This is a genomic window from Stenotrophomonas genospecies 3 (assembly GCF_054473855.1).
Genome location: NZ_JBTMUR010000001.1, coordinates 73,933 through 128,651, shown reverse-complemented (window position 1 = coordinate 128,651; position 54,719 = coordinate 73,933). Strand labels below are relative to the sequence as shown.

Genomic DNA, 54,719 nt, shown 5'->3' with positions numbered 1-54,719 from the left:
TCTCCGATCAAGGGATTGAGGGGAGCGAGCAGAGCTTGCTGCGAGGGGCCGGCGACATGCAGCACAGACCGGGCAGGGGCCGCGGAGGCGGCGGGGAAACACCGGCCGCAGCGGCACGATGCGCGTGCACGTTACTGAATGCGATGTCACGGTTCTGTTAATACAGAAACAGCAGATCCACGCCGTGCGTGGATGGAACCACCAGGAGCTGCAGTGCGTTCTATGCTCTAATGCACACCAAGAAGCGGGGGTACCGCGGCCATGTGGCCACGGTTGAGACAGTCCCTTGGAACCTGATCCGGCTCATACCGGCGTAGGGAAGCTTTGCAGTGCAGCCATGCCCGGACTCCGCCCAAGGACCGTCCTGGCGCGGCAGCAGTGCGCCGCCGCTTCGTCCCTGACCTTCCTGGACGATGCCCGATGAACGCACAGCTCTCCGCCCTGCAGCAACAGGCCCAGCAACTCTCCGAATCCGTGACCCGGCCCATTCCCGGCTCGCGCAAGATCCACGTGCCCGGTTCACGCCCGGATCTGCAGGTGCCGATGCGCGAGATCGCGCTGACCCGCACGCCGACCTTGTTCGGCGGCGAAGAGAATGCACCGGTGACCGTTTACGACACGTCGGGCCCGTACACCGATCCGGAGGTGCGCATCGATCTGTCCGCTGGTTTGCCGGCACTGCGTCGCGGCTGGGTGGAAGAACGCGGTGATACCGAGCGGCTGGAAGGACTGAGTTCTTCGTTCGGTCGCGATCGCGAGCATGACCCGAAGCTCGATGCGGTGCGCTTCCCCGCGCGCAGCCTGCCACGCCGTGCGCGTGCAGGTGCCAACGTCACCCAGATGCACTACGCGCGCCGCGGCATCATCACGCCGGAAATGGAATTCGTCGCCATCCGCGAGAACCAGCGGCTGGACGCGATCCGCGATGCCGGCCTGCTGCAGCAGCACCCGGGCGAGGCGTTCGGCGCTTCGATCCAGAAGATCATCACCCCGGAGTTCGTGCGCGACGAAATCGCCCGCGGCCGTGCGGTGCTGCCCAACAACATCAACCATCCGGAAAGCGAGCCGATGATCATCGGCCGCAATTTCCTGACCAAGATCAACGCCAACATCGGCAACAGCGCCGTGTCCTCGGGCATTGCCGAGGAGGTGGAGAAGCTGGTGTGGGCGATCCGCTGGGGCGGTGACACGGTGATGGACCTGTCCACCGGCAAGCACATCCATGAGACCCGCGAGTGGATCATCCGCAACTCGCCGGTGGCGATCGGTACCGTGCCGATCTACCAGGCGCTTGAGAAGGTCGATGGCCGCGCCGAAGCACTCACCTGGGAGATCTTCCGCGACACACTGATCGAGCAGGCCGAGCAGGGCGTGGACTACTTCACCATCCACGCCGGCGTGCTGCTGCGCTATGTGCCGCTCACCGCCAAGCGGGTCACCGGCATCGTCAGCCGCGGTGGCTCGATCATGGCCAAGTGGTGCCTGGCACACCACAAGGAGAACTTCCTCTACACGCATTTCGAAGACATCTGCGAAATCATGAAGGCCTACGACGTGACCTTCTCGCTGGGTGACGGCCTGCGCCCGGGCTGCATCGCCGATGCCAACGACGCTGCGCAGTTCGGTGAGCTGGAGACGCTGGGCGAACTGACGAAGATCGCCTGGAAGCACGACGTGCAGACCATGATCGAAGGCCCCGGCCACGTGCCGATGCAGCTGATCAAGGAGAACATGGACAAGCAGCTGCGCGAGTGTGGCGAAGCGCCGTTCTATACGCTGGGCCCCCTGACCACCGACATCGCACCGGGCTACGACCACATCACCAGCGCGATCGGTGCGGCAATGATCGGCTGGTTTGGTACGGCCATGCTCTGCTACGTGACGCCGAAGGAGCACCTCGGCTTGCCCAACCGCCAGGACGTGCGCGACGGCATCATGGCCTACCGTATCGCCGCGCATGCGGCCGACCTGGCCAAGGGACACCCCGGCGCACAGGTGCGCGACAACGCGCTGAGCAAGGCACGCTTCGAGTTCCGCTGGGAAGACCAGTTCCATCTCGGGCTGGACCCGGAGAAGGCCAAGGAATTCCATGATGAGACCCTGCCGAAGGATGCGCACAAGCTGGCGCATTTCTGCTCGATGTGCGGCCCGCACTTCTGTTCGATGAAGATCACCCAGGACGTGCGCGACTACGCCGAGGCCGGCATGAAGGAGAAGTCGAAGGAGTTTCGCGCCGCCGGCGCCGAGGTCTATCACCAGGGCTGACGTGTAACGGGTAGTGCCGGCCGTCGGCCGGCATTCCGTCGTGCGTGGGACCAGGGAGAGTGCCGGCCAGTGGCCGGCACTACCGCTCATCACGCCGCTCCCGGCTATCCTCCGCCCATCACCCTGGGGAAAGGACGCCATGCCCGTTGCCATCACCACCCGCTGGCTGGCCATTGCCCGCCGCCATCCTTCGGCCTGGCTGCTGGGTGCCCAGTTGATCGCGGTGCTGCTGTATCCCGCACTTGATGACACCGCCGGCGGCCGTGCGGCGCTGGGCATGTTCGGCATGGCGGTACTCGGCCTGGCGCTGTGGGTGGTCCAGCGCAGTCCGCTGGGCACCTGGCTGGCACTGCTGCTGGCCATTCCTTCGGTGGTGTTCTCGCTGGCCGGCGCACTGCTGGATCGCAGTGCGCTGCTGACCACCGCGCAGCTGCTGGAAAGCCTGCTGTACTTCTATACGGCCGGTGCGCTCATCGCCTACATGCTCCAGGACCATAAAGTCACCCGCGATGAACTGTTCGCAGCAGGTGCGACATTCACGTTGCTGGCGTGGGCCTTCGCGTTTGCTTTCGCCGTGTGCCAGCAATGGTATCCGGGCAGTTTCCAGGGCACCGGTGGTGGCGCGCAGCGCACCTGGATGGAGCTTCTTTATCTGAGCTTCAGTTTGCTCTCGGGTGTTGGCTTGAGCGACGTTGTGCCACTGCATCCGCAGGCGCGCGCCTTGGTCATGCTGGAGCAGTTTTCAGGCGTGATGTACGTAGCTTTGGTGGTTTCGCGACTGGTTGGATTGACCATGCTGCGGCGCATGTGAAAATGAACGCCAGATAAAAATTTCGCGCCCCGCAGGGCGCGAATGGTGCAGCAGATTATGTGAATGCGTCGGCGAGAGAGAGCCTGGATGTCGACCACGCGATAGGCGAGGTAACCCGCATAGGCTAGTATTCGCCCGCTTCATTGTTTTTGCGGTATGCGCCGATGCTTTGTGCGGAGTCTGGCTTTTTGCTGTTCCCAGGACGGGAGGGTATCGAAGGCAAACGCTGCCCCGGACCTGTCTCTACTGTGTAGCGGAAAATGAACAGCAGTGAAAACCAGCCCCCCGGATTCGATCGGATCCGGATAGGAGAGTGCACTGTCACTCTGTCCTCGCGCGAAGTCGAGGTCGTCGGTGCGCGTCGCCCGCGTCGGCTGACGCCGAAGGCGCTGGGCGTGCTGCGTGTGCTGCTGCGCCAGCCGGGGCGTGTTGTCACCCGCGATGAACTGTTCGCGGAAGTCTGGCCGGACACGCTGCCGACCAATGATGTGCTTACCCAGGCCGTCACCCAGCTGCGCAAGGCGTTCAGCAACGACGACGACAACGGCCAGGCCTATATCGAGACCATCGCCAAGACCGGCTATCGCCTGCTGGTGCCGGTGCAGGTACTGGACGATGTCGAGCCGGCGCCGCCGGCGGGAGCCGATGACGAAATCGTGGACATTCAACCGGCGATGGCCATCGCCGAGGTGATGCCGCCACACCTGCAGGCATCGCGCCGCCGCTGGCGCCACGTCCGCCGGCGCGTACTGCTGGTGCTGGGCGTGCTGATGCTGGCCACGGTGGTGGTGCTGACCGCGCTGCTGCTGCGGCGGGCACCGGCCAGCAGTTCAGCTGTGGACGCGGCCGTGGAGAACGGCACGCGCGTGATCGGCAGCCCGCAGCGTCCCTATCGGTTGATCACCGCGACCAGCGGCTTTGAAACCTATCCCACGCTTTCACCCGATGGTTCATTGGTGGCCTATGAGGGCGCCAACGAAGACGGGCAGGGCGGTGGTGCGATCAAGGTGCAGACCTCCGGCAACGCGCCTGCACGGCAGCTGCTGGCTCCGCCGGCCGGCTCGGTCGATCGCTTCCCGAGCTGGTCGCCGGATGGACGCGAGATCGCCTTCGCGCGGTTCAGCAACAACGGCGGTTGCCAGGTGCTGATCGCCAGCGCGACCGGTGGTGCCCTGCGCCAGGCCACACGGTGCGATGGCACCGAGCTGCTCAGTTTCGACTGGACGCCGGACGGCCGTGGTCTGGTGTTCGGCAGCATGGTGGGGCGCTATGCCCATCGCGGCATCCGCAAGCTTGATCTGGCCAGTGGCCAATGGGAGGCGCTGGACTACGGTGTCGCCGAGGATGACTTCGACTATGCGCCGCGCTACTCGCCTGATGGCAAGTGGCTGGTATTCGTGCGCAATCCGCAGCTGGGCGACCTGTGGCGCATGCCGGCCGCGGGTGGCACGCCCGAGCAGCTGACCAACGAGGCCGCTGAACTGCGTGGCTGGGCCTGGTTGCGTGATGGCCGGACGATCGTGTTTGGACGCCGTGTCGACAGTGAGGTGCGCCTGTACTACCTGGACGTCGAGAGCCGCACGCTGCGCGACGCCGGGCTCGACGACGCACAATGGCCGGCGACGGCGCGCCGCGCGGGCATGCTGGCCTTCGTTCACCGCCGCGCGCAGTTCGGCATCTTCAAGGTGCCGATGGAGGGCGGTTCACCCCCGCAGCGCTTGTTTGCGTCCAGCGGCCGGGATGGGCAGCCGATGGCGGCGCCGGATGGACGCCAACTGGTGTTCACGTCCGATCGTTCAGGCAGCTTCGCGCTGTGGTGGGCGGACATGGAGCGCCCCGATTCGCTGCGGCCTATCGAAGGATTGCGGCCTGAGGCACGTCAGGCACCAGACTGGTCGGCCGACAGCCGGCGGTTGCTGGTGGTCGGGCGCGACGAACACGGACGCACGGTGGTCTATGAGATCGCCCCACGTGACGAACGCGTCCAGCCGTTGCCGGTACCGTCGGAGCAGCCGCTGCAGGCACTGTACGGCGCAAACCCGGACCAGCTGCTGGTAGTCGAGCGCGATGACCAGCAACAGACCCGGCTGAGCCTGTTTGATCGAAGCGTGCAGCCTTGGCGCCGCCTTGCCAGCATCGAGGGCGTGTCTCAGGCGCGGTTCGATCGCAGCAGCGGGCGTGTGCTGTTCACCCGCCTGGCGGCAGGCGGCCTGTGGTCGGTGGATGCGGCGCTGGCGCCAGGCAGCGTGCAGCAGATCAGCGATGACCAGCCCAGCCGGTGGCGGTACCGGGCCTGGACCGTGGCCGGCAACAGTGCGATCGGCTATCTCGGTACGTCCACCCGCTGCGGTACGACACTGGTGCTGATCCAGGCTGGGCGCGAGGAACCGGAACGCTGCCTGGATGCGGAACGCCTCAGTGCCGGCAACGGGCTGAGTGCCGGCGCCGATGGGCGCACCCTGTTCGTGGCAATGGCGGTCAGCGACGGTGCCGACATCGGTGTGATGCGTTTGCCCGAGCGCTCGCCGACGCTGCTTCCGGCGTTCTCCAAGTTGTTGTTGTTCAACGGAAATGGGCCTTCGTAATTTCTTCGTGGCGACCTCGCCGCGAATTCGTGGCGATCTCGTCTGACTTTCCTGACGTGGTGCCGCCTGATTTGGCAAAACGGAGGCCTGTACTAGGCAAATCCGTGGTGCCCCCATGCGTCAACTCTCGCTGGCCGATCGCGGCCAAACCGTCTCTCTGGACCGGTCGCTCGACGATGCTGCGCCGACCTGCCTGGGCGTGGCCCGGCTCGGCAGCCTGCAGACCGCAGGCAGCAGCTTCACTGTGTGGATGCAGGTGCGCGGCAGCTCCTGGGTGGAAGCCAAGGAAGGACGCTTCCGCTTGCGCCAGGGCGAGTGGATCGCCTTCGAGAAGGAGTCGCGGCCGCTGGTGCAGGCCGGTCGCAACGGCTTGTGCGTTGGCCTGAACCTGACGGTCGAAGCGCTGCGCGTGCTGGCCGAGATGGCCGATTGCGGTCTGTATGCCGGGCGTGGCCGCATGAACCGTGGCGATGCCCGCGTTGCGCTGCGCCTGTGGCGCGATGCGCTGGCCAGTGGCCAGCCGGCACAGGCACTGCGCTCGCTGCTGCTGCACCTGGCGGGCCTGCAGCGTGGGCTGGCCGACAACGTGCAGCGTTGCCCGGGGCGCTCGCGCAGCCGCAAGCGCCAGGTGTTCGGCCGCATGCAGCGCGCCCGCCTGTACCTGGAAGGCAACAGCCACCGCGTGGTGCGCATCGGTGAACTGGCCGAGCTGACCAACTTCTCCAGCTGGTATCTCTCCAAGACCTTCCAGAGCCTGTACGAGGAAAGCCCGCAGTCGCTTTCGGCGCGGCTGCGCCTTGAGCGCGCTGCCGACCTGCTGCGTGACACCGACATGATGGTCGGCGAAGTTGCTGCAGCCAGTGGCTTCGACAACTGCTGCAGCTTCGCGCGTGCGTTCCGCGCCCGCTACGGCCAGTCCGCATCGCGCTTCAGGGAGAACGGCGGCTTGCTGCCGCCACAATCTGCAAAGTCTCCGGTTGGTTCGCGCAAATACAGCGCTGCAACGCAATCGTAACGTGCTGGGGTGTTTTAACACGCTGCTAACACGTACCTTGGAGAGATAGATGAACGTTCGTAATCCCGCAGTGCGGCTGGGCCTTCTGCCGGCTGGCATTGCGTTGGCGCTGACGCCCGCCTTTGCTTCTGCACAGGAAGCAAAGGATGCGACCACCCTGGATCGCATCGAAATCACGGGCTCGCGCATCCGCGGCGCCTCGATGGAGACCCAGCAGCCGGTCCTCACCCTGAGCCGTGAGAACCTGGAAAAGCAGGGCTACACCACCGTCGCCGATGTCCTGCAGAACCTGACCTCGGCAGGTTCGCCGGCCATTTCCCGTGCGGACTCGCTGTCCTCCGGCGAAAACGTTGGCGGCTACTACGTCGACCTGCGCAACCTGGGCGCGCAGCGCACCCTGGTGCTGATGAACGGCAAGCGCCTGGGCGCGACCACTGCCGGCTACCAGGATCTGAGCCAGATTCCGATGGCCGCCGTCGAGCGCATCGAAGTGCTGAAGGATGGCGCCTCCGCCATCTACGGTTCGGACGCCATCGCTGGCGTGGTCAATGTGATCACCCGCAAGCGCTTCGACGGTGCTGAAGCCAGCGTCTACGTCGGCCAGTACGGCCGCGGCGACGGCGACACCAACACCTACTCGTTCACCCTCGGCTCCGAAGGCGAGCGTGGCGGCGTGACCCTGTCGGCCGAATACTCCAAGCAGGATCCGGTGTGGGCGAAGGATCGTTGGTTCAGCCGCGACGGCGGCCTGGGCCCGAACACCACCTCCGGTGATTGGAGCCCGCTGAGCCAGAACAGCACCTGGTGCGACCCGCGCGTGTGGGGCGACTGCAAGCCGCGCGCTGCAGGCCAGCCGCAGCCGGAGTGGATGACCCTGAATCCGGGCGGTGACCCGAAGAATGCGGCCGACTACCACCAGCTGACCCCGGCCGAGTACTCCAATGCCAACCAGCAGATGATGGTGCAGACCGGCATCGAGCGTAAGTCCGTGTACGTCAACGGCAGCTACGATCTGGCCGACTCGATCACCTTCAATGCTGACGTGCTGTACAACCAGCGCACCACCGACCAGCAGATCGCGGGTTACCCGTACCAGTCGCTGTCGTTCGGTACCCCGCTGTCGAAGGACAGCGCGTTCAACCCGATCGGTCAGGACGTCGAGTTCCGTCGCCGCCTGTGGGAAGTGCCGCGTACCACCAAGAGCGATCTTAAGACCCTGCGCTTCGCGCCGAGCCTGAGCGGCTTCTTCGAATTCGCCGGCAAGACCTGGGATTGGGACGTCGGTGCGCTGTGGAACCGCAACGAGCTGACCAAGACCGGCTACGGCGACATGAGCCTGATCGCATCCGAGCAGGCACTTGGCAAGTCGTTCATCAACGGCCAGGGTGTTGCCCAGTGCGGCACCGCCGCCAACCCGATCCCGCTGAGCCAGTGCCGTCCGTGGAACCCGCTGCTGCCGTATGGCGTCAACGGCCAGGGCTCGCTTGCCGACCGTGATCTGCAGAACTTCCTGTTCCCGACCTACACCGACACCGGTGTGACCAAGACCACCAGCTACACCGCCAACCTGTCCGGTTCGCTGTTCGAGCTGCCGGCCGGTGACCTGGGCGTGGCCATGGGCTACGAGCACCGCAAGGAAGAAGGCCGCTTCGTGCCGGACGCCTTCCGTCAGTCGGGCCAGTCGACCGGCCTGGCGTCGACCACCACCTCGGGCAACTACTCGCTGGATGAGTTCTACCTGGAACTGAACGTGCCGATCCTGTCGGACCTGCCGTTTGCCAAGGAACTGACCTTCAACGTCGCCAGCCGCTACTCCGACTACAGCAACTTCGGTGACACGATCAACTCGAAGTTCGGCCTGGTGTGGCGCCCGATCGAAGAGCTGCTGGTCCGCGGTACCTACGCAGAAGGCTTCCGCGCGCCGACCGTCGACGATCTGTACGGCGGCACCAACTCGAGCTTCGAGCGTTACACCGACCCGTGCGGTTCGACCTCGCCGGGCAACGTCGCTGGCAATGCTGCCTGCGCCGGGGCTGGCGTGCCGGCCAACTACGTGCAGGTCGGCCAGGGCTTCGCGCCTTGCAGCACCTTCCCGTGCGCGACCCCGGACCAGTTCGTCAGCGGTTCGAATTCGGCTCTGAAGCCGGAAACCTCCAAGAGCAAGACGGTTGGCCTGGTCTGGAGCCCGCGTTGGGTGCAGGGCCTGGACATCTCGCTCGACTGGTACCGCTACGAGCTGAAGAACATGATCATCGCTGACAGCGTTGATCGCATCCTGCGTGACTGCTACGTGCTGGGCAACGCAGCTCGCTGCGAAGGCGTCACCCGTGCCGCCGATGGCCATATCGAGGCGCTGACCTACGGCCTGGCCAACCTCGGCTCGATGGAGACCGAAGGCTACGACCTGGGTGTCAAGTACCGCCTGCCGGAACTGTCGATCGGCAAGTTCAGCATCGACTGGCAGACCAGCTACCTGGCCAAGTACGACGAAGCCGGCCAGAACAAGAAGGGTGAGAACATCACCATCGGTCGCGTTGGTGAGCCGGGCCTGTTCCGCGTCCGTTCGAACCTGGGCGTGAACTGGGAGCTGGGTGACTTCGGTGTCAACTGGACTGCTCGTTACTACTCGGGCATGAAGGAAAGCTGCATCGACGACGCATGGTGCGACGCCCCGAACCACTATGCCAATGGTGAGCCGGATCCGCTGCGCCACACCGGCTCCAACACCTTCCACGACGTGCAGGTCAGCTGGAAGGCTCCGTGGGATGCCACCATCGCCCTGGGTGCGAACAACGTGTTCGATCACCGCGGTGCGCTGCAGTACTCGGCGCCGAACTCGAGCTTCGCCTACTACGGTGGCTTCGACGTCGGTCGCTTCCTGTACATGAAGTACACCCAGCGCTTCTGATCGTTCGAAGTGCGATAGCAATACCGGGAGGGCGGACCGCAAGGTCCGCCCTCTTTTTTTGTAGGGGAATTCCGAAATGTCGTGGAAGGTGAGCAGAGTCACGTTCCTGTCGTGTCGTAATCAACACAGTTGCTGGGTCCACTTTCGGACACTTGCACATGGAGAGAGCGATGAAGAGCACGCTGTTGCACAAACTGTCTGCTGCTGCACTGATCTATGCAACATTGGTGGGTGCGGTGTTCGCCCAGACCGGTGGCGTCTGTGGGGGCGGGCTGTACTGCGAAGAGCTGCGCCAGCAATGCCTGGCTGCAGGCAATTCGAAGGTCATGTGCGATCTGCAGTATCGCCACTGCGTGCAGGACGCCTGCGGCGCGCGCTGATGCAAAAAAAGGCGCGCCTTTGGGCGCGCCTTCGAGGTTGTTCCTGCGTTGACAGCTCAGGCCTCGCTGGGTACCAGTCCCATCAACGCATTGGCATGCTCGCGCCACTGCGGCAGCCTGTTGAGTACACCTGCGCGCTGCAGGTAGTCCTCATCCACCGGATCGCCGTTGACCAGCGCCAGCGCCACATGCACCGCACCGGTCACCCAGAAGCTGCGCGTATTGGCGCGCTGCGGCTGCAGGTGGAAGGCAACCGCTTCGATGATCGGCATCGGCAGGCCCCACAGGCCCAGCAGGTAGGCGCCGGCCTCGGCATGGCCGGGGCGGGTGTCACCGGCCAGCGACGGTTCGCTGCGCTCGTTGCGTACGCCGGGCAGCAGCAGGCCGATGTCGGCCAGCAGGGCGGCGGTCGCGCCCAGTTCGGCACTGGATTCGGGCAGCAGGCGCGCGGCCAGGCGCGAGGCGAGCAGGGCGCGCTGCTGCAGCGAATTGCGTTCGGCGGTGGACAACGTGGGTGCGGAAAACACCTCGCTGGCCAGCACCAGGTCGCGCAGCGTCGACAGGCCCAGGCGGGTCACGGCCGTGCGCAGGTCAGCGATGGTGCGTCCCTGGCTGAAGAACGCCGAGTTCGACAGCTGCAGCACCTTCGCGGCAATGGCCGGGTCGGCCGCCACCAGCTTGGCGACGTCGGCGCTGTCGGCGTCGTCGTCATGCTCCAGCGCCTGGGTCAGGCTCAGGTACAGGTGCGGCGGCGAGGGCAGCTTCTCGATACGGCCGATGGCATCGCGCAGGCGTGGGCTGTCCAGTACTTCGCGCAGCTCTTCCAGGCTGGTCAGCGCTTCCAGCAGCACTTCCGGTGCCAGTGGCAACGGCAGGAAACGGTGAGCGACACCGATCAGGCGTGCCGGCGGCGGCCGGTTGCCGTGCTGGGCATCGATCAGCGCGATGCGGATGGTTTCCGGGCGCAAGGTCCGGATCTGGCCCAGCAGCGTGGTGGCATTGAGATCCGGCAGCTGCGGGCAGACGATCACCGCATCCACGCCCTGCGTGGCCACCGCAGCCATCGCGGTCTGGCCATCGGTGGCGGTCAGCGGCTGCCAGTCTTCCCCAAGATCGGCAATGAATTCGGTCAGCTCGGCCGGCAGGCTGGCTGCATCCCCAACAAGCAGAATACGCACGACACATTCCCCTGGCTGTCTCGACGATGGATGTCGACGACGTGTGAAGTGACGCAATTTACCTAATACGGCGGCACGTGTGATGTGCCGTCGTCATGAAACGTGACCCGCATCGCTCCAGCGGGGTGCCGCCGGAGCGATCCGGTTCAGGCTCAGGCCTTGCTGTCGAGATGGCGCTGGTGCGCCTCGATCAGGATCTGCTTGGCCTCAGCGGCGCCGCCCCAGCCGTCGAGCTTGACCCACTTGCCCTTCTCCAGGTCCTTGTAGTGCTCGAAGAAGTGGCCGATGCGCTCCAGCCAGTGGCTGGACACCTGGGCGATGTCTTCGACGTGGGCATAGCCACTGAAGATCTTCGACACCGGCACGGCCAGGATCTTCTCGTCGCTGCCCGCCTCATCGCTCATCTTCAGCACGCCGACCGGACGGCAGCGCACGACCGAGCCCGGCACCAGCGGCAGCGGCAGCACCACCAGCACGTCGGCCGGATCGCCGTCGCCGCACAGGGTGCTCGGCACGTAGCCGTAGTTGCAGGGGTAGCGCATCGGGGTGGACAGGATACGGTCGACGAAGATCGCGCCGGTTTCCTTGTCCACTTCGTACTTCACCGGCTCCGAGTCCTTCGGGATCTCGATGATGACGTTGATTTCTTCCGGCGGGTTCTTGCCGGGCGAGACGAGTTCCAGACCCATGGTCGTGCTCCAGGTGGGGGATGTAGACGGATAGCCCCCCATTTTATGCCTTTGCCGGGCGCTGTGCAGAGGGAGGGGCCGACGGCGCTGCGGGGCGGGGGCCTACCGGGCAGGCCGGGATTGGCTGATGGGGGCGGCCGGCATGGGAGCGCAGGCTGGACCAACCTTCCCAAGGAGTCTGCCCATGAACGTGTCTGCCCTGTCGTTTGGCCTGACCTGCATGTTGCTGGTTGCGCCTTTGGCCCAGGCGTCCCCTTATGTCGACCTGATCGACTACCCGCACCAGGAGGCCAACTGGGACCGCTTCTTTGCCCTGGAAGGCCGTTTGCAGCATGGCTTCGATGCCATCTGTGGCGACACCTTCTGCGAGGGCGAATACAGCGATATCCGCGCCCTGCGCCTGCGCTGTTCGGTGGATGCGGTGCGGGGAACCGTGCATGAATGCCTGTGGGCATTCGCCGCCAGCGATCTGGAGGTGTCCCGCAACGATGGCGCGATCGTGGCCCGGCAACCGACCTGGTTGTGCCGCCTGCCGCTGGTGGCGGGAACCCCGGTGGAAGCCTTCCATGCCGCGCTCGCCGCGCGCAATCCACTGCATGACCCGCTGCCGGGGACCTCGCAGAGCGTCTATGACGGGCTGACCGGGTGCATCCATTGATGAGAACGTGACTGATTCTCATTAACGGAGTAGCATGCGCGGCGCCTTCCGTCTGTCGTCCCGGTTCCGCGCATGTCCTCCAATGCCGCCTCCCTCACCGAACTGCTGATCCGCGAGCGGCCCGCGCTGCTGCGCCGGGTGCAACGCATCCTGGGGGGCGACAACGGCGCCGAAGACGTGATCCAGGCGGTGTGGTTCAAGGCGCGCGGGGTCGACGACAGCCAGGCCATCGACAACCCGCGAGCCTATCTGTACCGGCTGGCCGCCAACCTGGCCACCGACCATGGCCGCGAATCGACCCGGCGCAACCGTCTGCTGGCCGACCACTACCTGTGGGGGCCGGACGAGGTGATCTCGACCGAGGAGCAGGCGATGGCACAGGACGAGCTGCAGCGGGTGCTCGACGCGGCGGGACACCTGCCGGAGCCGACCCGCACCATCTTCCGGCTCAACCGCCTGCAGGGCCTGACCCAGGCCGAGATCGCACGCCGTCTGGGTGTGTCGGTGACTACCGTCGAGAACCATGTGCGCACCGCGCTGCAACGCCTGGCCTGGGCGCGCAGCGGCCGATGATCGCCCCGGCTTGGGGCTGGCCCTCGCTGAAACGTCTTGATCACTGGACCGTGGATGCGGTCTAGTTCCTCCGCCCGCGCTTGAATGCGCCTGTCCGCCAGCCGATGAGCCCGCCGAACACGCTGCCCGCCGCCAATGACGATGCCCTGGCCGAACAGGCCCGGGGCTGGATCGCGTGGCTGGCCTCGGGTGACATCGGCGAGGGGCGCATGCATGAGTTCGAACGCTGGCTGGCACAGCCGGGGCACCGTCGGGCCTTCGAGCACGAGCGCGCGCTGTGGCGCAGCGTCGGACCACGCCCGCAGGCCCGGCCCGCCGAACGCCGGCGCCCGCGGCGGCTGCGCTGGGCAATGGCCGCTGCAGCTGCGCTGGCGATGCTGGTGGCATGGCCGGAGGCCTGGTTGCGGCTGCAGGCCGACCATCGCAGTACGCATGTCGTGCAGAACGTGCAACTGCCCGATGGCAGTCGCGCCGTGCTGGATGCGGACAGCGCGATCGCCGTGCGGTTTGATGCCGATGCACGCCGGATCGAGCTGCTGCGCGGGCGCGCCTGGTTCGAGGTCAGCCCGGATGCCCAGCGGCGTTTCAGCGTGCGCGCGGGCAATGGCGTGGTCGAGGACATCTCGACCGCGTTCTCCGTCGCACGCGACAACGATCAGGTGGAAACCCAGGTCGGACAGGGCAGGGTGCGCGTGGCCAGCCCGGCCGACGGTGGCTGGACCTACCTGCAGGTGGGACAGCGCGCGGTCTATGGCGAGCGCAGTGGCGTGACGCGTCTGCAGGATGTGGCGGCCGACAGTGTGGGCGCGTGGCGGCAGGGTGAACTGCTGCTGGAGCAGGCCAGCGTCGCCGAGGCCGTGCAATGGGTCGGGCGCTATCGCGCTGGCCCGACCTTCGTGCGTGGCGATCTGTCGCAGCTGCCGGCCGTCAGTGCAGCATTGCGCATCGATCGCCCGGAGCAGGCGCTGGATGCGTTGGCGGCAACAGCAGGTCTTCGGGTTACTCGTCTTCCATTCGGCGTCGCCATCGTGCAGTAGATCCACGCCATGCGTGGATGACCGTCCCTGTGCCGACCAACGGTCGGCACCCACCGCAGCAAGCAGCCGACCCACGGTCGGCACCTGCCGCGGCCGCAAATCGCTCTTGGGGTTGCCGCGCTTTCATCCGTCTTACTCCGCGAACGTACCCGCCGCCGCCAGTACGTCGCCGTGTCCGCCCGTGTTGCGGATGTCGCCGCGCCCGCGGCACCGATTACCTGACAGGTTCCCCCATGTTCGATCTCCATCGTCCGGGCCGCATGCCGCGCCCGTCCCGCCTGTGCATCGCCCTGCTGGCGGCCGGCCTGGCCAGCGCCGCGCCCTCCGTACTCGCGCAGGATGCCAGCGGTGACCACGCTGCCGTGCAGCGCTTCGATATCCCCGCGCAGCCACTGGACGAGGCGCTGCGCAGCTACATGCGCCAGTCCGGCGTGCAGGTCGTGTACCCGGCCACCCTGGCCCGGGGTGTGACCTCGCGTGCGGTCAGCGGCAGCCTGTCGGCCAGCGAGGCTTTGCAGCACCTGCTGCAGGGCAGTGGCCTGGCGGTGCGCCGGGTCAGTGCCGATGCGGTGACCCTGGAAGCGGCAGCGTCGGCGCAGGCCGACAGCGGTGTGATCGTCACCGATACGCTGAGCGTGGCCGGCGACCGTATCGACAGCGGCGCAACCAGCGACGAGGCGCGCCTGCTCGACGGCTATCGCAGCGTCGGCTCCACCGCCACGCTCAACCGCACGCACCTGGAGCGATTCCGCGGTACGTCCAACGGCGACATCGTCAAGGGCGTGGCTGGCGTCACCGCCGGTGATCCGCGCGTGGGCAACGGCTTTGACGTCAACATCCGTGGCATCCAGGGCCAGGGCCGTGTGCCGGTGATCATCGACGGTGGCCAGTCTAGCATGGATACCTACCGTGGTTATGCCGGCCAGTCGCAGCGCACCTACCTCGACCCGGACCTGATCTCCAGCCTGACCATCACCAAGGGCCCGAGCCTGCAGGCCAACGCCTCCGGTGGCATCGGCGGCGTGGTCGAGATGGAGACGCTGAAGATCGGTGACGTGCTGCGCGAAGGCCGGGACTTCGGCGTGCGCGTGCGTGGCGGCCTGGCCAACAACAGCGCCAACAACCTGCCGTCCTACAGCGCCGCGCCGCGTACCGACCGCAGCGCCACCGGCAGCCAGTTCTTCAACGTGGCCGCTGCGGGACACTGGGATCGCTTCGATCTGGTTGCCGCCTACGCCTACCGCGACAACGGCAACTACTTCTCCGGCAAGCATGGCTACGATGACTTCCCGCAGACCCGGCGCACGCTGGCACCGCTGAATCCGCCGCGTACCGAGGTGTTCAATACCTCGGCGCGCTCGAAGTCGGCGCTGCTCAAGGGCACCTGGCGCATCGACGATGCACAGACCCTGGAAGCGGGCTACCGCCGCTACGAGGGCACCGCCGGCGAGATAATGGCCTCGCAGATCATCCGTGTGGATCGTGACCGCATTCCGCAATGGGACCCGGGCCACGTCGACATGGACAGCTACACCCTGCGCTATCGCTTCAACCCGGACAGCGAGCTGGTCGACCTGCGCGTCAACGCCACGTACACCGACACCGACAGCGTGATGTACAACAGCCTGACCGGCATCACCCCCTGGTACTTCGATCGCCGTACCGAGTGGTACGACGCGCCCAGCTTCAGTGGCGACCCCGGTTACAAGGATGCCTACCGCAATCCGCTGCGGCAGAAGCGCTTCGGCCTGGATGCCAGCAACACCTCGAAGTTCGATACACACGCCGGTGCATTCACCCTCGACTACGGCCTGTCCTACAGCGATGAGGACATTGCACCTGGCAGCTCGGGGCCGGTCATGCACGATGACCTGATCAACAACCGCTTCCTGCGCAACGCCGAGCGCAAGGAATACAGTGCCGTGGCCTCGCTGAAGTGGCAGCCCGATGAGCATTGGGAACTGCTGGCCGGCGGCCGCTGGAACCGCGTGGATGTGCATGACCGCAACCGCCTGGCCACGCCCGATGCCTACGAGGTGCAGGGCCAGTACCGCTACACCGAGCTGCTCAATGGCAACCCGGCGCTGCCGTCGTGGCGGGCCAAGCGCATCGCGCTGCTGAACTGGTATCCGGACGCCAACGGCAATTTCACCCAGGAATCGCTGCTGGCTTCACCGTACAAGAAGGGTACGGTGGGCGACATCGGTGGCTGGAACTTCTACGACGCCGGCAAGGCGCAGGACCTGGAGGTGCCGGTCAGCTGGAGCTGGTCGCAGCCGATCCGTCGCCGCGACACCGCGTTCTCGCCGACCGCCAGCGTGGCCTACCGCTTCAGCGAAGACACCATGGTCTACGTGAAGTATGCCGAAGGCACCAAGCTGCCGAGCCTGTTCGAGACCACGCTGGGCCTGTTCACCGCCGCCAAGCCGGTGGGCGAGCTGAAGCCGGAGCGTGCGCGCAGCTGGGAGATCGGTGCCAGCACCATCCGCTATGACCTGTTCACCGCCGGCGACCGCCTGGCGCTGAAGCTGGCGTACTTCGATACCCGCATCGACGACCTGATCACCCGTGACTACCGCACGCTCTCGGCCGGCCTGATCCGCAACGTCGACCAGTTCAAGGTCTCGGGCATGGAGTTCCAGTCCAGCTATGACAGCGGCAAGGTATTTGCTGATCTGTCCGCGCACTATTACTTCAAGGCCAAGACCTGCGCACCGGACATCGCAGCCGAGCGCCGTGCCTATGGTGCACAGCGCAGGAACGATGAACTGGCCAACACGCCGAACTGCGTGGACGGCGGCTTCGAGGGCTCGTACACCAATACCCAGAACCCGCCGCGCTACATGGTCAACCTGACCCTGGGCTCGCGCCTGTTCGACGAGCGCCTGACCTTCGGTACCCGCGTGGTCCACAACGCCGGTCCGATCAGCAAGCTGGACAAGGATTGGAACGTGGGCCTGTCAGCGATCCAGCAGCTGTACCGGCCGACCACCCTGGTCGACCTGTTCGCCAGCTGGAGCTTCAACGACCAGCTGTCGGTGGAAGCCGGCGTGGACAACCTGACCGACCGCTACTACCTGGATCCGCTGGCCCTGGGCGTGATGCCGGCCCCGGGCCGCACCGCGCGCCTGGCGTTGACCTGGAAGTACTGATCGTCGGGGGCGGATCCCTTTCCTGCAGAAAGGGCTCTGACCCCAGCGGGAGACAACGGTAGCGCCGGGCCATGCCCGGCGCCTTCCTCCAGCCAGTTACAGCCCGGTCGCCGCCTTCACGGCATCTTCGTGCAGCGACTCGTTCAGCTCATCCACCACCGTGGTCCATGCCGCATCGGCCTGCAGCGACTCGGACAGGAACTGGCGCTGGGCATCGTTCCAGTACGGCGCTTCGACCACTTCCACATCGGTGGCCAGCTGGTGTTCGCGGATGAAGCGGGCGATGCCCTCGGCGCTGGCGTCCAGGCCCAGCTGCAGGAACAGGTTGGTCATGCGCGGTTCGGTGGTGATCATCGTCGGTTCCTGCGGGAAGAAGGGATACGCCATTATCGGTGCACATGGCCTTGGGGAAAGCCCCGTGGCGAACGTCTACAGCAGGACGACCCCCTTGGCATCCCCCATGAACGCACACATCGCCCCTGAAGACAGCCGCAGCCTGCGGCTCAAGGCCGCCACCCGCGACAGCCATGGCGCGCTGGACAAGCGCATCATGGCCGGCGACATCTTCGCCGACCGCAGCAACTTCGCCCGTTTCCTGCGCGTGCAGTACCGCTTTCATCGCAGCATCGATGCGCTGTATGCCAACCCTGCGCTGGATGCACTGCTGCCGGACCTGGGTGAGCGCCGCCGCCTGACCCAGGTGGCGCGCGACCTGCAGGATCTGGAGCAGACCCTGCCGGGGGCCGACATCGCGGCGTTGCCGTCCGATCTGGAGCTACCCGCCGCATTGGGGTGGCTGTATGTGGCCGAAGGCTCCAATCTCGGCGGCACCATTCTGTACAAGATGGCTGCCAAGCTCGGCCTGGATCGTGATTTCGGCGCCCGTCACCTGGCCGCGCACCCGGATGGCGCGGCGCGCCACTGGCGTGAATTCACCGCTGCGCTGGATGCGGTGCCGCTGAGCACCGAGCAGGAGCAACAGGTGATCGATGCGGCGGACGCCGCCTTCCGCAGCGTGCACGGCCACGTCGAAGTGGAATTCGCCTGATGCACGCCTCCCGCCTATCGGCGCAACGCTGATGCGCTGGCTCTGGTTCGCGCTGGGCTGGGTGATGGTCGGCCTCGGGGTGATCGGCGCGCTGCTGCCGGTGATGCCGACCACCATCTTCCTGATCCTGGCCGTTGGCTGCTTCGCGCGCAGTTCGCCGAAGTTCGAGCAACGCCTGCTGGCGCACCCGCGCTACGGCCCATCACTGCGGCTGTGGCGCGAGCAGGGCGCGGTGTCGCGCAAGGGCAAGACGTTTGCCAGCGCCGGCATGGCGGTGGGCTTCGCGCTGTTCTGTTGGGGCGCACATCCGTCCTGGCGGCTGCTGCTGGGCGTGGGCCTGTTCTTCGCGGTCAGCGCCGGCTACGTGCTCAGTCGGCCCGCACCGCGGTTGGAGCCCAACCCGGTCGTGGAAGTGGACGACGCCAATGATCCGCGCACGGTACGCCGCCGTGCAGCGACCCCTGATGCTGATGGAAAACGAGACGATGCTGCCTGCTGACCTGGCCCCCGTGGCTGCCCCTGCACTGACGCCCTGGGGCATGTATCTGGCCGCCGACGTGGTGGTGAAGACAGTGATGATCGCGCTGGCACTTGCCTCGCTGGCCACCTGGACCGTGCTGCTGTCCAAGGGCTGGGAGCTGGCCCGGCAGGGCCGGCAGCTGCGTGCAGCGCGCGCGCTGTTGCTGCAGGCGCCGAGCCTGCCCGGCGGGAGCGCAGAGGCCAGCCTGCAGCAGGGCACCGCACTCACCATGCTGGACGCGGCGCGAACCGAGCTGCGCCTGTCGCAGGATCTGGACAGCCGCGATGGCATCAAGGAACGCGTTGCCTCGCGCCTGGACCGCATCGAACTGGAAACCGCGCGCGTGCAACGGCGCGGCATCGGCGTGCTGGCCAGCATCGGCGCGGTGGCGCCGTTCGTCGGCCTGTTCGGCACGGTGTGGGGCATCATGAACAGTTTCATCGGCATCGCCCACAGCAACACCACCAACCTGGCGGTGGTCGCGCCCGGCATCGCCGAGGCTCTGCTGGCGACCGCGCTGGGTCTGGTCGCAGCGATTCCCGCCGTGCTGGTCTACAACCACTTCAGCCGTGTACTGGCCGGCCTGCGGGGCCTGCTCGGTGATCTGTCGGCGGCCGTGCAGCAGCTGGTCTCGCGCGATCTCGATCGTGCCGTGCTGCGTACCGCAGCGGCACCGCTGCGTGCGGTTCACTGAGGCACGACGATGGCGATCAGGACCGCGTCCGACCGTGACGATGCACCGGAAGAAGCGCACGAGATCAACGTCACGCCCTTCATCGACGTGATGCTGGTACTGCTGATCATCTTCATGGTGGCCGCACCGCTGGCCACCGTGTCGGTGCCGGTCCAGCTGCCGGCCAGCAATGCCAGCGCCACGCCGCCGGAACAGGCACCGGTGTATGTGACCGTGCAGGCCGATCTGTCGCTGCGCGTTGGTGAACAGGCCGTAGCGCGCGACGGGCTGGCGGCTGCATTGCAGGCGGCCACTCACAGTGACACCACGCAGCGCATCTTCCTGCGTGCCGATACCCGCGTGCCCTATGGCGAACTGATGGCCACGCTGGATGCGCTGCGCGCGGCCGGCTACCTGAAGGTGGCACTGGTCGGCCTGGAGCAGGGCGCACGATGAGTGGACTGCGGCGCTGGGCGACCAGCCTGGCGATCGTGCTGCTGGTGCATGCGTTGTTGATCGGCGCGGCCTGCTGGTGGGCGACGCGCGCACCGGTGCTGGCTACGACGGCGCCGCCCGCTGCGCTGATGCTGGAACTGGCGCCGATGGCGCAGGCACCGCCGGTGCCGCCGCGCGAGGTTGCGACCGGCCCGCTGCAGCAGCAACAGCAGCGGCAGGCGCCGAAGCCGGCCCTTCGCGAGCAGCCGAAGGCGCCGGTGCAGCTGCAGGGTGACCTGCCGCCGCCGCGTACACCGGAGCCGACGCCGTCGCCGGACACCGCTGACGCCAATGTCGCGCAGACCAGCGCACCGCCGCAGGTGGCGGCTGATGCGGCCACACGCAACACCGCACCGCAGACCACGGCGGGTGAGCGCAGTCGTGCCGAGGCGACCTGGGAAGGACGCCTGCTCGGGCACCTGCAGAAACACCGCCGCTATCCGCGCCAGGCCGAGCGTCTGCGCCAGCAGGGTGTGGTCTACGTGCGCTTTGCGGTTGCCCGCGATGGCGCGGTCTCGGGGTTGAAACTGGGCCGCAGCAGTGGCTTCGCGCTGCTCGACCAGGAGACGCTGGACACCGTGCAGCGGGCCAGCCCGGTACCGGCGCCGCCGGCCGAAGTGGCCGGCGACCCGGTGGACGTGATGGTGCCGGTGTCGTTCTTCCTGCGCGGGCGTTGACCTCGTAGCGTCGAGCTTGCTCGACCGCTCTTGCGGTGTGGGCCAGAAGCAGTCGAGCAAGCTCGACTCTACGGGTTTGCGCATGGTGTGGATCTACAGCAGCGGCACCAGCAGCAGCGCCACGATGTTGATGATCTTGATCAGCGGATTGATCGCCGGACCGGCGGTGTCCTTGTAGGGATCGCCAACGGTATCGCCGGTCACTGCCGCCTTGTGCGCCTCGCTGCCCTTGCCGCCGAAGTGGCCGTCTTCGATGTACTTCTTGGCGTTGTCCCAGGCGCCGCCGCCGGTGGTCATCGAAATGGCCACGAACAGGCCGGTCACGATCGTGCCGATCAGCAGGCCGCCCAGTGCGCGCGGCCCCAGCAGCAGGCCGACCACCACCGGCACCGCCACCGGCAGCAGCGAGGGCACGATCATTTCGCGGATCGCCGAGCGGGTCAGCATGTCCACCGCCTTGTCGTACTGCGGCTTGCCGGTGCCCTGCATGATGCCGGGGATCTCGCGGAACTGGCGGCGCACTTCTTCCACCACCGCACCGGCGGCGCGGCCGACCGCTTCCATCGCCATCGCACCGAACAGGTACGGAATCAGGCCGCCGATCAGCAGGCCGATGATCACCGTGTGGTCGCTGAGGTCGAAGCGGAATTCCTGCCCCGGATGTGCCGCCTGCAGGTTGTGGGTGTAGTCGGCGAACAGCACCAGTGCCGCCAGCGCCGCTGAGCCGATCGCGTAACCCTTGGTCACTGCCTTGGTGGTGTTGCCCACCGCATCCAGCGGGTCGGTGATGTCGCGGATCTCCGAGGGCAGCTCGGCCATCTCGGCGATGCCACCGGCGTTGTCGGTGATCGGTCCATAGGCATCGAGGGCGACGATCATGCCGGCCATCGACAGCATCGCGGTGGCGGCGATGGCGATGCCGTACAGGCCCCCAAGCGCGAACGCGCCCCAGATTGCCGCACACACCGCCACCACCGGTAGCGCGGTGGACTTCATGGAAATGCCAAGGCCGGCGATGATGTTGGTGCCATGCCCAGTGGTCGAGGCCTGTGCCACGTGCTGCACCGGCTTGTACTGGGTGCCGGTGTAGTACTCGGTGATCCACACGATCAGGCCGGTCAGCACCAGCCCGATCAATGCGCAGCCATACAGCGCCATCGGCCCATGCACGTTGTCACTCATCAACCCGGTGGTGATCGGGTAGAAGGCGATGGCGGCCAGAACGCCGGAGACGATCACGCCCTTGTACAGCGCCCCCATGATCGAGCTGCCCCGGCCACTACCCGGTTCGCCCACCTTGACGAACAGTGCGCCGATGATCGAAGCGATGATCGATACGCCGCCCAGCACCAGCGGATACAGCACTGCATTGGCGCCGGCCTCGGCCAGCATCAGGCTGCCCAGCAGCATGGTGGCGATGACGGTGACCGCATAGGTCTCGAACAGGTCGGCGGCCATGCCGGCGCAGTCGCCCACGTTGTCACCCACGTTGTCGGCGATCACCGCCGGGTTGCGCGGGTCATCCTCGGGAATGCCGGCTTCGACCTTGCCCACCAGGTCGGCACCGACGTCGGCACCCTTGGTGAAGATGCCGCCGCCCAGGCGCGCGAAGATCGAGATCAGCGAGGAGCCGAACGCCAGCCCGACCAGTGCATGCAGCGCCTGGTCCATCTGCAGGCCCATCCGCAGCAGCAGCGCGTAATAGCCGGCCACGCCTAGCAGGCCCAGCCCTACCACCAGCATGCCGGTGATCGCGCCGCCGCGGAAGGCGACGTCCATCGCCGCGCTGATGCCGTGGCGGGCAGCTTCGGCGGTGCGCACGTTGGCGCGTACCGACACGTTCATGCCGATGTAGCCGGCCGCGCCGGACAGCACCGCACCGATGGCGAAGCCGATCGCGGTGTACCAGCTGAGGAAGATGCCGACCAGCACGAACAGCACCACGCCGGCGACGCCGATGGTCAGGTACTGGCGGTTGAGGTAGGCACGCGCACCTTCCTGGATCGCGGTGGCGATCGCGATCATGCGTTCATTGCCGGTGGGTTGGCGCAGGATCCAGCGCGCCGAGACGATTCCGAACAGGATCGCGAGAATGGCGCAGCCCAGCGCCAATGACAGCCCGTGACGTTCCAGCATTAGACCCCTCCGCAGAATGGATGTAGGCATCCAGTGGCGATGAACGGCACCACGAGGGGGACGACGGGCTGCAGCCTGGAACCAACCCGTACCGACCTTGGTGGTCGTCCGACGTATGGCGGTGTTCAGCATTCCCTGGTGGCCGCAGTATGCGTGCCGCGCACTGTAGAGTCGAGCCGTGCTCGACTGGTTTTTACGAGCCCCGCCGCATGCCGCCAGTCCATGGGCATGATTCGAAAGCCGCAGGCCTTTGCACCCCGTTAAGCCAGCCTCTGCAAGCCTGCGCCCAGTCCCGTAGGAGATTCCCCATGCGCCTGTCCCTGTTGATGCTTGCCACCCTGGTCCCGGCCGTACCGGCACTCGCCGCGGAAACCCCGGAGCTGCAGCGCGCCGTGGGTGCCCCCCAGACCGTGGGCGCGGTGCACACCCTGCGGCAGATTCCCGAGGCCTGCGCGCGCCTGGAAGGTGCCTTCACCGGTCAGGCGGCCGAGCCGTATCGCTTCGCACCGGTGCGGACCAGCGAGCAGTGCCAGCCGCGCGCGCGCTTCGTCGACTATGCCAAGGCGCAGCCGAGTGTGGACAAGGGCTGGAAGCTCAATGATGTGATCCGCGTGCCCAGCGCCGCCTGCCCGGCACAGCAGGCCGTGGTGCGCGTGTGGCGCCTGCCGTCGAGCAACAAGGTCGAGCTGGACGGGCAGGGCCAGTCGCGCATCTATCTGGAAGAGGCCAAGAAGCAGGCCGCCGCCGGCCAGATTCCGCAGGTGACGATGTTCGCCGCGCAGCTGCAGATGGAAGGCAAGGCCTGCAATTGAGGCCGTCCAGCAGCGCGCATCAACGCATGGCGTGGATCTACTTCGCTGCGCATCGGTAGTGCCGGGCCATGCCCGGCGGGCAACCTGGTAGTGCCGGCCGCTGGCCGGCAACCCTGCAATCATCACTCCGCCAGCGTCGCCCCGCGCGCCACCAGCAGCTCTCGCAGGGCCCTGCGATGGCAATGCGCTTCATCCTCGCAGTAGCACCCCACGCTGATGTCGCTGTGCTGTGACATCGCGGCCAGAAGATCCAGCGCGTGGGCTGCATCCGGCGCCTTCATCTCGGCCTTGTAGTGGCGGAAGAACGCATTCCAGTCGGCCGCGGTTTTCGCTTCGTGCGCCCGCTTTACCAGTTCCGCGCTGGGTGACAGGGTCGGGAACCAGACGTCGTACCAGTCCTGTGTCGCGAACTCACTGCGCGGCACGCCGCGTGGCGGCCGCCGCACGGTACCGATGCGCAGCCCTTCGCCGGGGTGGCGCGGCGTACCCAGTCGAACAACACGCAGTGCCATGATGACCTCCGGACGGGGCATCCATCATCCTGCGATGCACGTGCGCCAGGTGTGAACCGCTGTGGAAACGAAAAGGCCCGGGCGCCTGCGCACCCGGGCCTTTTCCCATGCTGGCAGCGATCAGTTGCCGCGGCAGTCCTTCAACCACAACACACGACCAATCTGGTCGTAGCTGTCGACCACACCGGTCAGCGTCACCTTCTCGCGCGGGCGCAGGGCCAGCGCATACGCGGCCTGGTTGGCTGCAAACGAGCAGGAAATGGCCACGCGCTCAAAGTCGATGCTGCCATCGCTGGGCAGGTCAAAGCTGGTGTTGTAGGTGCCGCCACTGCGCAGCACGGAGGTGATGCGACCGGTGATGGCGTAGGTCTTGCCCTTGTAGCGCGGCTCGACCGCGGCCGGGTTGTCCTTGTTCTGGTTGCGCAGCTGGAAGCCGAAGCGGTCGGCGGCAATCGTCACCACCGACGCCTGCGGAGTGGCCTTGGCCGCCTGTTCGCCAGCCTTGCCCGGCTTGATCTGGTTGAGCAGCTTGCACATTTCTTCGCGCACGCCATCGGCCGAGGCAATGGCGCCCTTGTTGACCTTCACCACCATGCCGACGGTGCCCTGGCCGCCTTCGGAGGTGGCACTGATGATCATCGGAATCGGCTTGTGGGCCATGGATTCCGGCTCTTCGATCAGCATCGAGCCGCCTTCCACGTCCTCGCTGAGGACGTCCATGTTGGCGTTCTTGGCGATCACCCGCATCTGGCCGATGGCACTGGCCACGGTCAGGTCCGGATGGGTGACCGATGAGGTGAAGGTCGTGCCGACGAAGGGATTGCCCTTCTTCTGGAAGTTGCTTTCGCAGGTCGCAGCGAAGGCCGGCGCGGCGGCACCGCACAGCAGCGCGGCGATCAGGATCGGGTGCTTCATGGTTACAGTCCTTGTGAAATGGCAGCACAGGCCCGGGCCTTGAAGGCCGGGCAGCGTCGAATCTGGCTTGCGGCGGCCCCTTTGCCCCGGGCCGGAGCCCGATTGTGGGGTGCTTCGGCGGCCGCCGCAATGTGCCCTGCGCTCCGCACAGGGCTCAACACAAAGGGGCGTATACGACTTAATCCCCTCCGTCCCCTTTTTCGGCTCAGCCCTCGAAGGCCGGCAGCTTCTGCTTCACGGCCACGTTCTTCAGCGTCACGTACTTCGGCAGGCCGTCGGTGCCGTACGGCAGCGGGGCTTCGCCCTTGATCAGCGGCGACAGGTAGGCGCGTGCCTTGGCGGTGATGCCGAAGCCGTCGCGGCGGATGAAGCCGGCGGGCATCTTCTTTTCATGATTGGCGATCTTCGACAGCGGCGCCGCTTCGATCTTCCAGCGATAGGGCGCATCGCTGCTGCGCACGATCACCGGCATCACGCCGTTCTGTCCCTTCAGCGCCAGCTGCACGGCGGCCTTGCCGACCGCCTGCGCCTGCTCCCAGTCGGTCTTGCTGGCCAGGTGGCGGGCCGAGCGCTGCAGGTAGTCGGGCAGCGCCCAGTGCACCTTCAGGCCCAGCTGATCCTTGACCCGGCCGGCCAGGTGCGCGGCCACGCCGCCCAGCTGCGAGTGACCGAACGAGTCCTTGCCGCCGCCCGCGTCGGCGACGAAGCGGCCATCGGCGGTGGCGATGCCTTCCGACGCCACCACCACGCAGTAGCCGACGCGCTCGACCACCGCCTTGACCTTGGCCAGGAACGCCGCTTCGTCATAGGCGCGTTCGGGCAGCAGGATGATGTGCGGCGCTTCGTCATCGCCGTTGCCGGCCAGGCCGGCGGCCGCAGCCAGCCAGCCGGCGTGGCGGCCCATGGCCTCGTAGATGAAGACGCGGGTGGAGGTCTCTGCCATCGCCGCCACGTCCAGCGCCGCCTCGCGCACCGACACGGCGGTGTACTTGGCCGCCGAGCCGAAGCCGGGGCAGGTGTCGGTCACCGCCAGATCGTTGTCGATGGTCTTGGGCACGCCGATGCAGGTCAGGTCGTAGCCGGAGGCCTTGGCCAGCTGCGAGACCTTCAGCGCGGTGTCGGCCGAGTCGTTGCCGCCGTTGTAGAGGAACCAGCGCACGTCGTGCGCGCGCAGCACTTCCAGCAGGCGGTCGTAGCGGGCACGGTCGGCGTCCAGCGATTTCAGCTTGACCCGGCACGAGCCGAAGGCGCCGCCCGGGGTATGGGCCAGCGCGCGGATCGCGGCGGCACTCTCTTTGCTGGTGTCGATCAGCTCCTCGCGCAGGGCGCCGAGGATGCCGTTGCGGGCGGCCAGAACCTTGATGCCCTTGGCCCGGGCCTGCTCGATCACCGCCGCCGCCGTGGCGTTGATGACCGCGGTGACACCGCCGGACTGGGCGTAGAGGAGAGTACCGTTGCGCATGCTTCTACCTGCTCGGGGGAGGGGACATTGCAGGGACATTACCCGGATGCGGTAAAGTGGCGCTATTGCGGTGCAGCGATACCGGTCCGTCCGGGACGCGAACCTTCTTTGTTTTCAACACGTTGGAGTCAGGTCAATGCGATTGGTTCTGTTGGGACCGCCCGGTTCGGGCAAGGGGACACAGGCGACGCGCCTGAAGGAAAAGCTGGGGATCGCCCACATTTCGACCGGTGACATGCTGCGCGCGGAAATCGCCGCGGGCACGGAGCTGGGCAAGCAGGCCAAGACGGTGATGGATGCCGGCAACCTGGTGTCGGACGACATCCTGCTGGGCATGCTGGAGTCGCGCCTGACCCAGGCCGATGTCGCCAAGGGCTTCATCCTCGATGGCTACCCGCGCAATGTGGCCCAGGCCAATGCGATGGACGGCCTGCTGGCCAAGATCGGCCAGCCGCTGGATGCCGTGGTGCAGCTGGACGTGGCCACCGAGCTGCTGGTCGAGCGCATCGCCGGTCGTGCCAAGGAACAGGGCCGCGCCGATGACACGCCGGAAGCGGTGCGCCAGCGCCTGCAGGTCTACAACGACCAGACCGCCCCGGTGGTCGACTTCTACGCCGGCCGTGGCACCCTGGCCCGCGTCGACGGCGTCGGTGAGCTGGACGAGATCGAAGCCCGCATCCTGGCGGCGATCAAGGGTTGATCCTGCAGGGCCGGTGCACTGCCGGTCCTTCGGGCGCAAAAAGCACAGGCCTGGTCCGCGAGGACCAGGCCTGTGTCGTTTGATAGGCGCCAGCAGAGGGCTTGCTCAGGGCCCCGCAGCATGAGCTCCCTTGGGGATGGCCTCTTGGGGAGTAGGACCGGTTCGGGTACTGCGGCTGGCAGTTCGAATTGTGTCCGGGTTCACAGAACATCGCTATCGGGATTTCCCTGACAGATGATTGGAGTTTTCTCACATCCTGTGTAGGACTTGTCTTACCCCGGATCGGACATTGGCCCTATACAGCCGTCATCGGTCACAATCCTCGGTCATGAGCAGCGTACATATCCTTGCAATTGCCGGCACCTTCATGGGCGGCGTGGCCGCCCTGGCGCGGGAACTGGGCCATACGGTCAGCGGCAGCGACCAGGCCATCTATCCGCCGATGTCGACCCAGCTCGAACAGCTGGGCATCACCCTGGACCAGGGTTACCGCGCCGACAGCGTGCCGGCCGGCACCAATGAGGTGGTGATCGGCAACGCGCTCTCGCGCGGCAACCCGGCCGTGGAGGCCGTGCTCGACGCCGGCCAGCGCTACATCTCCGGCGCCCAGTGGCTGTCCGAACAGGTGCTGCCGGGCCGCGACACCCTGGCCGTGGCCGGTACCCACGGCAAGACCACCACCACCACCATCCTCACCTGGCTGCTGGAAAGCGCCGGTCGTTCGCCCGGTTTCCTGATCGGCGGCGTCGCCGAGGATTTCGGCGTCTCCGCCCGCCTGGGCCAGGGCCGCGAGTTCGTGGTCGAGGCCGACGAGTACGACACCGCCTTCTTCGACAAGCGCAGCAAGTTCGTGCACTACCGGCCGCTGGTGGCCATCCTCAACAACCTTGAATACGACCACGCCGATATCTTCCCCGACGTGGCCGCGATCCAGCGCCAGTTCCACCATCTGGTGCGCACGGTGCCGGCGCGTGGCCGACTGATCGTCAACGGTGAGGATCAGCACCTGGCCGAAGTGCTGGCGATGGGCTGCTGGACGCCGGTCGAACGCTTCGGATTCGATCCGTCGCTGGAATGGCATGCCGAGCTGCTGGCCGCCGATGGCAGCGCCTTCCGCGTGCATCACCGCGGGCAGGCAATGGGCGACGTGCAGTGGTCGTTGCTGGGCCGCCACAACGTGCTCAACGGCCTGGCTGCGCTGGCCGCCGCGCATGCGGTGGGCGTGGCACCGGCCGACGTGATTCCTGCGTTGTCACGCTTCCGCAGCGTCAAGCGCCGCATGGAAGTGATCGGCCACCATGACGGCATCACCATCTACGACGATTTCGCCCATCACCCGACCGCGATCGCCACCACACTGGAAGGCCTGCGTGCCAAGGTGGGTGATGCGCGCATCGTGGTCGCGATGGAGCCGCGCAGCAATTCGATGCGACTGGGCGCACACGCGCAGGCGCTGGCTCCGTCGCTGGCGCTGGCCGATGAAGTGGTGTTCCTGCATCGCCCGGAACTGGCCTGGGATGCCGCCGCGGTGATCGCCGCGGTGCGTGGCGAAGCGCACGCGGTGCCCGATACCGACGCGTTGCTGGCGCAATTGCAGGCCAGCGCGCGCAGTGGTGACCACGTGGTGTTCATGTCCAACGGTGGCTTCGACGGCGCGCCGCGTCGCTTCCTCGCCGCGCTGCAGGCCCGATGAGCGTCGACGGTTCGCTGCCGCTGTTTCCGCTGCACACCACGCTGGTGCCGGGTGCGGCGGTAGGCCTGCGCGTGTTCGAGCGCCGCTACCTGGATCTGGTCCGCGACAGCGGCCGCAGTGGTGAGGGGTTTGGTGTCTGTCTGATCCTCGATGGCGAGGAAGTCGGCGCACCAGCGACGCCGGCCGCCTATGGCGTGCAGGTACGCATCGAAGACTTCGATGTCGGCGCCGACGGCGTGCTGCAGTTGCGCCTGCGTGGTACCCGCCGCTTCCATGTCGAGCGCACCCGCGTACGCGACAACGGCCTGGTGGTGGCCGACGTGCGTTGGTGTGATGAAGACCCGGACGATGAGCTACGGCCGCAGCATGCGCTGCTGGCCACGGTGCTGGGGCACATCATCGAACAGGCCGGCGAGGCCTATGCGCCGGCCAACCCGGCGTTGCTGGACCAGGCCAGCTGGGTCGGCTGGCGGCTGGCCGAACTGCTGCCGCTGAGCGAGCAGCAGCGCCTGCAGCTGCTGCAGATGGATGACCCGCACCAGCGATTGCAGCAATTGCTGGGCTGGATGCCGTAACCGATAACCGCCAACCAAGGTTGGCCACTACCAGAGCGCAGCGGAACCGGGAAACGCCAACCAGGGTTGGCAACAGCCAGAGCGCGCCGGAACCGGGAAACGCCAACCAGGGTTGGCGACAGCCAGAGCGCGCCGGAACCGGGAAACGCCAACCAGGGTTGGCGACAGCCAGAGCGCACCGGAACCGGTAGCTGCCAACCTTGGTTGGCGACGGCCAGAGCGCGCCGGAACCGGTAGATGCCAACCTTGGTTAGCAGCCTTCACCCGAAGCGCCAACCAAGGTTGGCGACTACCAGAGAAGCACCGGCTCGATCACGGCTTGGTCTTCAACCGCAGCACCGGCAGCCCGGTTTCGCTGTGCACATCCTCCCGCTGCGGCAGGTTCTGCACGGCGTCCTTCACCGCGTTCAACGCCGGGTCGACACCACGCAGCGGGTGCCACATGCCGATCCATTCGAAGTGGCGCTCGTAACGCAGGGTCTGTGCACTGCCCAGCCACAGCGGCGTGTTGCCCGGCTGCAGCTGCGCGGGTGCCGGCCACAGGCGCAGCACATAGCGCTCATCCGGCTTCGCACCCTGGCGCACCATCAGCAGTGCTTCCACGCGGGTGTCCAGCGTGGCCGGCAATACCGGCAGCTCATCGGCGCCGGTGTTCTTGTCCAGCATCAGCAGCGCCTGCTGCCAGCCGGCCTGCTCCTGCCGCTTCCAGCCGCGGGCTTCCAGCTGCGCCTGCAGCGGCGCCAGCGGGCCCGCCACCTGCACGTCCAGCGGCCAGCGCTGGTCGTCGTCGAATTCGTTGCGGCGCGCCGGCAGCGTGGCCCAGTCGTGCTGCCACCAGGCTTGCGCATCCATCGCCTGCGGTGCCGGCAGGGTCGGCTCGAACCGCTCCAGCTTCACCGGAATGTGGCGCGGCGCGTACCACATCGCCGCCACGGCGAAGACGCCGTAGAACAGCCAGGCCACCGGCTTCACCCAGAACGAGCGGTTGAAGCGGCGGCGGTAGGCGATGCCCAGCACCAGCAGCCAGAACGTGCCGAACAGCATGCCGCCGATCACATCGCTCAGCCAATGCGCACCCAGGTACAGGCGCGAGAAGCCGATCAGGCTGACCACGATGCCCGACACCAGGTAGGGCCAGACGCGGGTGCGACCGGGCATCTCGCGGGCGATCAGCACCGCGAAGAAACCGAAGGTGATGGTGGCCATGGTCACCGACACCGACGGGAAGCCAAAGCCGCTGCTGGCATCGACCGGGCGCACCACATCCACGGTGGCACCGAGCAGCATGGTCAGGGCCAGGCCGAAGGCAAGCGCGGCCAGCCAGTGCGCGGCTGCCATCCAGCGCCGGCGCCAGATCAGATAGCCCATCGCCGCCGCGGTGGCCGGCAGCAGTACCTGCCAGGCGCCCAGCGATGCCAGCGCGGCCATCGGGTAGTCGGCCAGCGGATTGCGCAGCGCCAGCATGGCCTGGTGCACCAGGAGGTCGATCGCCAGCGGCTCGCCGTGTGCGACCACCACGGTCAGTAACGCGAACCAGCCCCAGCCCAGTACCAGCAGCATCAACGCCAGCATCGCCAGCGGCACCGATTCGCGGCGCTTGGGATCAAGCACGCCAACGGTGTAGCGGCCCAGCGTCGGGTGACGGTTGGACCAATCCAGCAGGCGCGCCAGCCAGTTGTCCATGCGCGCGGCCGACCAGCGATAGCCGTACAGCACGATGGCCCAGACCAGGCCGAGGATCACCGCCAGCAGGCCGACCACCACCACCAGTCGTCCGGCCACGGCGGCCACGGCGTCATACGCCTCGCCAAGAATCCAGCCCGGCGCCAGGAACAGCACCGCCCAGGAGATGCTGGCGATGCCGCTGGCCTGCACGTAACGGCTGGCGGGCATCTTCATCATGCCGGCGATGGCCGGCACGAACGGTCGGATCGCGCCGACGTAGCGTGCGATCAGGATGCTTTTGAAGGCATTGCGGCGGAACAGGTTCTCGCCGCGGTCGAGCAGCTGCGGGTAGCGGCTGAACGGCCACACGCCGCGCAGGCGGTCACCCCAGCGGCGGCCGATCCAGTAACTGATACCGTCGCCGGCAAATGCGCCCAGGGCTGCAGCCGCCACCGCGTACGGCCCGGAGATCTGGCCCAGGCCGATGAACACGCCCACCGCGAACAGCAACGGCAGCGCCGGCACGATGGCGCCAAGAATGATCACCGCATCGCAGAAGGCGATGAGGAAGATAACGGCACCCGCCAGCACGGGGTGAGCGGCAATCCACGCGAGGGTGGCGTCGATCCATGAAGAGTCCATTGCCCGATTATAGGGGCGTGAAGGTGACTGGTTCCCAGCCGCTTCGTGACCGTTTGCAACGGGCGCCATCGCCTAGAATGGGCACATGCCGCATTCGCCAGACACGCCCTCGCACGCCCTGAAGGCCGACAGCTTCGGTCGCATCCTCCTTGTGGAAGGGCCTGCCGGCCCCTTCGTACGCCGTGATCTGGGCGCCACGCCGCTGTGGTTGCGGCTGCCGGCCTGGTGGCTGGCCCGCCGCGAGGCACGCGCGTTGCAGCACATCCACGGCATGGCCGATGTGCCGCAGCTGCTGGCGTGGGATGGCCGTCATCTCGACCGCAGCTTCATGGCCGGCGATGCCATGTACCAGCGTCCGCCACGCGGTGACCTGGCCTGGTTCCGCGCTGCGCGTCGCCTGCTGCAGCAGCTGCATCGCAATGGCGTGGCCCACAACGATCTGGCCAAGGAAGCCAACTGGCTGGTCACTGAAGATGGACGACCGGCGCTGATCGACTTCCAGCTGGCGGTGATCGGCAACCCGCGCTCGCGCTGGATGCGGCTGCTGGCCCGCGAGGACCTGCGCCACCTGCTCAAGCACAAGCGCATGTACTGCCGCGAATCACTCACCCCGGTGGAGAAGCGCGTGCTCAAGCGTACGTCGTGGGTGCGCGAGCTGTGGTTCGCCACCGGCAAGCCGGTCTACCGCTTCGTCACCCGCCGCATCCTGCATTGGGAAGACAACGAGGGGCAGGGGCCGAAGCCGTGAGCCCTGCGCAGGTGGTGACCGGCCCGCCAAGCGCGGGCAGCGTCCTGCGCCCACAGCTGGCCGGCGCCGACTTCGTGCATGCCTGCCAGGCAACGACCCATCGTGATGGACGCTCGGCCTTGCAGGCCTATCGCGACATGGCGGCGACCATTCCCGGCTGGTTCGATGGGCTGATGGCGCTGCGCAATCGCGGCATGCGCCTGCTCGGCATGAAGCACCTGGGCTCGTTGCGTGCGGTACAGGACATCGCGCAGCCGCGTCCGGGGCAACGGCTGGGCATCTTCACCCTGCAGTCGCTGGACGACGATGCCATCGTGCTGGAAGACGACGACCGCCACCTGCGTGTGCAGCTGGCCCTGCAGTGGCAGGGCGACGTGCTGGAAGTGGCGACGGTGGTGCATACGCACAACGCGTTCGGGCGCGTGTACATGCTGCCGGTTGCCCCGGTTCATCAGCTGATCGTGCCGCATCTGCTGAGGAAGCAGGTGCAGGCTTACCGGTAGATCCACGCCATGCGTGGATGCGGTTTGCGATCCATTACATGCTCGTCGGTCATTGCCAAGTGTCACTGAAACGTGGATTCTGCATGCGGCACTACAGCATCAGTCCAACGCGATGAAAGCAGGACCGGAGGCGCGGTGAGGCGGTACGGGAGCAGCCCTGAGATCAACGATGCGATGAGCAATCCGACGCGTGCCGTTTCCGGCTTTGAAAGGCAGTTGATCGAGGCTGTGGCATCTCATCTGCCTGAGGCCTCTGCCTTGCAGCTTCACGCCGACCTTGCTTCCGCAGCGGCCGTAGAAATGGGTCCTGGTGGAGCTCGGGTGGGATTTGTCATTTCCGGATATGAGCGTCCGCCGTATCAAGGGCAGCACGCGTATCCCGTCGAGTTGCAGATGCAGGACGCAGATGGTGCTGAACTCACGCCGATTCTTCATGCGGACGCAAATGACCGTCTACTGGAGCTGGAAATCATCCGCTGGGACGGTGCCGAGCTGATATCTCCTCGAATTGACAGCTTGGTCTGCTATGCCTGAGGTGGCGATGAAGGGTTCTGGTGGAAACAAGCACGATGTGCGGATGGCCGGCCTCGAAGAGCCGGTGGACGTCACGGACGATTCTTGCGAATTCGAGTGAAGGGTCTTGCTAGTGGCGATGATGTGGAGCCGAGCCATGCTCGGCTGCATTCAATGAGCCGAGCATGGCTCGGCTCTACAGACGCCGGTGACCTTACGGCGTCGCCGGCACCACCTGCTGGCCGATGAAGTTGCGCTTGGCGTCGAAGTCGTAGGCGATCTGCAGCTGGCCCACATCCGGGCAGGCGTGGCAGTCGCGCAGTGGCGTGCGATACATCACGCGGATGCCGCCATTCTCCAGTGGCGTGGCCCCGGCCGACTGCGCCGGTGCGAACGGCGTGGCTTGCGGGTTGGCCTTCAGCAGCTCCTGCACAGTGGGGTCGGCACGCAGGGTGTCGTCCAACTGCACGGCATCCACATCGATGCGCTTGCCGCTGGCATCGACCAGGCGGGTGCCTTCGTTGGTGTTGGCGCGGAAGGGATACTCGACCGTGGCAATGCCCAGCCCCTCGTTCTCATGCCAGGCGGTCACATACGCCAGTTCCCCGGCGCTGGACAGTTGCTCGGCCGCGGTGATCGCCTCGGCGCTTGCTCCCCCCGCTCGCATCGCATCGCGCAGGCAATCCCGGGTGGCGGCATTCTCGCCCTGGCGGCATGCGTTCAGATCGCCATCCCAGACCACGGCTTCGCTCCAGCGCATCTTGCCGTCGGCGGCGGCCTTCTCCGCGCTGGGCGCGTCACCGGCGGGCGGCTCCTTGCCGGGTTCCGGCGAACGGCCCTGGCAGGCAGTCAGCAGGGCAAGCCCCAGGGCAGGCAGCAACAGGCGGGAACGGCGCATGGCGTGGACCTCGTGCGTTGGCTGGAGGCCCGAGTATCGTCAAGATCGGGTGAACTCCGCGTCGGCGCGGCATACTAGCGACTCATTGCATACGCTGGAGTGTGGAACGTGGGCAGTCTGCAGGGCAAAACGCTTTTCATCACCGGAGCCTCGCGAGGGATCGGCCTGGCCATCGCACTGCGCGCGGCGCGCGACGGCGCCAACGTGGCCATTGCGGCCAAGTCGTCGGTGCCGAATCCGAAGCTGCCAGGCACCATCCATACCGCGGCCGAAGCGGTGACGGCGGCAGGCGGGCAGGGCCTGGCGCTGAAGTGCGACATCCGCGAGGAAGAGCAGGTGCACGCGGCGGTTGCGGCCACGGTCGATACCTTCGGTGGCATCGACATCCTGGTCAACAACGCCAGCGCGATCTGGCTGCGCGGTACGCTGGATACGCCGATGAAGCGTTTCGACCTGATGCAGCAGGTCAATGCGCGCGGCAGTTTCCTGTGCGCGCAGGCCTGCCTGCCGTACCTGCTGCAGGCGCCGAATCCGCACATCCTCACCCTTGCACCGCCGCCCAGCCTGGAGCCGAAGTGGTGGGCACCGCATACCGGCTACACGCTGGCGAAGATGGGCATGAGCTTCGTTACCCTGGGCCTGGCCGCGGAATTCGGCCCGCAGGGCGTGGCGGTGAATGCGCTGTGGCCGCGCACGGTCATCGCCACCGATGCGATCAACATGATCCCGGGCGTGGATGCGGCCGGCTGCCGCACGCCGCAGATCATGGCTGATGCCGCGCATGCGGTGCTGGTGCGCGAAGCGGCGGGCTTCCATGGCCAGTTCCTGATCGACGATGACGTGCTGGCGCAGGCGGGTATCACCGATCTTTCGGGCTACTCAGTGGATCCATCGCGTCCGTTGCTGCCGGATCTGTTCCTGGATTGATCGCACGTCGCCGGAAGAGGCCGAGGGCTGCGACCTTCGGCCTGCTGCGCTAGAATGTGCGGCTGTAATCGTTTTCAACAGGGATGTGAACACATGTCACGCACTCTTTCCGTCGCGGCGCTGGCCGCTTCGCTGTCGTTGATCCTGGCCGCCTGCGGTGGCAAGGCACCCGCCGCTGCGGGCGGCGCCGCTGCCTCCGGCACGCCGGACGCCAGCGCGGCGCCGTACGACCCGCAGCAGCAGTTGACCGCCAAGCTCAACGCCTACATCGGCTGCTTCAACGCGCTTGATTCGAAGACCCACGGCAGCATCGAGTCCTATACGCGCTGGATCAAGGATGTCGCCGCCGGCCCGACCGGTCGCGAGACACAGGTGTACGGTCCGTTCGAGATCAGCGATTACGACATGAAGCAGTGCGATGCCCCCGTGACCGAGGCGATCGCTGCCAAGCCAGTGCTGGCCGAACTCGATGCTGCTGCCGGCCACTACCAGCAGGCGCTGAAGGCACTGGTGCCGATCAGCAAGGACGCGCACGACTACTACGATCGCCAGGACTACGAAGACGACCAGTTCGCCAAGGGCAAGCAGCTGCACGCGCCCTTGATGGCCGCCTTCAAGGATTTCGTGGCTGCCAGTGCAACGTTCAATGCCGAGCTGGAGCGCCAGAACGACGCCGCCCAGCGCGAGCAGCTCAAGGCACTGGAGCAGGCCGAGGGTCGCACGCGCGAGTACTACCGCCTGGCGATGATGCTGGAAGCCAAGGCCATCATGGATCTGATGAGCGAGGATGATTTCGATCAGGCCAAGGCCCGCGAGCGTCTGGATGCGTTCAACCGCATTTCCGACGAAGCGCATGCGAAGGTGGCTGATCAGGAACCGGGCAAGCTGGACTGGAACAGCTTCGAGCGTGAGGCCGAGAACTTCCGTCGGGAAGGCAAGGCGCGGCTGCAGCGCGTCAGCGAGAAAGAGCCTTACACCGATTTCGAACGACGCATGCTTGATTCGCCGTCGATGGCGCCGCGTGGATCGGCCAGCAAGCTGATGCAGGAATACAACACGCTCGTTTTCCAGAGCAACCGCCAGTGACCGGCGCGCCAGCACCCATGCGAGAGACCATGATGACTTCCTGTCTGCGTATCGTGCCGCTGCTGCTGATCGGCGCTGTGGCTGGCCTGAGCGGCTGCAACAAATCGGCAGGGTTGTCGCTGGCCGACCCCAGCCTGGAGAAGGTGAACGCCTACATCGAGTGCTACAACGGCGTTGAACAACCCATTCACGAGGGTTTCCAGACCTACACCAGCTGGATGAAGGACCCTGAAGCCGGCCCGACCGGCAAGGAAGCGCAACCGCGTTCGCCCGGGAAGGTGCTGTCGCACCGCGTCGAGTACTGCGGCCAGCCACTGACCGACGCGCTGGCGAAGACCCCGGCCTTGCCGATGGATGGCCCCGCGCGTGACTATCAGCAGGCCTTCCAGGCATTGAACACCCTGGTCGAGCGCGCCGATGGTTACTTCACCCGCGAGGATTATCGTCGTGATGGCGGTGAAGGGATGCGCAGCCAGCATGCCCCGCTGATGCAGGCCTATGCTGATTTCTTCAAGGCCAGCGAAGCGATGGATGTGGCGCTGGAAAAGAACGAGAACGATCGCCGTGCCGCGCAGCTGAAGCAGATCGAGGAGAGCGAAGGGCGCTCGCTGGCCTACTATCACCTTCGCCTGCTGGGCGACGGCAAGCTACTGGCCACGGCGTTCCAGGACGACGCACCGGATGTTGCGGCGCTGCGCGTGCAGCTGGCTGACTATCAGGCACTGGTGACGGAAATCCAGAACGGCGGTGTCGGCAAGGACGACCCGATGTGGGGCCACGTGCAGCGTTCGGCGGACAAGCTGGTGCGTACTGCGGGACGTGGCGTCGAGCGCCTGGAGCAGCACAAGCCGATCACCGCCGAAGCGCTGGCGGCAGAGCGGAAGGCGTCGGGCAGTTGGCTCACCACCGACCCGGAAGGAGCGCAGTCAACGATCCTCGCCGCATACAATGATCTGGTGACCACCAGCAACCGCATGCGGTGAGCAACGGCACACGCATCCATGCGTAACCGCCGAGAGGTAGTGCCGGCCGCTGGCCGGCATGTACCTCAATGGTTGAACGCATCCGGCAGCTTGCCGCCGCACTTGCGGCAGTGCAGTGCATCCGGTTCATGGCCTTCCAGCCCACAGTCCGGGCAGCCACGCGCATCGCGGCGCGCGGCCTGCTCGGCTTCACGCATGGTGCTGGCCAGTTCGGCGGTATAGATGCCGGTGGGCACGGCGATGATGCTGTAGCCGATCAGGATCAGCACCGAGGTGACGAAGCGGCCGAGCACGGTCTGCGGCACGATGTCGCCGAAACCGACCGTGGCCATGGTCACCACCGCCCAGTACATGCTGGCCGGGATGTTGGTGAAGCCGTGTTCGGGGCCCTCGATCACGTACATCAGCGCACCGGCGATGATGGTGATGGTGATCACCGTGAACAGGAACACCAGCACCTTGCGCCGGCTGCGCCACAGTGACGTCATCAATACGCCGCTTTCCTCGATGTAGCGGGTCAGCTTGAGGATGCGGAACACGCGCAGGATGCGCAGCGCACGCACCACCAGCAGGCTCTGCGCGCCGGGGATGAACATCGACAGGTAGGCGGGCAGGATCGACAGCAGGTCGATGATGCCCCAGATACTCACCGCGTAACGCAGCGGGCGCTTGACCACCGCCAGCCGCAGCAGGTACTCGGCGGTGAAGATGATCGTGAAGCCCCATTCCAGGATGTACAGGCCGGTGGACCATTCGGCATGCAGGTGCTGCACGCTGTCGATCATCACTACCAGGATGCTGGCGATGATCGCCACCACCAGGATCAGGTCGAAATTGCGCGAAGGCCGGGTGTCGTGGCGGTAGATGATGTCGAACCACCGACGGCGCCAGCCGGTCTCGGTGGCGGGGTTCAGCTGGGGGGCGGAAAACGGTCGCATGGGCGCATTGTGCCGCAGGGGTTCCGGCGCGAGAATGGGGATTCCTGAACCCTGCCGACTGCCATGACCGCCGCTACCGATCCGCTGATCTCCCTTTCGCACTATTACCTGCCGGTCTACAAGCCCCGCCAGGTGGTACTGGAGCGCGGCCAGGGCGCCCGCGTGTGGGACAGCCAGGGCCGTGAGTTCATCGACCTGGCCGCCGGCATCGCCGTGTGTGGCCTGGGCCACAACGACCCGGACCTGGTCGCCGCGCTGGTCGAGCAGGCCGGCAAGCTCTGGCACACCAGCAACGTGTTCTACAGCGCGCCGCCGTTGCACCTGGCCGAGGAGCTGGTGAAGGCCAGCCGCTTCGCCGAGCGCGTGTTCCTGTGCAATTCCGGCGCCGAAGCCAACGAAGTGGCGATCAAGATGGTCCGCAAGTGGGCCTCCAGCCAGGGCCGCCCGGCCGACAAGCGCGTCATCATCACCTTCCGCGGCAGCTTCCACGGCCGCACCATGGGCGCGGTGACCGCCACCGCCCAGCCGAAGTACCAGGAAGGCTACGAGCCGCTGCCCGGTGGCTTCCGCTACATCGATTTCAACGATGAGGTGCAGCTGGAAACCGCGATGGCCGCCGGCGACGTGGCCGCAGTGATGCTGGAGCCGATCCAGGGCGAGGGCGGCGTGATGCCGGCCAAGTCCGGTTTCCTCAAGCGCGTGCGCGAACTGTGCGACCAGCACAACGCACTGCTGGTGCTGGATGAAATCCAGGCCGGCATGGGCCGCACCGGCACGCTGTTCGCGCACTGGCAGGACGATGTGGTACCGGACATGGTCACCCTGGCCAAGGCGCTCGGCGGTGGCTTCCCGATCGGCGCGATGCTGGCCGGCCCGAAGGTGGCTGAGACCATGCAGTTCGGCGCGCACGGCACCACCTTCGGTGGCAACCCGCTGGCGGCCGCAGTCGCGCGCGTGGCGCTGCGCAAGTTGGCCTCGGCGGAGATCGCCGCCAACGTCAGCCGCCAGTCGAAGGCGCTGCGCGATGGCTTCGCCCGCATCAACGACGAGTTCGGTGTGTTCAGCGACGTGCGTGGCCGTGGCCTGATGCTGGGCGCGGTGCTGAGCAAGGACTTCGCCGGCCAGGCCGGTGCGATCCTCGACCACGCCGCCGAGCAGGGCCTGCTGACCCTGCAGGCCGGCCCGGACGTGCTGCGCTTCGTGCCGTCGCTGAACATCACCGACGAAGAAGTGGCCGAAGGCCTCAAGCGCCTGCGCGCAGCGATTGCTGCTTTCATCGCCGCGCGCTGACGCCGCGGCGCTGGGGTCGGATCCCTCTCCTGCGGAGAGGGCTCTGACCCCGATCAGCTCACCGCGTAACGCTTCAACACCTTGCCCAATCCCCGGCCATCGCGCACGGTTTCCGCGTGCAGGCCGGCGGCGCGTGCGCCGCGCACGTTGGCGAACAGGTCATCGACGAACAGCGTGCGCGCAGGCGCCACGCCGAGTACCTCAAGCGTGCGCAGGAAGACTTCCGGCGCCGGTTTGCGCAGGCCGAAATCGGCGCTGCAGAACACGCGGTCCTGCAGGGCAGGGAACAGTTCCGGTAGCAGGGTGGGCAAGGCCTGTTGCATCAGCGCGCCGTTGTTGGTCAGCACTGCCATCGGCAACTGCAGGGCCTGCAGCCGCTGCAACACGGCAGCCTGCGGATGGCTGGCGGCCCGCCGCGCCGCGGTCCAAGCAGTCACATCGACCGTCGTGCCTAGAAGCTCTCCCAGCTGCGCCAGATAGGCCGGGCCATCCAGCGTGCCATTGTCATGTGCCGCTTCCAGCCCGCTGTCGTACAGCGCGGCCTGCACGGTTTCCGGCACGACATCCAGCGCCTGCGCAAGGTACAGCACGCGCTGCGCGCGCTGGTAGTGCACCAGCACGCCATCCACATCCAGCAGCAACAGGTCGATCCGCATTGGTCGAGCATGCCATTGCGGTGGATGCGCGGAAACCCTGGAGTGCGCGTGCGACAGACGGTCGCAGACGGCGCCGCAGGGGCCTGCCTAGAATGGCGCTTGAATCCGCAGGAGATGCAACGATGAAGGCTTGGATGGTGGCAGTGGGACTGGGCGCGCTGATGCTGGCGCCGTCGGCGATGGCGCGGGTGTGTGCGGTGAGCATCGACAGCACCGACCAGATGAGCTTCAGCAGCCGCGAGATCAAGGTGGCCGCTGATTGCACCGCCGTGGATCTGACCCTGCGCCACACCGGCAAGCTGGCTGCTACCGCGATGGGCCACAACTGGGTGCTGACCCGCAGCGCGGATTACCAGCCGGTGGCGATGGCTGGCATGCGCATGACCCTGGCCGACAGCTACCTGCCGAAGGCCGACAAGCGCGTGCTGGCGCACACCAAGGTGATCGGCGGTGGTGAAACCGCGCGCGTGCGCTTCTCTACCCAGGGCCTGCAGAAGGGTGGGGATTACACCTTCTTCTGCTCGTTCCCCGGCCACTTCGCGATGATGAAGGGCAAGTTCGTCTTCGGTTGAGCAGCCACGCATGGCGTGGCTCTACCAGGAAAAAAAGGGGACGGAGGGGATTAAGTCGTTTGTGCACAAACGACTTAATCCCCTCCGTCCCCTTTTTCGTGCAGAGCGGGCTCAGCCCTTGGCGGCCTTGAACGCCACGCGTGCGGCGGCCAGCGTGGCCTCGATCACGGCATCGTCGTGCGCGCTGGACAGGAAGCCGGCCTCGTACGCCGACGGTGCCAGGAACACGCCCTGGTCCAGCATCGCGTGGAAGAAGCGGTTGAACGCCGGGATGTCACAGGCGGTGGCCTGCGCATAGGTCTCCACCTTCTCGCTGGTGAAGAACAGGCCGAACATGGCGCCCACGTGGGTGGTGGTCACCGCCACGCCGGCGTCGGCAGCGGCCGCTTCCAGGCCGGCACACAGGCGCGCGGTGCGCTCGGCCAGGTCGGCGTGGAAGCCCGGCTGCTGGATCAGTTCCAGCATCGCCAGGCCGGCGGCCATCGCCACCGGGTTGCCGCTCAGCGTGCCAGCCTGGTAGATCGGGCCGGCCGGGGCGATCTGCTGCATCAGTTCGCGGCGGCCGCCGTAGGCACCCACCGGCATGCCGCCGCCGATGATCTTGCCGAAGGTGGTCAGGTCCGGGGTGATGCCGTAGTGCGCCTGTGCACCGCCAAGGGCAACGCGGAAACCGGTCATCACTTCGTCGAAGATCAGCAGCGCGCCATGCTTCGTGCACAGTTCGCGCAGGTGCTGCAGGTAGCCTTCGCGTGGCGGAATGCAGTTGGCGTTGCCGACCACCGGTTCGATGATCAGGCCGGCGATGTCGTCACCCTGCTGTTCGAACAGGGCAGTAGCCGCTTCGAAGTCGTTGTAGGGCAGGGTCAGGGTCAGTTCGCTCAGGCCGGCCGGCACGCCCGGCGAGGTCGGCACGCCCAGCGTCAGCATGCCGCTGCCGGCCTTGACCAGGAACGAGTCGCCATGGCCGTGGTAGCAGCCTTCGAACTTGACGATGCGGTTGCGGCCGGTGGCGCCACGCGCCAGGCGGATCGCCGACAGCGTGGCCTCAGTGCCGGAGTTGACCATGCGCACCATCTCGCATGACGGCACCAGTCGGGTGATGGTCTCGGCCATGGTCACTTCGGCCGCGCAGGGCGCGCCGAAGGACAGGCCATTGTCGATCGCCTTCTTCACCGCCTGGCGGACGGCCGGATGGTTGTGGCCGACGATCATCGGGCCCCAGGAACCGACATAGTCGATGTAGCGGTTGCCGTCGACGTCGTACAGGTAGGCGCCGTCGGCACGCTCGACGAAGAACGGTTCGCCGCCGACCGATTTGAACGCGCGCACCGGCGAATTGACGCCGCCCGGCAGCAGCTGCTGGGCGCGGGAGAACAGGGCGTGGGACTGGTCGTGGTTCATGCGGATTTCCTGGGCATTACGCGAACTGGGCGAGGTAGGCGCGCTGGATCGCAACCGGGTCTTCGGCGGCGAACACGCTGCTGACCACGGCGACCAGATCGGCGCCGGCGTCGATGATGGGACCGACATTGTCCGGCGTCAGGCCGCCGATCGCCACCCGCGGCACGCCCAGTGCGGCGCTTTGCCGCAGCAGGTCGGTATGGGCGCGGCTGCTGGTGATCTTGGTGGTGGTCGGGAAGAACGCGCCGAAGGCCACGTAGCTGGCGCCGGCGGCCACGGCCTGCTCGGCATTGGCCAGCTGGTCGTAGCAGGAGGCGCCGATGATGGCCTCGGCACCAAGCAGCGCGCGCGCGCTGGGGATGTCACCGTCGGTGCCGCCCAGATGCACGCCGGCGGCGCCGACCGCCTTGGCCAGCGCCGGGTCGTCGTTGACGATCAGCGGCACGCCGTGTTCCGCGCACAGCGCCTGCAGGGCGGTGGCCTGCTCCCGCCGCAGCGCGTCACTGGCGGTCTTGTTGCGGTACTGCAGCCAGGTCGCGCCGGCGGCCAGCAGCGGCGCGGTGCGGGCCAGCAGGCGTGCGGTATCGGGCTCGTCCGGGGTGATCAGGTAGACGCCGCGGGGCGCCGGGGAAGCAGAAGTCATCGATGGCTACCGGTGAGTGGACCGCGATGGGACAATGGCGGCCCGTGAATCCAGCCCTGATTATCCGATGAGCGATGCCACCCCCACCACCTTGCGTACCTGGATGTGCGTGGTCTGCGGCTTTCTTTACAGCGAAGCGGAAGGCTTGCCGGAAGAAGGCATCGCGCCGGGGACGCGCTGGGAAGACATTCCCGAGACCTGGACCTGCCCGGATTGCGGCGTGACCAAGGCCGATTTCGAGATGGTCGAGGTCGATTGATGGCGGGGCCTGCAGGCCCTTCTGTGGGTGCGGACCGTTGGTCCGCACACCGGACAACCTCAATGCAGCCGCGGTACCGGCCCACCGAGGTCGATCAGCTTCTCGCGCAGCCACTGCGCATCGCTGGCTTCCGGGTTGCGCTTCAGATACTGCCCCAGGTCATGCCGGGCACCGGCCAGGTACTCCAGCTGCAGGTAGGCCAGGCCACGGTCACGCAGCGCGTCGTCCTGCTCCGGGGCCAGCTTCAGCAGGCGGTCGGCACTGCGTGCGGCACGGTCCCATTCGCCCGCTTCGGCATACACACCGTGCAGGTTGCGCAGCATCCGCATCAGGATCGCGCGCGCAGGGGCCGGGTCGAGGATCTGCGCCAGCACCTGGTCGTCGGGCATCTGCCCGCCCAGGTGTGACTTGGCCCGCTCGCGCAGTTCGTCCACGTCCAGCGGGCGGCCGCCATTGAACGGGTCCATCACCAGCACGCCGTCGTCAACCGGCAGGCGCACCAGGAAGTGGCCGGGGAAGGACACGCCGTCGAGCGGAATGCCCAGCCGGCGCGCGACTTCCATCTGCACCAGCGCCAGCGAGATCGGGTTGCCCAGGCGGCGCTCGAATACCTGGTTGAGGTAGCTGTTGCGCGGGTCGTAGTACTCGTCGTGGTCGCCGCTGTAGCCCAGCTCGTCGAACAGATGGCGATTGATCGCTGCCATCTTCAATGGGCTGTTGTCGATGCTGTCCACTTCCGAACGGAGGTGGTCGACATGGCTCTGGATCAGCGCGTCGTAGGTGGACGGCTGCAGATCGGGGTATTCATCGCGCGCGATCAGCAGCGCGGTCGGCAACAGTGGCAGCGCCTCGTCTTCGAGGTCGGCCAGTGCATCCCAGTCGGGGAGTGAGATCCGGTCCTGCATGACCACAGACTGGCGTCATTCGCAGGCGGTTTCAAGCGGTGCCGCGTGAAAAGAACATCGTCTTGGAAATGTCGTGTCGACCAAGGTCGACACCTACCAACAGCCGCCGGCCAACTGGCAGAGGTGGGGCGGTGTGGGCTTGCAGGACCGCAGGCGCCATGGATGGCGCCTACGAGCCCCCAGGGACGGGTTTACGGCGTGTCCTGCAAGTCCACACCGCCCCGCCATCCCTCGGTAACCCAGCTTTTGCCTTTGATGTTGATTCGGCGGGTGCCGGCCGCTGGCCGGCCGCATCGTTTACTACTCGATGCCCGGGCCGAAGGTCAGCTGGGTGCCGTCCTTCAACTGCAGCTTCTCGGCCTGGCCGGCGTTGAGCTCCAGCACATAGCGCGCCGGTCCACCGCTGGGGTAGGGCGGGCACATGTCGCCGGCCGAGCACGGCGGTACGTCGCGCTGCTGGCTGACCAGCTTGCGCTGGCTGTCGAAGTAAAGGATGTCCAGCGCGATCTTGGTGTTCTTCATCCAGTACGCCTGCATTTCCTCGCGGTCGTGGATGAACAGCATGCCGTGGTCGGCCGCCATCTGGTCGCGGAACATCAGCCCGCGCGCGCGGGTTTCATCGTTGGTGGCCAGCTCCACCTGGTAGCGGGCGCCGTCCAGCTCGACCCAATGGCGGGCCGCGTCGGTGGCGCAGCCGGCCAGGGCCAGCAGCGGAAGAATCAGCAGCGAACGCAACAGCGACATCGTCAGGATCCTTGGGAAGGGTCAGAGCACGACCGGCGGCTCGCCACCGACGATCACCACATCGGCGCGACGGCGCGCGAACAGGCCGACGCAGACCACGCCCGGCAACTGGTTGAGCTCGCGCTCCAGCTTTTCCGGATCGGTGATCTGCAGGTTGTGGATGTCCAGGATCTGGTTGCCGTTGTCGGTGACCACGCCCTCGCGCCAGGTCGGCTGGCCGCCGGTCATGTCGCGGATCTGGCGGGCGACCAGGCTGCGCGCCATCGGGATCACTTCCACCGGCAGCGGGAACTTGCCCAGCACCGGCACCTGCTTGCTCGGGTCGACGATGCAGATGAAGCGCTCGCTGGCCTCGGCAATGATCTTCTCGCGGGTCAGTGCGGCGCCGCCGCCCTTGATCAGGCACTTGTTCGGGTCGCACTCGTCGGCGCCATCGACGTACAGCGACAGGTTGCCACTGTGGTTCAGCTCGATCACCTCGATGCCGTGCTGCTTCAGGCGTGCGGTGCTCTGCTCGGAGCTGGACACGGCTCCCTTGATGCGGTGCTGGATGCGGGCCAGGGCATCGATGAAATAGGCCACGGTGGAACCGGTGCCGACACCGACGATCATGCCGTCTTCGACGTACTCGATGGCTTTCTCGGCGGCCAGGCGCTTGGCTTCGGACATGGGAAGAACTCTCAGGCGGGGAATCAGGATTTCTTTTCCAGCGACAGCAGCAGCTTCCACTGCGCGGCGGTCACCGGGAACACCGACAGGCGATTGCCCTTGGCAACCAGCGGGAAGCCCTCGCCGAGCTCGTCAGCGTGCAGCTTGATCTCGTCCAGCGCGATCACCTGCTTGAGCTTGCGGTCGAAGGCCACGTCCACCAGCATCCAGCGCGGGTTTTCGCGCGTGCTCTTGGGGTCGTGGTAGTCGGATTTCGGGTCGAACTGGGTGTCGTCCGGGTAGGCTGGGCTGGCGACGGTGGCCAGGCCGACGATGCCGGGCACCTTGGTGTTGGAGTGGTAGAACAGGATGCCGTCGCCCACCTGCATGCCATCGCGCATGAAATTGCGCGCCTGGTAGTTGCGCACCCCGTTCCAGGGTTCGACCTTGACCTTTGCGAGGTCATCGATGGAGAAGGCGTCCGGTTCGGACTTCATCAGCCAGTAGCGCTTGCGGGCGGTCATGCGTTCACGGGGGCAGCGGAGGGGAACAGGGTGCCGTCTTCGGTGCAGATCGCATCCACCGGCACGTCCCACGACGCCACCGGCAAGGACTCGACCTGCTGCACCGCGAACGCAGCACCGACCAGCCAGGGCGGCGCCGGCCGGTCGTGGCGGAAGGCGAAGCTGCGATCATACCAGCCGCCCCCCATGCCCAGCCGCCGGCACTGCGTGTCGAAACCCACCAGCGGGGCCACCACCAGCGCCATCTGTGCTGGTTCCAGGGTGTCTTCCAGCGCAACGTCCGGCTCGGGAATGCCGTAGCGGTTGCTGGTCAGCGGCTGCCCCGGGCGCCACGGCGCGAAGCGCAGCACGTCGCCGGCCAGCACCGGCAGGCAGTAGGTGAGGCCTTCGGGCAACTGCAACTGCCAGCGGTGCAGGGCGATCTCGCCATCCAGCGCCCAGTAGCCGGCCACGGCGCCTTCGCGCGGGGCGAACGGCAGGGCGAGCAGGGCATCGGCAAGCGATTCGGCGGCGGCGATGCGCTCAGCGGCGGAAAGGTCGCGGCGGCGTTGCCGCAGGTCGTGGCGCAGGGCCTGGCGCGGGTCGGTCATGGCAGCGTGCGGCAAGGATCAGCCGTCATTGTGCCGGAAAGAACAAGGGCGACGCCCGAAGACGCCGCCCTTGCTGGAATATTGCATTCTCCGCAATGTCGATGCATGCGAAACGACCTTGAACCCGGGGGCTCAAGTGGGAACGCTGGAGAACCATCGGGCTTCCCGCTACAAGGCGGACCTGCACTCCCGGCGCTGTCGCGCTCCCGGTGTCGTTCTTAAGGGACAAGGCGAATGTTTGCACATGCCGTCGAGTACCGCAGAGAACGCGTGGCCATTATAGCCAGCACGCAGCATCTGGATAGGCCGTTCGTCGGCAACAGTCCGTGCCAATTCAGATATGAGAAAAGGGGACGGAGGGGATTAAGACGTTTCCGGCACGGAAGGGGCGAATGCGCCTTGATTCCCTCCGTCCCCTCTTCTACGGGGTGCCGTCGATCGCGCGGTCCAGGCGCCGGTTCAGGTCGGCCAGCGTCTGCTGCAGGGCGACTGCCTGGCGGGCGTTCTCGTCGCGCAGCAGTTGCAGTTCATGGGCCAGGTTCAACGCCGCCAGCACGGCGACGCGGTCGACCGCGGCCATGCGGTTGCTGCCGCGGATTTCGCGCATGCGCGCATCGAGCAGGCGCGCGGCCGCCATCAGGCTGTCGCGTTCATCGCCGCCGACACCCACGGTGTATTCACGATCGAGGATGCGGACACTGACCGGTTCGGCGCTCATGTGTGCTGCTCCAGGGATTTGAGCCGGCTGATCATTGCTTCCACCCGCGAGCGTGCCTGCTCGTTCTTGGCCAGCAGCGTGGAACGCTCGGCCACCAGCTGTTCCTGCTGGTGGCGCAGGCTGCGGTTCTCCTCGGCCAGGCGCTGGTTGCGTTCAAGCAACGCTTCCACGCGGGCAGCGAAGTCCTGCAGCTGGGCAAGGGGATCGGCGGGTTCCATACGGGCACGATAGGCAAGCCGGGTAAGGGCGGTCAAGCGTTGTCGCAGCAAGGCCTGACGGTCGCAGAGAGGATGCCGTCGGGTTGCTACACTACGGGGTCTCACGGGCGCGCGCGTGCGCGCCCCGGGTTTCCTTTCCGAACGAGCCGCACGATGACCGAACTTCCCTCCGTCGACGACGTTACCCGCGCCAGCCAGGAACTGGGCCTGGGCGCCACCGCTGCCGAGCTGCACGGCGCACTGTGCGGCTGGCTGGCCGCCGGTGGTGCCCCCGGCAATGATTGGCCGGCGCGTGTGCTGGCCGACGACAACCTGCCGCCGGTGGCCGCCGACAGCGTGCTGGGGCAGCTGCTGCAGGTCACCATCAAGCAACTGGAAGACCGCGATTTCGCCTTCGAACTGCTGCTGACCGATGGCGACGACGTGTCCGCGCAGGCTGATGCCATGTTCAGCTGGACCCGTTCCTTCCTGGGCGGCTTCGGCCTGGGCAGCGGCGGCCGCCGCCCGACCCTGTCCGAAGAGGGCGAAGAAGCGCTGACCGACATGGCCAGCCTGGCGCGTGCCTCCAGCGAGGATTTCGAGGCCGGTGGCGATGACGATGACGAAGCCCTGTCCGAGATCGAGGAATTCATCCGCGTGGCGGTACTGCTGCTGCACGGTGACGTGGTGCTGGCCTCGCGCCATCGGCAGCGCCTGAACTGATGGACATCAAGCAGCGCACCGGCATCGCGGCCGGCGAATACAAGCGTCGCCGCCGCCAGCTGATGGACATGGCCGGCGAGGATGCGATCCTGGTGCTTCCCGCCGCGGCCGAGAAGGTGCGCAGCCTCGATACCCATTACCCGTTCCGGCAGGATTCGGACTTCCAGTACCTGAGCGGCTTCCCGGAGCCGGAAGCGGTGCTGGTGTTGATCCCGGGCCGCCGCCACGGCGAGGCCATCCTGTTCTGCCGTGAGCGCGACGCCGAGCGCGAGGCCTGGGACGGCAGCCGCGCCGGCCAGGAAGGCGCGGTGGCGCAGTACGGCATGGACGATGCGTACCCGATCGACGATCTGGACGACATCCTGCCGGGCCTGCTGGAAGGGCGTTCGCGCGTCTATTACCACTTCGGCCGCGACGCCGATTTCGACCTGAAGCTGATCGGCTGGGTCAACCGCGTGCGTTCGCAGGTGCGCCACGGCGCGCAGCCGCCGCATGAGTTCCTGGAGCTGGGCCACCTGCTGCATGAGCAGCGCCTGTTCAAGTCCGGTGCTGAAGTGGCGCTGATGCACCACGCCGCGCAGATCAGCGTGCGTGCACATCTGGCGGCGATGAAAGCGGCGAAGGCCGGCATCCACGAATACGAACTGCAGGCCGAACTGGAACGCGTGTTCCGCGCCAACGACGCGGTGCCGGCCTATTGCAGCATCGTCGGTGCAGGTCGCAACGGCTGCATCCTGCACTACCGCGACAACAACGCACGTTCGCGCGATGGTGAGCTGGTGCTGATCGACGCCGGTGCCGAATACCGCGGCTATGCCAGCGACATCACCCGCACGTTCCCGGTGAACGGCCGCTTCAGCGCCGAGCAGCGCGCGCTGCACGACCTGGTCGGTGACGCGCAGGCCGCGGCACTGGCCCAGGCCAAGCCGGGCGTGGCCTACGAGATGGGTCACCTGGCGGCGGTGCAGACCCTGACCGAAGGCCTGCTGCGGCTGGGCCTGCTGAAGGGCACGCTGGAAAAGAACCTGTCCGAGGGCCTGTACCAGCGTTTCTACCGGCACAAGACCGGGCACTGGATCGGCATGGACGTGCACGACGTGGGTGACTATCGCCTGGCCGGCGATTCGCGCCTGCTGGAGCCGGGCATGGCATTCACCATCGAGCCGGGGCTGTATATCGGCGTGGACGATACGACGGTGGAACCGCGCTGGCGCGGTATCGGCATCCGTACCGAGGATGACGTGCTGATCACCGATGACGGGCATCGCGTGCTGACCGAAGGCCTGGCGCGCAGCGCCGACGAGATTGAAGCGGTGATGGCGGGGTAAGGGGTTTCGGCAGGGCTTGCAGCCCTGCACCTGCTGCAATCAACGGCAACGTCAAAAACCGAAGCGGCATTCCGTGGGAGGGCGGGGCACTGTGGGTTTGCGGGGACGCCGCAAGTACGTCCCTGTAGGCTTGGTCGCCGCATCCATGCGGCTCACACCCCGCAAACCCACAGTGCCCCGCCTTTGACAGGTTCAGGCGGCTGTTGGTGGGTGCCGACCGTTGGTCGGCACATCTGTCAGATATCGAATGAATCATCCACGCATGGCGTGGATCTACTGGCCACTGCGGCCGTTGGAACGCGCGGCTGTTGGTAGGTGTCGACCTTGGTCGACACAGAGCGAGCGCAGCGAGCGACCCGCTTCTGCTTTTCTTTTTTCTTTTCTGTGGTTGAACGCGGCAGGAAACTGTCAAAGGCCGGCTTTAGCTCCAAGCGCCCAACCACGAGGGGCTCAGCCGTTCGCCGCCGCAAACTCCGGCCGCGTCAGGTTGTCCGCCTCGCCTTCAGTGCACAGCACTTCGTCTTCAATGCGGATGCCGCCATACGGACGGAAGAAGTCCACGCGGTCCCAGTTGATTGCATCGCCATGGCCGGCATCCTTCACTTCATTCAACAGCATGTCGATGAAGTACAGGCCCGGTTCGATGGTCACCACCATGCCCGGTTCCAGCACGCGGGTCAGGCGCAGGTACGGGTGGCCGGCCGGGCGCTCGATGCGGCCGCCTTCATCGCTGGCCGCGAAGCCGGCCACGTCGTGCACCTGCAGACCGATCAGGTGGCCGATGCCGTGCGGGAAGAACGCGGCGCTGACGCCGGTTTCCACTGCGGTCTGCGGCGAGACCTTGATCACGCCGAAGTCCTTCAGGACGCCCATCAGCGAAAGATGCGCGTCCACGTGCAGCTGCTTGTAGTCGAAGCCCGGGCGCACCGCCGCGCACATCTGCTGCTGCGCGGCGTCAACAGCGGCGATCATCGCCGCGAATTCGTCGTGGCCCTGTGCGGCGTAGGTGCGGGTGATGTCGCTGGCGTAGCCGTGCGCGCTGGCACCAGCATCGATCAGGAAGCTGCGCAGCGGCTGCGGTGCCTTGCGGCCCAGCTCGGTGTAATGCAGCACAGCGGCGTGTTCGTTCAACGCCACGATGTTGCCGTAGGGCAGCTCGTTGGCATCCTGGCCGACGGCCTGGCAGTACGCCATGTGGATGCTGAACTCGTCGGCGCCGTTGCGGAACGCGGCTTCGGCGGCACGGTGGCCGCGCACGCCCAGCACCTGCGCCTGGCGCATCAGCGCGATTTCATACGGCGTCTTGCTGCCGCGGTGCCATTCCAGGTAGTTCACCACCGGCGCCGGGTTGTTCGGCACGTAGTTGCCCAGCGTGCTCTGCGGCTCGCCGAGGATCGCGCAGCGCGACGGGTCGGCCGGCAGCTGGGCCAGTGCCTCTTCGGGCTTGCGGATGATGTGGATGTCGAAGTGCTCCACCCACCAGCCACTCGGTGCGTCCGGTACCACGTGCCAGTAATCGAACGGCTGGTGGAAGATCACCGCCGGACGCTTGCCGGGGGTGAACACGATCCAGCTGTTGGGCACGCGGGTCAGCGGCAGCCAGGCCTTGAACTGCGGATTCACCGCATACGGGTAGTCGCGGTCGTCGAACACCTGGTAGTGCAGGGTGCCGCTGGGCACCACCAGATGATCGAAGCCGCCGCGGGCCAGCGCCTGTTCGGCGCGTCGGCACAGCACGGCCAGGTGGTCGGAATACAGGGCGCCGGGGTCTTGCTGGATCATTGCGGTGGCTCGACACGGAAAACGGCCCTAGATTCTGCCGCATACCGCGAAAAACCGCTGTGCCGGAACCGGCACTCAGGCCGTCGAAACCGGTCCCTCGTCGCTGTCCTCGCCCACCCACTGGCGCAGCAGCTGCCGATGTTCGCGTGACAGGGTCAGGAAGCGGAAGCCGGTCCAGCTCTGGCCGGGAACGTGTGCGGGCTCGCTCCACAGCAGGTGCACGCCCACATCGATGGCCTGCTGGCGGCCATCACCCAGTGGCAACGGGAAGCGCAGCTGGTACAACGCATCCTCGCGCAGCGGCACGCTGGCCAGCATCAGCATGCCGGTTTCGGAGACATTGCCGAGGCGTCCGACCACGCACTCGCGCATCTGGTCGGTGACCGGCACCAGGTCCGAGACCTGGCGGCGCGGCGCGCGGCGGGTGTCCTGCGGCGGTACGGCTTTCATGCGGGGGTCTCCTGTGCGCGGCCCGTGGCCAGTGCGCGCAGCGCACCAAGGCTGGCTTCCCAGGCACGGTCGACCAGCCGGCCCTTGTCTTCGGTGACCAGTTGCGCGCGCCCGGCACTGATCTGCCGTGCCAGCGTATCCAGGTCGGTATCGGTGATCTTCTGCCCGCGTGGATTGACGAACAGGGCGTGGCCGGTCAGCAGGCTGTACCAGGACAGGCGCTGGCGGCGCAGCGTGCCATCACCGGTATCGATGTCGAACCAGCTGCCGAACGGCAGCGTGGACAGCTGCTGGTAGGCGGCTTCTTCGGCACTGCTGCGGGGCGTTGCAGGCGCCGTGCCGGTGGGCGCGCCGGCGTGTTCGCCCAGGCGCGCACGTGCCTTCAGGCGGGCACTGAGTTCGGTACGCGAGGTGCTTTCATCCTCGCCGCCGGGCGTGGCCAGCCTGCGCGCGACGGCCGCGGCTTCCTCGGCGTGGTAGCCGACCTGCAGCAGTGCGGCCTCCACGTCCGCTGCCAACGCGGTATCGGTGCCGCCGGGGGCGTCGATGGCCTGTGCGGTGATGGCAGCGATACGCTCGGTCTGTTGCAGGCGTTCCTGCCACTGTGGCGAATCATCGCCATGACGCAGGCGGGTGAGGGTCAGTGCATCGGCCCAGGCCTGGCGCAACAGGGTCTGCACGAAGCGCGGTGGCGACTGCGTGTCGCAGCACTGGTCGATCTGTGCGGTGGCCTGGCGACGGGCCAGTTCCAATCGTTCCTTGCCGCGCGCGGCCTCCACGTGGCGGCGCTCGGCCAGTTCGGCACGATGGGCCGCCGCGCGCTGGTGCTGCTGCACGTCTTCGTTGGCAGCGGCGAAGGCTTCCGGCGCGCGTGCATCCTGGCCGAGCAGGCCCTGCACGCTCTGCGCCATGCGCTGCAGCAGCTGCGGATCGACATCGTCGTCGCCCAGCCAGTTGGCACCGACTTCGGCGATCTGGTTGAGCAGCTCACGCGCGGGATGTTCGTCGCGTACGAAGAAGCCCGGGTCGGCCATGGCCGCGCGTGCCAGGGGCACCTGCAGGCGGGCCAGCAGGGCGGCCGGCACCGGATCGGGACGTTGCTGCTGTTGCACCTGCTGCATCAGCATGCGCAGCAGGTCCAGGTTGTCCCGGTCGTGACTGCCCAGCTGGGCCTGCGCACCATGCTCGCTGCGCAGCTGCGCGACCACGGCCGCTTGCAGGTCGGCCACGCCGGTTGCCGCGCTGGACTGAGCCTGCAGACGCGCGAGTACCGCGTCGACTGCCGCACTGGGCACTGCGCCGCTGTCCGCCGGGGCAGGGCTGGCGTGCCGGGCCTGCTGCAGCAGCTCATGCAAAGCACTGCCGGTGGATGTGGTCACGCCCGGCGTGGCGGGGCCGGCTGCACCACCCTCGTGGAAGGCGTCCTGTACCAGGCTGGACCAGGAGCCGGCCGGTGCCGAACCGTTCCAGCCGGTCAGGGGGGCCGCGCTGCGCTTGGCCGGCTGCGTGGTGCGGCCGCCACCCACCGACTGGGTGATGATCCGCCGCGTGCTCGACGAGCGTGCCAGGTAGGGGGTGTAGACCAGCCCCGGCAGTACGCCGGACTGGGCCAGCAGGGCATTGGCACGGTCAAGGATATCGCCCAGCCGTTCCAGCACCTGTCGTTCGAAACTGCGATACAGCGCCAGCTGTACGTCGACGCTCAGCGCGTCCTGTTCGGCAATCCGGCGCACCATCGCGCACAGTGCCTGCGGCGCCAGCGGCAGGGTGTCGGCCTCGAAGGCCGGCGCCGCCGCCAGTACCCCCAGGCGTTGGCCGAGCAGGTTCAGTGTGTTGGTTGAACGCTGGGTTTCGCGCCGCACCATCTCGGTCAGCAGCAGGTCGCGATCCACTTCGTGCTCATCAACCAGCGACAGCCCGAGCATGCCCGGCAGCGCTGGCGGCGTAGCACTGGTGCTGACACCGTTGGCCGGTTCGCGCAACCGTGCGAGGGCGTCGGCAACGGCATCGAGCATGCGGTCGGCGAAGTGGCCAGCGAAGGCGTGCAGCTGTCCACGCTGGGCCATCAGTTCGGCCTGCTGCTGCGGATTGCGTGCGCGATCGGCGTCGTGCAGCAGGGTCTGCTCCAGCGCTTCGACAGTCAGGATCAGGGGCGCGGCCAGCGTCTGCCGGCACAGGCCGATCAGCGCGCCCAGCAGCTCACGTACCCGCGGTGGCAGGTCGCTGGCGGCCAGGCGGTTCTTGTCGGCAGGAGTGATGGAAAAGACAGCTGACATCGGCAGGCGGTATCCGGATTCCCGCGGATCGATCTGGTGAATCTACCGTGTCGGCCGCTGTCGGCGCTACTTTAGGGCGAATGTGCATCCCATTCGCCGGGCATGGCCCGACCGATGAACGGTAGTGCCGGCCGCTGGCCGGCAATCCGCGCCGATCGAGCTGCCGGCCAGCGGCCGGCACTACCCCCTGTCAGGCGAGGATCACTCCTCCAGGAACAGGCTCACCACATCGTTGGTGAAACGGCGGCCCAGTTCGGTCGGCTGCACATGGCCATCGGTCACGTCCAGCCAGCCGCGCTGCACGGCCTCGGCCAGCGGTGCATCCAGCACGCTGCGCGACAGCCCGGTACGCGACTCGAAATCGCGCAGGCCGAAGCCTTCGTGCAGGCGCAGCAGATTCAGCATGTACTCGAAGGGCAGGCGCTCAGGCGCGATCACATCGTCACCCCCGAACGAGGCCGGGGTGCCCGCGCTGTCCAGATAAGCCTGCGGATGCTTCAGCTTCCAGCGTCGCAGCACGTGTTCCTCGGCGCCCGAGCTGATCTTGCCATGCGCGCCGGCACCGATGCCCAGGTAATCGCCGAAGCGCCAGTAGTTCAGGTTGTGCGCGCTCTGCCGGCCAGGGCGTGCGTAGGCGCTCA

54 protein-coding genes, 1 other RNA gene and 1 riboswitch (1 of these 56 running past the window's edge) are annotated in these 54,719 nt (G+C 66.7%); of the genes, 30 read left to right on the top strand and 25 right to left on the bottom strand.

Annotation, left to right across the window (positions count from 1 at the left end; genetic code table 11):
• Positions 1-236 precede the first annotated feature (236 nt).
• Positions 237-338, top strand: a riboswitch (TPP riboswitch).
• Positions 339-420: 82 nt separating this feature from the next.
• The 6 genes from thiC to ACX9OT_RS00540 all read left to right on the top strand — a co-directional run bounded on the left by thiC (position 421) and on the right by ACX9OT_RS00540 (position 9,964).
• A complete protein-coding gene (gene thiC, locus ACX9OT_RS00565) occupies positions 421-2,265 on the top strand; it encodes a phosphomethylpyrimidine synthase ThiC (RefSeq protein WP_049461385.1) in 1,845 nt (614 codons plus the stop codon).
• 139 nt (positions 2,266-2,404) lie between these two features.
• On the top strand, positions 2,405-3,076 hold the full coding sequence (locus ACX9OT_RS00560; protein ID WP_032128402.1) for an ion channel: 672 nt from the start codon (positions 2,405-2,407) through the stop codon (positions 3,074-3,076).
• A gap of 260 nt (positions 3,077-3,336) precedes the next feature.
• A complete protein-coding gene (locus tag ACX9OT_RS00555; protein ID WP_049461386.1) occupies positions 3,337-5,661 on the top strand; it encodes a winged helix-turn-helix domain-containing protein in 2,325 nt (774 codons plus the stop codon).
• Positions 5,662-5,776: 115 nt separating this feature from the next.
• Entirely contained in the window at positions 5,777-6,676 is a 900-nt protein-coding gene (locus ACX9OT_RS00550) for an AraC family transcriptional regulator (protein ID WP_459000537.1), read from the top strand.
• Positions 6,677-6,725: 49 nt separating this feature from the next.
• The gene (locus tag ACX9OT_RS00545; protein WP_049400560.1) at positions 6,726-9,584 is read left to right on the top strand and encodes a TonB-dependent receptor; all 2,859 of its coding nucleotides are present in this window, start codon (positions 6,726-6,728) and stop codon (positions 9,582-9,584) included.
• A gap of 170 nt (positions 9,585-9,754) precedes the next feature.
• Positions 9,755-9,964: a hypothetical protein gene (locus ACX9OT_RS00540; RefSeq protein WP_032128398.1), complete on the top strand. Its 210-nt coding sequence runs from the start codon at positions 9,755-9,757 to the stop codon at positions 9,962-9,964.
• Between the two features lie 56 nt (positions 9,965-10,020).
• On the opposite strand, the gene ACX9OT_RS00535 is transcribed toward ACX9OT_RS00540, so the two are convergent.
• Positions 10,021-11,142, bottom strand: coding sequence for an HDOD domain-containing protein (locus ACX9OT_RS00535; protein WP_049461388.1), 1,122 nt, complete (start codon positions 11,140-11,142; stop codon positions 10,021-10,023).
• A 152-nt stretch (positions 11,143-11,294) separates the two neighbouring features.
• The gene (gene ppa, locus ACX9OT_RS00530; RefSeq protein ID WP_005410935.1) at positions 11,295-11,831 is read right to left on the bottom strand and encodes an inorganic diphosphatase; all 537 of its coding nucleotides are present in this window, start codon (positions 11,829-11,831) and stop codon (positions 11,295-11,297) included.
• Between the two features lie 184 nt (positions 11,832-12,015).
• Here ppa and ACX9OT_RS00525 point away from each other — a divergent pair, with 184 nt between their 5' ends.
• The 4 genes from ACX9OT_RS00525 to ACX9OT_RS00510 all read left to right on the top strand — a co-directional run bounded on the left by ACX9OT_RS00525 (position 12,016) and on the right by ACX9OT_RS00510 (position 17,251).
• Positions 12,016-12,489: a hypothetical protein gene (locus ACX9OT_RS00525; RefSeq protein WP_032128396.1), complete on the top strand. Its 474-nt coding sequence runs from the start codon at positions 12,016-12,018 to the stop codon at positions 12,487-12,489.
• A gap of 72 nt (positions 12,490-12,561) precedes the next feature.
• Entirely contained in the window at positions 12,562-13,062 is a 501-nt protein-coding gene (locus tag ACX9OT_RS00520) for an RNA polymerase sigma factor (RefSeq protein WP_014038389.1), read from the top strand.
• Positions 13,063-13,166: 104 nt separating this feature from the next.
• Positions 13,167-14,099, top strand: a complete 933-nt coding sequence (locus tag ACX9OT_RS00515; protein WP_049461390.1) for a FecR family protein — start codon at positions 13,167-13,169, stop codon at positions 14,097-14,099.
• A 233-nt stretch (positions 14,100-14,332) separates the two neighbouring features.
• Complete coding sequence (locus ACX9OT_RS00510) at positions 14,333-17,251, top strand: TonB-dependent receptor (protein WP_149908747.1); 2,919 nt, start codon at positions 14,333-14,335, stop codon at positions 17,249-17,251.
• Positions 17,252-17,347: 96 nt separating this feature from the next.
• Here ACX9OT_RS00510 and ACX9OT_RS00505 read toward each other — a convergent pair whose 3' ends face one another.
• Positions 17,348-17,605 (bottom strand): DUF2789 domain-containing protein, encoded by a 258-nt coding sequence (locus tag ACX9OT_RS00505; RefSeq protein WP_006390068.1) that lies wholly within the window; start codon positions 17,603-17,605, stop codon positions 17,348-17,350.
• 106 nt (positions 17,606-17,711) lie between these two features.
• Between ACX9OT_RS00505 and ACX9OT_RS00500 the strand changes: the two genes are divergently transcribed.
• Genes ACX9OT_RS00500 through ACX9OT_RS00480 form a run of 5 tightly spaced genes read left to right on the top strand, consistent with a single transcriptional unit; the run spans position 17,712 to position 20,664 of the window.
• Positions 17,712-18,299, top strand: coding sequence for a biliverdin-producing heme oxygenase (locus ACX9OT_RS00500; RefSeq protein WP_049462876.1), 588 nt, complete (start codon positions 17,712-17,714; stop codon positions 18,297-18,299).
• Between the two features lie 31 nt (positions 18,300-18,330).
• A complete protein-coding gene (locus ACX9OT_RS00495) occupies positions 18,331-18,798 on the top strand; it encodes a YbaN family protein (protein WP_049462875.1) in 468 nt (155 codons plus the stop codon).
• Positions 18,785-19,513, top strand: a complete 729-nt coding sequence (gene exbB, locus ACX9OT_RS00490; protein ID WP_049462874.1) for a tonB-system energizer ExbB — start codon at positions 18,785-18,787, stop codon at positions 19,511-19,513. Before ACX9OT_RS00495 ends, exbB begins: the two co-directional genes overlap by 14 nt.
• Before the next feature lie 9 nt (positions 19,514-19,522).
• Positions 19,523-19,948, top strand: coding sequence for a TonB system transport protein ExbD (exbD, locus tag ACX9OT_RS00485; protein WP_012512025.1), 426 nt, complete (start codon positions 19,523-19,525; stop codon positions 19,946-19,948).
• On the top strand, positions 19,945-20,664 hold the full coding sequence (locus ACX9OT_RS00480; protein ID WP_049462873.1) for an energy transducer TonB: 720 nt from the start codon (positions 19,945-19,947) through the stop codon (positions 20,662-20,664). Before exbD ends, ACX9OT_RS00480 begins: the two co-directional genes overlap by 4 nt.
• A 93-nt stretch (positions 20,665-20,757) precedes the next feature.
• Here the strand turns inward: ACX9OT_RS00480 and ACX9OT_RS00475 are convergent, their stop codons facing one another.
• Entirely contained in the window at positions 20,758-22,800 is a 2,043-nt protein-coding gene (locus tag ACX9OT_RS00475; RefSeq protein ID WP_049462872.1) for a sodium-translocating pyrophosphatase, read from the bottom strand.
• A 308-nt stretch (positions 22,801-23,108) separates the two neighbouring features.
• On the opposite strand from ACX9OT_RS00475, the gene ACX9OT_RS00470 reads away from it, so the two are divergent.
• Positions 23,109-23,612, top strand: coding sequence for a hypothetical protein (locus ACX9OT_RS00470; protein WP_049462871.1), 504 nt, complete (start codon positions 23,109-23,111; stop codon positions 23,610-23,612).
• A gap of 122 nt (positions 23,613-23,734) precedes the next feature.
• Here the strand turns inward: ACX9OT_RS00470 and ACX9OT_RS00465 are convergent, their stop codons facing one another.
• The 3 genes from ACX9OT_RS00465 to ACX9OT_RS00455 form a co-directional block, all read right to left on the bottom strand.
• The gene (locus tag ACX9OT_RS00465) at positions 23,735-24,124 is read right to left on the bottom strand and encodes a DUF488 domain-containing protein (RefSeq protein ID WP_049462878.1); all 390 of its coding nucleotides are present in this window, start codon (positions 24,122-24,124) and stop codon (positions 23,735-23,737) included.
• Between the two features lie 120 nt (positions 24,125-24,244).
• On the bottom strand, positions 24,245-25,039 hold the full coding sequence (locus ACX9OT_RS00460) for a hypothetical protein (protein WP_049400701.1): 795 nt from the start codon (positions 25,037-25,039) through the stop codon (positions 24,245-24,247).
• 205 nt (positions 25,040-25,244) lie between these two features.
• Positions 25,245-26,501: a 6-phosphofructokinase gene (locus ACX9OT_RS00455; RefSeq protein ID WP_049421714.1), complete on the bottom strand. Its 1,257-nt coding sequence runs from the start codon at positions 26,499-26,501 to the stop codon at positions 25,245-25,247.
• A 136-nt stretch (positions 26,502-26,637) separates the two neighbouring features.
• On the opposite strand from ACX9OT_RS00455, the gene ACX9OT_RS00450 reads away from it, so the two are divergent.
• From ACX9OT_RS00450 to ACX9OT_RS00440, 3 genes are all read left to right on the top strand, one after another.
• Entirely contained in the window at positions 26,638-27,201 is a 564-nt protein-coding gene (locus tag ACX9OT_RS00450) for an adenylate kinase (protein ID WP_032128385.1), read from the top strand.
• A gap of 328 nt (positions 27,202-27,529) precedes the next feature.
• On the top strand, positions 27,530-28,894 hold the full coding sequence (gene mpl, locus ACX9OT_RS00445; protein WP_049462870.1) for a UDP-N-acetylmuramate:L-alanyl-gamma-D-glutamyl-meso-diaminopimelate ligase: 1,365 nt from the start codon (positions 27,530-27,532) through the stop codon (positions 28,892-28,894).
• Entirely contained in the window at positions 28,891-29,469 is a 579-nt protein-coding gene (locus ACX9OT_RS00440) for an LON peptidase substrate-binding domain-containing protein (RefSeq protein ID WP_032128383.1), read from the top strand. Before mpl ends, ACX9OT_RS00440 begins: the two co-directional genes overlap by 4 nt.
• Before the next feature lie 312 nt (positions 29,470-29,781).
• Here ACX9OT_RS00440 and ACX9OT_RS00435 read toward each other — a convergent pair whose 3' ends face one another.
• Positions 29,782-31,776 (bottom strand): bifunctional DedA family/phosphatase PAP2 family protein, encoded by a 1,995-nt coding sequence (locus ACX9OT_RS00435; protein ID WP_049460646.1) that lies wholly within the window; start codon positions 31,774-31,776, stop codon positions 29,782-29,784.
• An 85-nt stretch (positions 31,777-31,861) separates the two neighbouring features.
• On the opposite strand from ACX9OT_RS00435, the gene ACX9OT_RS00430 reads away from it, so the two are divergent.
• From ACX9OT_RS00430 to ACX9OT_RS00420, 3 genes are all read left to right on the top strand, one after another.
• Positions 31,862-32,524: a serine/threonine-protein kinase gene (locus tag ACX9OT_RS00430; protein WP_049460648.1), complete on the top strand. Its 663-nt coding sequence runs from the start codon at positions 31,862-31,864 to the stop codon at positions 32,522-32,524.
• Positions 32,521-33,027, top strand: coding sequence for a DUF2867 domain-containing protein (locus ACX9OT_RS00425; protein ID WP_049460649.1), 507 nt, complete (start codon positions 32,521-32,523; stop codon positions 33,025-33,027). Before ACX9OT_RS00430 ends, ACX9OT_RS00425 begins: the two co-directional genes overlap by 4 nt.
• A 174-nt stretch (positions 33,028-33,201) precedes the next feature.
• On the top strand, positions 33,202-33,561 hold the full coding sequence (locus tag ACX9OT_RS00420) for a DUF6984 family protein (protein ID WP_149908746.1): 360 nt from the start codon (positions 33,202-33,204) through the stop codon (positions 33,559-33,561).
• A gap of 193 nt (positions 33,562-33,754) precedes the next feature.
• Here the strand turns inward: ACX9OT_RS00420 and ACX9OT_RS00415 are convergent, their stop codons facing one another.
• Positions 33,755-34,438 (bottom strand): hypothetical protein, encoded by a 684-nt coding sequence (locus ACX9OT_RS00415; RefSeq protein ID WP_049460652.1) that lies wholly within the window; start codon positions 34,436-34,438, stop codon positions 33,755-33,757.
• Positions 34,439-34,546: 108 nt separating this feature from the next.
• Between ACX9OT_RS00415 and ACX9OT_RS00410 the strand changes: the two genes are divergently transcribed.
• The 3 genes from ACX9OT_RS00410 to ACX9OT_RS00400 all read left to right on the top strand — a co-directional run bounded on the left by ACX9OT_RS00410 (position 34,547) and on the right by ACX9OT_RS00400 (position 37,434).
• The gene (locus tag ACX9OT_RS00410; protein ID WP_049460653.1) at positions 34,547-35,365 is read left to right on the top strand and encodes an SDR family oxidoreductase; all 819 of its coding nucleotides are present in this window, start codon (positions 34,547-34,549) and stop codon (positions 35,363-35,365) included.
• Between the two features lie 93 nt (positions 35,366-35,458).
• A complete protein-coding gene (locus ACX9OT_RS00405; protein ID WP_049460655.1) occupies positions 35,459-36,451 on the top strand; it encodes a YiiG family protein in 993 nt (330 codons plus the stop codon).
• Positions 36,452-36,483: 32 nt separating this feature from the next.
• Positions 36,484-37,434, top strand: a complete 951-nt coding sequence (locus ACX9OT_RS00400; RefSeq protein ID WP_049460660.1) for a YiiG family protein — start codon at positions 36,484-36,486, stop codon at positions 37,432-37,434.
• A 65-nt stretch (positions 37,435-37,499) separates the two neighbouring features.
• Here ACX9OT_RS00400 and ACX9OT_RS00395 read toward each other — a convergent pair whose 3' ends face one another.
• Complete coding sequence (locus ACX9OT_RS00395) at positions 37,500-38,372, bottom strand: ion transporter (protein ID WP_032128376.1); 873 nt, start codon at positions 38,370-38,372, stop codon at positions 37,500-37,502.
• Between the two features lie 63 nt (positions 38,373-38,435).
• On the opposite strand from ACX9OT_RS00395, the gene ACX9OT_RS00390 reads away from it, so the two are divergent.
• Positions 38,436-39,662, top strand: a complete 1,227-nt coding sequence (locus ACX9OT_RS00390) for an acetylornithine transaminase (RefSeq protein ID WP_006467246.1) — start codon at positions 38,436-38,438, stop codon at positions 39,660-39,662.
• Between the two features lie 53 nt (positions 39,663-39,715).
• Here the strand turns inward: ACX9OT_RS00390 and ACX9OT_RS00385 are convergent, their stop codons facing one another.
• Entirely contained in the window at positions 39,716-40,318 is a 603-nt protein-coding gene (locus ACX9OT_RS00385) for an HAD-IA family hydrolase (RefSeq protein ID WP_149908744.1), read from the bottom strand.
• Positions 40,319-40,440: 122 nt separating this feature from the next.
• Here ACX9OT_RS00385 and azu point away from each other — a divergent pair, with 122 nt between their 5' ends.
• Positions 40,441-40,890: an azurin gene (gene azu / locus ACX9OT_RS00380; RefSeq protein ID WP_049460658.1), complete on the top strand. Its 450-nt coding sequence runs from the start codon at positions 40,441-40,443 to the stop codon at positions 40,888-40,890.
• Between the two features lie 111 nt (positions 40,891-41,001).
• On the opposite strand, the gene hemL is transcribed toward azu, so the two are convergent.
• On the bottom strand, positions 41,002-42,291 hold the full coding sequence (gene hemL, locus ACX9OT_RS00375; protein WP_049462706.1) for a glutamate-1-semialdehyde 2,1-aminomutase: 1,290 nt from the start codon (positions 42,289-42,291) through the stop codon (positions 41,002-41,004).
• 16 nt (positions 42,292-42,307) lie between these two features.
• Positions 42,308-42,934 carry a thiamine phosphate synthase gene (thiE, locus tag ACX9OT_RS00370; RefSeq protein ID WP_032128373.1) on the bottom strand — a complete coding sequence of 209 codons (627 nt, stop codon included), beginning with the start codon at positions 42,932-42,934 and terminating at the stop codon, positions 42,308-42,310.
• A 34-nt stretch (positions 42,935-42,968) separates the two neighbouring features.
• Between thiE and ACX9OT_RS00365 the strand changes: the two genes are divergently transcribed.
• The gene (locus ACX9OT_RS00365; RefSeq protein WP_014038358.1) at positions 42,969-43,193 is read left to right on the top strand and encodes a rubredoxin; all 225 of its coding nucleotides are present in this window, start codon (positions 42,969-42,971) and stop codon (positions 43,191-43,193) included.
• Positions 43,194-43,252: 59 nt separating this feature from the next.
• Here ACX9OT_RS00365 and ACX9OT_RS00360 read toward each other — a convergent pair whose 3' ends face one another.
• From ACX9OT_RS00360 to ACX9OT_RS00325, 8 genes are all read right to left on the bottom strand, one after another.
• Positions 43,253-44,098 (bottom strand): SirB1 family protein, encoded by an 846-nt coding sequence (locus ACX9OT_RS00360; RefSeq protein ID WP_010484022.1) that lies wholly within the window; start codon positions 44,096-44,098, stop codon positions 43,253-43,255.
• 300 nt (positions 44,099-44,398) lie between these two features.
• Positions 44,399-44,842 (bottom strand): DUF192 domain-containing protein, encoded by a 444-nt coding sequence (locus ACX9OT_RS00355; protein WP_049462707.1) that lies wholly within the window; start codon positions 44,840-44,842, stop codon positions 44,399-44,401.
• 21 nt (positions 44,843-44,863) lie between these two features.
• Entirely contained in the window at positions 44,864-45,511 is a 648-nt protein-coding gene (rpiA, locus tag ACX9OT_RS00350; protein WP_005419003.1) for a ribose-5-phosphate isomerase RpiA, read from the bottom strand.
• A 23-nt stretch (positions 45,512-45,534) separates the two neighbouring features.
• Positions 45,535-46,014, bottom strand: a complete 480-nt coding sequence (locus ACX9OT_RS00345) for an EVE domain-containing protein (RefSeq protein ID WP_005419001.1) — start codon at positions 46,012-46,014, stop codon at positions 45,535-45,537.
• Positions 46,011-46,604, bottom strand: coding sequence for a 5-formyltetrahydrofolate cyclo-ligase (locus tag ACX9OT_RS00340; protein ID WP_033834478.1), 594 nt, complete (start codon positions 46,602-46,604; stop codon positions 46,011-46,013). Before ACX9OT_RS00340 ends, ACX9OT_RS00345 begins: the two co-directional genes overlap by 4 nt.
• A gap of 83 nt (positions 46,605-46,687) precedes the next feature.
• A non-coding RNA gene (gene ssrS / locus ACX9OT_RS00335) (6S RNA) lies at positions 46,688-46,873 on the bottom strand.
• Between the two features lie 152 nt (positions 46,874-47,025).
• Entirely contained in the window at positions 47,026-47,322 is a 297-nt protein-coding gene (locus ACX9OT_RS00330) for a cell division protein ZapA (protein ID WP_005410899.1), read from the bottom strand.
• Entirely contained in the window at positions 47,319-47,540 is a 222-nt protein-coding gene (locus ACX9OT_RS00325) for a TIGR02449 family protein (protein WP_005410898.1), read from the bottom strand. The genes ACX9OT_RS00330 and ACX9OT_RS00325 overlap by 4 nt, the downstream gene beginning before the upstream one ends.
• Positions 47,541-47,693: 153 nt before the next feature.
• Between ACX9OT_RS00325 and ACX9OT_RS00320 the strand changes: the two genes are divergently transcribed.
• Positions 47,694-48,242, top strand: coding sequence for a YecA/YgfB family protein (locus ACX9OT_RS00320; RefSeq protein WP_032128368.1), 549 nt, complete (start codon positions 47,694-47,696; stop codon positions 48,240-48,242).
• 5 nt (positions 48,243-48,247) lie between these two features.
• Positions 48,248-49,570, top strand: coding sequence for an aminopeptidase P N-terminal domain-containing protein (locus ACX9OT_RS00315; protein WP_100437673.1), 1,323 nt, complete (start codon positions 48,248-48,250; stop codon positions 49,568-49,570).
• 450 nt (positions 49,571-50,020) lie between these two features.
• Here ACX9OT_RS00315 and pepQ read toward each other — a convergent pair whose 3' ends face one another.
• The 4 genes from pepQ to hemW all read right to left on the bottom strand — a co-directional run.
• On the bottom strand, positions 50,021-51,352 hold the full coding sequence (pepQ, locus tag ACX9OT_RS00310; protein ID WP_049461725.1) for a Xaa-Pro dipeptidase: 1,332 nt from the start codon (positions 51,350-51,352) through the stop codon (positions 50,021-50,023).
• A gap of 75 nt (positions 51,353-51,427) precedes the next feature.
• Positions 51,428-51,802, bottom strand: a complete 375-nt coding sequence (locus tag ACX9OT_RS00305) for a PilZ domain-containing protein (protein ID WP_010484030.1) — start codon at positions 51,800-51,802, stop codon at positions 51,428-51,430.
• Complete coding sequence (locus tag ACX9OT_RS00300; protein WP_149908742.1) at positions 51,799-54,078, bottom strand: DUF1631 family protein; 2,280 nt, start codon at positions 54,076-54,078, stop codon at positions 51,799-51,801. Before ACX9OT_RS00300 ends, ACX9OT_RS00305 begins: the two co-directional genes overlap by 4 nt.
• A 201-nt stretch (positions 54,079-54,279) precedes the next feature.
• Positions 54,280-54,719 carry the 3' portion of a radical SAM family heme chaperone HemW gene (gene hemW / locus ACX9OT_RS00295; RefSeq protein ID WP_049461727.1) on the bottom strand. The gene runs 787 nt beyond the window's last position, so 440 of the gene's 1,227 nt are visible here — the last part of the coding sequence; the start codon falls outside the window, past its right edge; the stop codon is at positions 54,280-54,282.

What these genes read in the sequence shown, in the direction of transcription:
- ACX9OT_RS00540 (WP_032128398.1), top strand. Translation starts at nt 9,755, where the DNA reads ATGAAGAGCACGCTGTTGCACAAACTGTCTGCTGCTGCACTGATCTAT.
- ACX9OT_RS00355 (WP_049462707.1), bottom strand. Translation starts at nt 44,842, where the DNA reads ATGTCGCTGTTGCGTTCGCTGCTGATTCTTCCGCTGCTGGCCCTGGCC.
- exbB (WP_049462874.1), top strand. Translation starts at nt 18,785, where the DNA reads ATGCTGCCTGCTGACCTGGCCCCCGTGGCTGCCCCTGCACTGACGCCC.
- ACX9OT_RS00415 (WP_049460652.1), bottom strand. Translation starts at nt 34,438, where the DNA reads ATGCGCCGTTCCCGCCTGTTGCTGCCTGCCCTGGGGCTTGCCCTGCTG.
- ACX9OT_RS00420 (WP_149908746.1), top strand. Translation starts at nt 33,202, where the DNA reads ATGAGCAATCCGACGCGTGCCGTTTCCGGCTTTGAAAGGCAGTTGATC.
- ACX9OT_RS00470 (WP_049462871.1), top strand. Translation starts at nt 23,109, where the DNA reads ATGCGCCTGTCCCTGTTGATGCTTGCCACCCTGGTCCCGGCCGTACCG.
- ACX9OT_RS00435 (WP_049460646.1), bottom strand. Translation starts at nt 31,776, where the DNA reads ATGGACTCTTCATGGATCGACGCCACCCTCGCGTGGATTGCCGCTCAC.
- ACX9OT_RS00440 (WP_032128383.1), top strand. Translation starts at nt 28,891, where the DNA reads ATGAGCGTCGACGGTTCGCTGCCGCTGTTTCCGCTGCACACCACGCTG.
- ACX9OT_RS00500 (WP_049462876.1), top strand. Translation starts at nt 17,712, where the DNA reads ATGAACGCACACATCGCCCCTGAAGACAGCCGCAGCCTGCGGCTCAAG.
- ACX9OT_RS00545 (WP_049400560.1), top strand. Translation starts at nt 6,726, where the DNA reads ATGAACGTTCGTAATCCCGCAGTGCGGCTGGGCCTTCTGCCGGCTGGC.
- ACX9OT_RS00455 (WP_049421714.1), bottom strand. Translation starts at nt 26,501, where the DNA reads ATGCGCAACGGTACTCTCCTCTACGCCCAGTCCGGCGGTGTCACCGCG.
- ACX9OT_RS00520 (WP_014038389.1), top strand. Translation starts at nt 12,562, where the DNA reads ATGTCCTCCAATGCCGCCTCCCTCACCGAACTGCTGATCCGCGAGCGG.
- ACX9OT_RS00505 (WP_006390068.1), bottom strand. Translation starts at nt 17,605, where the DNA reads ATGATCACCACCGAACCGCGCATGACCAACCTGTTCCTGCAGCTGGGC.
- ACX9OT_RS00495 (WP_049462875.1), top strand. Translation starts at nt 18,331, where the DNA reads ATGCGCTGGCTCTGGTTCGCGCTGGGCTGGGTGATGGTCGGCCTCGGG.
- ACX9OT_RS00475 (WP_049462872.1), bottom strand. Translation starts at nt 22,800, where the DNA reads ATGCTGGAACGTCACGGGCTGTCATTGGCGCTGGGCTGCGCCATTCTC.
- ACX9OT_RS00480 (WP_049462873.1), top strand. Translation starts at nt 19,945, where the DNA reads ATGAGTGGACTGCGGCGCTGGGCGACCAGCCTGGCGATCGTGCTGCTG.
- ACX9OT_RS00400 (WP_049460660.1), top strand. Translation starts at nt 36,484, where the DNA reads ATGACTTCCTGTCTGCGTATCGTGCCGCTGCTGCTGATCGGCGCTGTG.
- ACX9OT_RS00405 (WP_049460655.1), top strand. Translation starts at nt 35,459, where the DNA reads ATGTCACGCACTCTTTCCGTCGCGGCGCTGGCCGCTTCGCTGTCGTTG.
- ACX9OT_RS00550 (WP_459000537.1), top strand. Translation starts at nt 5,777, where the DNA reads ATGCGTCAACTCTCGCTGGCCGATCGCGGCCAAACCGTCTCTCTGGAC.
- ACX9OT_RS00395 (WP_032128376.1), bottom strand. Translation starts at nt 38,372, where the DNA reads ATGCGACCGTTTTCCGCCCCCCAGCTGAACCCCGCCACCGAGACCGGC.
- ACX9OT_RS00515 (WP_049461390.1), top strand. Translation starts at nt 13,167, where the DNA reads ATGAGCCCGCCGAACACGCTGCCCGCCGCCAATGACGATGCCCTGGCC.
- ACX9OT_RS00460 (WP_049400701.1), bottom strand. Translation starts at nt 25,039, where the DNA reads ATGAAGCACCCGATCCTGATCGCCGCGCTGCTGTGCGGTGCCGCCGCG.
- ACX9OT_RS00325 (WP_005410898.1), bottom strand. Translation starts at nt 47,540, where the DNA reads ATGGAACCCGCCGATCCCCTTGCCCAGCTGCAGGACTTCGCTGCCCGC.
- ACX9OT_RS00320 (WP_032128368.1), top strand. Translation starts at nt 47,694, where the DNA reads ATGACCGAACTTCCCTCCGTCGACGACGTTACCCGCGCCAGCCAGGAA.
- ACX9OT_RS00385 (WP_149908744.1), bottom strand. Translation starts at nt 40,318, where the DNA reads ATGCGGATCGACCTGTTGCTGCTGGATGTGGATGGCGTGCTGGTGCAC.
- ACX9OT_RS00345 (WP_005419001.1), bottom strand. Translation starts at nt 46,014, where the DNA reads ATGACCGCCCGCAAGCGCTACTGGCTGATGAAGTCCGAACCGGACGCC.
- ACX9OT_RS00560 (WP_032128402.1), top strand. Translation starts at nt 2,405, where the DNA reads ATGCCCGTTGCCATCACCACCCGCTGGCTGGCCATTGCCCGCCGCCAT.
- exbD (WP_012512025.1), top strand. Translation starts at nt 19,523, where the DNA reads ATGGCGATCAGGACCGCGTCCGACCGTGACGATGCACCGGAAGAAGCG.
- thiC (WP_049461385.1), top strand. Translation starts at nt 421, where the DNA reads ATGAACGCACAGCTCTCCGCCCTGCAGCAACAGGCCCAGCAACTCTCC.
- ACX9OT_RS00465 (WP_049462878.1), bottom strand. Translation starts at nt 24,124, where the DNA reads ATGGCACTGCGTGTTGTTCGACTGGGTACGCCGCGCCACCCCGGCGAA.
- thiE (WP_032128373.1), bottom strand. Translation starts at nt 42,934, where the DNA reads ATGACTTCTGCTTCCCCGGCGCCCCGCGGCGTCTACCTGATCACCCCG.
- ACX9OT_RS00430 (WP_049460648.1), top strand. Translation starts at nt 31,862, where the DNA reads ATGCCGCATTCGCCAGACACGCCCTCGCACGCCCTGAAGGCCGACAGC.
- ACX9OT_RS00390 (WP_006467246.1), top strand. Translation starts at nt 38,436, where the DNA reads ATGACCGCCGCTACCGATCCGCTGATCTCCCTTTCGCACTATTACCTG.
- ACX9OT_RS00330 (WP_005410899.1), bottom strand. Translation starts at nt 47,322, where the DNA reads ATGAGCGCCGAACCGGTCAGTGTCCGCATCCTCGATCGTGAATACACC.
- ACX9OT_RS00360 (WP_010484022.1), bottom strand. Translation starts at nt 44,098, where the DNA reads ATGCAGGACCGGATCTCACTCCCCGACTGGGATGCACTGGCCGACCTC.
- mpl (WP_049462870.1), top strand. Translation starts at nt 27,530, where the DNA reads ATGAGCAGCGTACATATCCTTGCAATTGCCGGCACCTTCATGGGCGGC.
- hemL (WP_049462706.1), bottom strand. Translation starts at nt 42,291, where the DNA reads ATGAACCACGACCAGTCCCACGCCCTGTTCTCCCGCGCCCAGCAGCTG.
- azu (WP_049460658.1), top strand. Translation starts at nt 40,441, where the DNA reads ATGAAGGCTTGGATGGTGGCAGTGGGACTGGGCGCGCTGATGCTGGCG.
- pepQ (WP_049461725.1), bottom strand. Translation starts at nt 51,352, where the DNA reads ATGATCCAGCAAGACCCCGGCGCCCTGTATTCCGACCACCTGGCCGTG.
- ACX9OT_RS00300 (WP_149908742.1), bottom strand. Translation starts at nt 54,078, where the DNA reads ATGTCAGCTGTCTTTTCCATCACTCCTGCCGACAAGAACCGCCTGGCC.
- rpiA (WP_005419003.1), bottom strand. Translation starts at nt 45,511, where the DNA reads ATGTCCGAAGCCAAGCGCCTGGCCGCCGAGAAAGCCATCGAGTACGTC.
- ACX9OT_RS00365 (WP_014038358.1), top strand. Translation starts at nt 42,969, where the DNA reads ATGGCGGCCCGTGAATCCAGCCCTGATTATCCGATGAGCGATGCCACC.
- ACX9OT_RS00340 (WP_033834478.1), bottom strand. Translation starts at nt 46,604, where the DNA reads ATGACCGACCCGCGCCAGGCCCTGCGCCACGACCTGCGGCAACGCCGC.
- ppa (WP_005410935.1), bottom strand. Translation starts at nt 11,831, where the DNA reads ATGGGTCTGGAACTCGTCTCGCCCGGCAAGAACCCGCCGGAAGAAATC.
- ACX9OT_RS00555 (WP_049461386.1), top strand. Translation starts at nt 3,337, where the DNA reads ATGAACAGCAGTGAAAACCAGCCCCCCGGATTCGATCGGATCCGGATA.
- ACX9OT_RS00305 (WP_010484030.1), bottom strand. Translation starts at nt 51,802, where the DNA reads ATGAAAGCCGTACCGCCGCAGGACACCCGCCGCGCGCCGCGCCGCCAG.
- ACX9OT_RS00450 (WP_032128385.1), top strand. Translation starts at nt 26,638, where the DNA reads ATGCGATTGGTTCTGTTGGGACCGCCCGGTTCGGGCAAGGGGACACAG.
- ACX9OT_RS00510 (WP_149908747.1), top strand. Translation starts at nt 14,333, where the DNA reads ATGTTCGATCTCCATCGTCCGGGCCGCATGCCGCGCCCGTCCCGCCTG.
- ACX9OT_RS00525 (WP_032128396.1), top strand. Translation starts at nt 12,016, where the DNA reads ATGAACGTGTCTGCCCTGTCGTTTGGCCTGACCTGCATGTTGCTGGTT.